Origin of the sequence: Brucella pituitosa (assembly GCF_003049685.1) — a bacterium.
Lineage (GTDB): Bacteria > Pseudomonadota > Alphaproteobacteria > Rhizobiales > Rhizobiaceae > Brucella > Brucella pituitosa.
Genome location: NZ_PYSY02000001.1, coordinates 2277501 through 2334467, shown reverse-complemented (window position 1 = coordinate 2334467; position 56967 = coordinate 2277501). Strand labels below are relative to the sequence as shown.

The window sequence follows — 56967 nt, the reverse complement described above, 5'->3', positions numbered from 1 at the left end:
GGTCGGTGCTGGAGGGGAGATAGGATCCGGCACATGGAGCAATCGCCAGTTGGTCGAGCAGTGTATGCAGCAGTCGCGTCTCCTGCGGTCGCTGCGGTTGCGATGGCTTCTTCATCCGCAGATGTTCAAGCAGGGTGCGGATCAATGGATTGAGATTGAGTGCGCAGGCCTTGGCTGGGAGATCGGTGCAAAGCTCTTCGGTCACATAGAGCGAGCAGTAGCATACTTCCTGACGATTGAGGCCCTGATGCTCAATATGCGGTGGAAGCCATATTCCATATTGAGGCGGGGCCAGCAGATGGCTGTCGCCAATGCGTACCTCCATCACACCAGTGAAGGAATAGACGAATTCCCCCCAATCGTGGCGATGCATGGGATAGCGTGCAGCCGGCGGCATGCAGGCTGTTCGAAAGAACAGCGGCTCCGGCAGGGCTTCTGTAAACGGAGGTTGATGCGTGGCTTCGAGGGCGATTACCGCCATTATGGCAATCCTGCGCTAAGGTTTGTCAGTTTTAAGCTATATGCTCTATACCTGACAAGCGTACACCCATTATTCGGATTAATCACGAGGATTCGGACAATGGAGCGCAAGCCCGTCGACATGCACGCCTTTGGAATGATGCTTCTTGTTTGCATCAGCCTCGGCTTGCAGCAGGTACTGCTCAAAATGACGGCTGCGGATATTTCACCCTTGTTCCAGATCGCACTGCGTTCGGGCGTGGGGGCTGCATTAATCGCCGCTATCATGATCGCGCAGCGTGAAACACTGACGATTGCCAATGGTATCTGGAAACCGGGCTTACTGGTCGGTTTGCTGTTTGCGCTTGAATATCTGTTTCTGGGGGAGGGATTGCGTTTAACCTCTGCCGCTCATGCCGTGGTTTTGCTTTATACAGCACCACTTTTTGCGGCACTCGGTTTGCATGTCCTGGTTCCATCAGAGCGACTGACGACGACCCAATGGGGCGGCATCGCCATTGCCTTTCTAGGCATTGCGATCGCTTTCCTTATTCGCGGTGAGGCTGTCCATGGTGACCTGCACGCGATGTTTGTTGGCGATGGGCTCTGCCTGCTTGCTGGGGTAGCGTGGGGTGCAACGACCGTTGTGGTCCGTGGCTCGCGTCTCGCAGCACTGCCGGCGAAGCAGACCCTGCTCTATCAGCTGCTCACAGCTTTCGTGACCTTGTCAGTTGCCGCATTCCTGATGGGACAAGCGGAGATCAGCTGGAACACTATGGTGATTGGGAGTTTCGCTTTTCAGGCCGTGATTGTCTCGTTCGCGGTGTTCCTGATCTGGTTTCAGCTTCTGCGAATTTATCGCGCGTCCCAATTGGGTTCGCTCTCTTTCATGACACCGATTTTCGGGGTGATTCTGGGCGCGATTATTTTGGGCGAACCTATCGAAGCCAGCTTCGTTGTGGGCACGGTATTTGTAATAACGGGCATTATGATCGTGAACGGCAAAGATGCGCTGGTCGATCACTTTCGCCGGTACAAGCAAGGCTGATCAGGCTGCGTCGTGCTTCTGCCGGTTCACTTTGTTGCAGATTAGATCGTTGACATGTTCCAATGCATGATCGCGTACGCGCATATTGCGCAGATGCTCAAGTGTGTTGGAGACATAATCGACATTGGCACCGGAATCGCCCTGCGCTGTAGCAACGATTGCAGCCGCATCCTCAGCTTTGAGAGATCCTGCATATTGTGTGTGGCGTCGGTCGGCAACATAGGTAACGGCCTGCACATCACGACCGTCTGCCAGACGCAGGCGCAGCCATTTTTCGTGATAGACCTGATTCGACATTTCGCGTTCGCGCAAATAGATCATGACCTCATCTGTCATGTCGCCGGGTACGCGGAAGGCAATGCCGAGGCAGGAACCGCCAGTATCCAGACCCAGCACAAGACCCGGATGGTCGGGCGTTCCGCGATGGACATGGGAATAGATGCAGAGGCTGCGACGATATCCATGCAGGCGTGCGCGCATGGTTTCGACATGGGCAAAGCCGGGCCGCCACATCAGGGAGCCATAACCGAATACCCAGAAGTCGTTCATTCGCTGATCGTCAGTGCGTCTTGTCATGATGGGAATCAATATATGTTCAATTATGGCGAGTTTTTATCGGTAATCTCAGGATATCCCGCATTTTTTGATCGACGGAACTTCACAAGACTCAATCCTGCCATAATATAGCCACCTGTTGGGGACAGCAGAACAGATGATGATGGTTCGGGCTCCTAATGCCCTTTGCTTTGTCACCGCAACCAACTATCTGATTGAAAGAGGCTTTTTCAATGGCGCATGCTGGAATTGAATCGACGAAATCCAGAAAGCGTCCAATCACGATCGCGGTTATCGCTCTGGTGCTTATCGCAGCCTATACGGCAGGCTGGTTCTATGTGGCGGACAAGATCGAAGCGCGTGCTAAGGCCGATATGGCCAAGCTCGCATCGCAAGGCATCGGTGTTCAATGTGAAAACCTGCACACCAGTGGCTATCCGCTGCGTGTGAATGTGGTTTGCGCCAGCATTTCATGGCGCAAGCCCTCCGAAGGCATGTCATTGCGCGCGGGTCGCTTTACGTCGGGTTCTCCGGTTTATGCACCACGTTCGCTGAGCAATGAATTATCGGGTCCCGCCTTTGTCGAGTTTCCCGGCATCCAGCCTCTTGAGGTCAATTGGAGCAAGTTCACCTCCAATACGCGTCTTGCACGTCCATTTCCGACCGAGATTGAGTTGAATGCGCGTGACGTCAGCGTCGGCGTGCGTACGGAAACCACGACCACAGAACTGATCAGCAAGCTTGAGCAGATGAATTTCCGTATGAGCAGCGAAGACGATCAGCTCAAGATCAATGGACGCTTTGCAGCACTGAAGCTTGAACCCTATGTGATCGGGCATGCCAAAAGCCCCGAGATTGATGGGCTGGTCGATATAGCGATTGCCAATGCCGCGACCTTCCTCGCGCCAAGTCCATCACCATTCAATGAACGGATGCGCGGTCATAGCGGCGTGATCAATCAGGCGTTTCTGTCCATGCCAAACGGGGCAATGCTTTCCATCGCGGGTCCGTTTTCGGTCGATATGGAAGGCGAGATTAATGCGGACCTCAAAGTCACGATGGTCAATCCGCAATCCTTTGCGCAGGCCGGACAGACAATTTTCCCTGAACAGGGCGGCAACATTGCCACCGTTCTTTTTGCTCTTTCCGCCATGCCGAAAGACGAAAACGGCAATCCCGTTCTCGAGATTGCCGTTCGTAAGGGAAGAGCCAGTGCTGGATTTATTCCGCTCGGTCGACTGCCGAACCTATAAAGCGTAGTTCTTACTTCTGTTCGCCGGGATGTGCGGCTGCCTGACGACCAAAGTCCGGCGCATCGACTTCCTGACCCGCATCGATGATGCCACGGCGCACAGCGCGTGTGCGGGTGAAGAGGTCAAACAAAGCTTCGCCGTCACCCCAACGGATCGAGCGTTGCAAGGATGCCAGATCTTCCGAGAACCGTGCCAGCATTTCAAGGATTGCATCCTTGTTATGCAGGCAGACGTCGCGCCACATGGTTGGATCGGAAGCTGCCAGACGGGTAAAGTCACGGAAACCTGAAGCCGAATATTTGATGACTTCTGATTTCGTCACCTGTTCCAGATCGCTGGCTGTGCCAACGATGTTATAGGCGATGATATGCGGCAGGTGCGAAACGATGGCCAGCACCAGATCGTGATGCTGTGGGTCCATCTGATCAAGACGCGAACCGCAAGCCGTCCAGAAGGCAGAAAGCTTGTCGATTGCCGCCTGATCGGTGTCGGGCAAAGGCGTGAGAATACACCAGCGATTGGTGAAGAGCTCAGCAAAGCCTGCATCCGGGCCGGAATATTCAGTCCCTGCCAGAGGATGGCCGGGAATGAAATGCACGTTCTCCGGCAGCTCTGGCTGCATCTGCGCGATAACCGATGCCTTGGTCGACCCGACATCGGTGACGATGGCACCCGGCTTCAGGCTGCCTGCTATCTGCTTTGCAACTATACCAGACGAGCCGACAGGCACGGATACAATGACGAGATCAGCGTCTTTGACTGCGCTCGCACTGTCGGTGGAATAGCTGTCGCCGAGGTTTAATTCCTCGGCGCGCTTCAATGTTTCGGCACTGCGTGTGGCGATGGCGATATGATTGGCCAAGCCTTCGCGGCGGATAACGCGCGCCAGCGATGAGCCTATAAGGCCGATACCGATGAGCGCGACTTTTTCAAAATGGACCGTGGACATCGTCTTACTTCAAAAACTCGGCAAGAGCGGCCACAACGCCACGATTGGCTTCTTCTGTGCCCACCGTCATGCGCAGCGCATTGGGGAAGCCGTAGCCGCCAACACGGCGCAGGATATAGCCGCGCTTTGAAAGCCACTCATCCGCCTTGTCTGCCGAATGTGCGGCATCGTCGGGGAAGTGCATGAGCAAAAAGTTTGTCACCGATGGCGTGACACGAAGCCCAAGCCTGGTGAATTCATCGGTCAGCCACGACAGCCACTTCTCGTTATATTCGACCGACTTCACGACATGGGCGCGGTCGCGGATGGCGGCAGCACCAGCAGCAATTGCCGCCGAGTTCATGTTGAATGGGCCGCGGATGCGGTTAACCGCATCGATAACGTGCAATGGTGCATACATCCAGCCGATGCGCAGACCCGGCAGGCCGTGAATCTTCGAGAAGGTACGGGTCATAACGACGTTTTCGTTCGATGACACCAGTTCAAGACCGGATTCATAATCGTTGCGGCGCACATATTCGGCATAAGCAGCATCGAGCACCAGCAGGACGTGCTTTGGCAGACCTGCATGGAGGCGACGCACTTCTTCAAACGGCAGATAAGTGCCGGTCGGGTTGGCAGGATTGGCGATGAAAACGATCTTGGTGCGCGGGGTGACGCCAGCAAGGATAGCATCAACATCGATACGCTCGTCTTTTTCCTTGACGGTTACAGGTGTTGCACCTGCGCCAAGCGTCTGGATCTTGTAAACCGCAAAGCCGTGTTCGGTGATGAGCGCTTCATCGCCCGGTGCCAGATATGTCTGGCAGATGAGGCCGAGCAATTCGTCGGAACCGTTGCCGCAGATAATGTTGCCGATGTTGAGACCCTGAGATTCAGCAATTGCTTCACGCAGCGCTATGGCCTGACCGTCGGGATATGTCGCGAGATGATCGGCCCAGTGTCGATAGGCCTCGACCGCATGTGGGCTGGGGCCGATCGGGGTCTCGTTGGAGGAGAGCTTATAGACCTTTGCGACGCCTTCAACATGTTCCTTGCCGGGTACATAGGCTGCGATATCGAGCAGGCCTGCCTTGGGCTGGGGACGGGAGAGGTTCTGCATATTGGTCATGATTTTGGCTCCGCCAAAAGGACTGTGTTTAAGGTTACGCAGCGGGCATAAACCGCCGCCGCGTTCAAGTCGAGAAAAACCTTACTGTTAGGCTCAGGACCCATTAATTTAATGGAAATGGCACATGAAATGACAAGAGCTGCAAGGAAAGACGCGAAGTACGGGGTGGTCCCCCGTCTGAGCGGCTTGACGCGGCAGATCGCCAAGTCATTTCAGTGTCCGGAGGATGTGGTCCATCCGTCCGGCTACTTTGTCGAAATGGCTTGAAAATAAAGCATATTTCCGTCGCCTTTTCTCCTCGTATCCAAACGGATGGTCTCACACCATTTCCGTCAAATTAATGGGTCCTGAGCCTAAAGGTTGCAGCGTCATGTTTTGGGTTCTTTTGGTGCGGCTTTTCTCAAACCACTGACCGGAGAACCATGAGGCGCAAGAACAGGCACAAAGACACGCCGGGATGAACGTTGAGCGACAGGCAGCCCCTGATAGAGCCGCTTTTGAGCCTCCACCACCAGAACGCCTGAAAAAAGCGGCCAGAGCTTCCGCCCCAACCCCTCAACCGCCATACAGGGTCGCATCATCCAGCGACGCTTCACAGGTGGGAAATGCAACGCATTGCTGATGGTGTTCACAGTGAAGTTGGCTTCGCGTAGCAAGGCCGTCAGCTGTGTGCTGCTATAGGGGCGGCCGCTGCCAAACGGTGTCCGGTCGAGACGCGCCCAGACGCCACGCCGGTTTGGCACGACAATCACCAGCCTGCCATTGGGGGCAAGCACCCGCCACATCTCTTTAAGCGTTTCGGCAGCGTTTTCCGCATATTCCAGAGCATGGACCATCAGAATCCGGTCGATGGACGAATCGGGCAAAGGCAGTTCTTCATCGAAAACCAAAGCAGTTGCCGATTTTTCCGGCGAGGGCCAGGCGATCGCACCTTGCCCGGCAGGCATGAAAGCGAAGCTGCGTTCCGTATCAGCGCTGAACCGATCCAGATAGGGCAGGCTATAACCAAGGCCGACAAGCCGCTCACCCGGCACACGTCCCCAAAGTGCGGCCAGCGCCATGCGGATGGAGCGCTCGGTCAGATGGCCAAGCGTTGTGTCGTAAAAGGAGCGCAGTTCGATAATGTCTGGATGCATGATGGCCACGCTATAACAAATCAATGAAATGGCAAATGCTTATGCTTCGTTTGATTGTTCTGGAAGGCTGCAATCCAAAATGGTGCATTTCTCTGAAAGCATGATATAGAGCGTGCCTTTCAAAGCTATGTTAGGCTTATTTAGCAGGAGAAGCGGCAGATGCCTGAAGTCGGCGGCAAAACAATCGATGTGCTGTTTAGTTCGGAAGAAATTGCTGCGCGCAATCTCGAGCTTGCGAAGGATATCGCCGGACATAAGTTTCATAATCTGCTGACGATTTCGATCCTTAAAGGCTCGTTCATTTTCGCAGCCGATCTCATTCGTGCGATGCACGATGCCGGAGTTGAACCGGATGTCGAATTCATCACCGTTTCAAGCTATGGCAAGGGCACGACCAGCACCGAAGTGCGCCTGTTGCGCGATATCGACAGTGATGTGCGTGATCGTGACGTGCTTCTGATCGACGATATTCTCGAATCCGGCAAGACGCTTAAATTCGTACGCGAACTGATGCTCGAACGCGGTGCGCGCAGCGTCAGCATTGCCGTATTGCTCGACAAGAGCGTGCGTCGCAAGGTTGATCTCAATGCGGATTTCGTTGCCTTTGAATGCCCCGACTACTTTGTCGTCGGCTACGGCATGGATGTAGCCCATTCGTTCCGGCAGTTGCCTTATGTAGGCCACGTTCAGGACTAACCACCAGATTTCGGCGCATTTTTACGCATTATCCAACGCAAAGCCGCTTCGCACCTTTGGCTCAAATGCTTTAGAGCGCGTTTCGATCTGATTGGATCAGATCGGCGCTCTAATATTTGTTTTAACGCGCATCTTTGTCCGAAAACCGTTTCACACTTTTCGGGATGCGCTTTAGTCGAACTGTAACAGTCGCTGGAGATATTCCTTCTCCATCTGTGGCGTTAAAGCGTTGCCAAGTTTGCGGCGGATTTCATCAAGAATTTCACGGGCGCGCTGAATATCAATCTCACCCGGAATCTTCACGTCATCTCCATCTGACGGGCCATTGCCCTGCTGGCGACCAAGCGGATCGCGGCCGCTCTGGCCATTCTGCCCGCTCTGGCCCTGACCTTGCTGACCCATGGCTTGCTGCATTTTTTGCATCATGTCACGGCCACCCCGGCGGAGAGCATCGAGCGCGCTGCCCTGCTGGTCGCTCGCTTCCGAGCCTTCGCTGCGGCCAAGCGCATCGGCGGCATTGCCCATCGATTTTCCTGCATCGGAAAAATCCTGATTGGGGTCTATGCCCAAGCCCTTGAGGTCTTCATTGAACTTCTGCAATTCCTGCTGGAGTTGTTGCTGCTGTTGTTGAAGCTTGCGCATAGCCTCCGCCAGATCTGAAGGCGTATTTCCGGGCTGCTGGCCTTGGCCTGGGCCTTGCCCTGGTTGCGATTCGCCCTGTCCCATAGGGCCGCTGTCGCCGGGAAGCTGGTCATCTCCAAATTCGCCTTCGCCGCTGCCATATTGCTGCTGCTGCATCTGCTGATCGAGTTGGAAGGTCTCATTCATCATCTGCTGCTGACGGCGCATCAGATCGCCGAGTTTGTTCATCTGCTGCTGCATCTGATTGGCCTGGCCCTGACCCTGGCCTTGCTGACCCGGTTGCCCCGGCTGGCCCTGTTGCAGATTATTCATCATATCCTGCAATTGCGACAGGAGCTGTTCCGCCTGATCGCGCGATCCCTGACGTGCCAGATTTTCGATCTGATCCATCATGCGCTGCAAATCCTTTTCGGTCAGTACGCGCGCATTCGGGTCCATCGGCTGATTTCGGGCATTCGGATTTTGCTGCTGACGCTGGGCAAATTCACGCAGGAAATCCTGCATCGCCTTGCGCAGTTCTGCGGAAAGTTTCGCAATTTCTTCTTGCGAAGCGCCATTCTGCAATGCATTGCGCAGCGCTTCCTGTGCCTGGCGCAGACGTTTTTCGGCTGCCGACAGATTACCGTCTTCAATGCCCAGTGCCACCTGCCACATATAATCTGCGGTATCACGCAGCGCATCGTCGCCGGTGGCCAGACGAAGCCGCGTGCGGATCGTCACGAGACCCAGATAATGGGCCGTGTTTTTGATGGTTTCGTCCGGGCGGATCATCAGTGCTGAAAGCATGTCGCGCACATGATCGCGTTGGGTTGCATCAAGTGCGAGTATGCGGCGCTGCTCCGCAACAGCTTTTGCAAGCGGATTGGAGAACGGGCGCTCCGGCAGCTTCATGATCTTGGTTTCACTACGACCGGTCTTGCCGTTTGCATCGGTTACGACGAGCGTAAGCGCCACTTCCTGACCAGCCCATGGATGTTCGGTCAGGTCTTTGGCGGTGGTCGCTTCCTTGGTTCCGCGACGCGGTAACGCAAGTGGCAGCTCCGGCGCATCGTACAGTGGAGCGACTTCCTCGTCCTCGTGATCCATATCGAGAGGAATGATTTCACCATAGGCTTTGGCCGGGCCATAATCGTCGGTGATTTCATAGGAAAGCTGCAATGTGCCATTCAGCGCATGGCCCGGTTCTTTGGTGAACCGAATGGTCGGCGCATTGTCCGGCGTAACGGCAAAGGTCCAGCGCGCATCGGTGCCGGATAGGCTCAGTGTCTGGTCCTGTTGCAGATCATAACGGAAGTTGCGGCTGCCATCGACAAGTGCCTGCTGCTCTGTCGCGACCGCCTCGCCCTCTTCAGGGTTACTCTGAGGCGTGACGGGTTGTATCTCGCTGCGATGGCCGGTCGAATCCGTTGTGGTCAGTCGTTCAGAACTGCCGCCAATAACCCGGATATTGACGATGCTGCCTTGCGGAACAGTGATCGGTTTTCCGACATTCGCTTCATCAAGCGTTGTGCTCAGAAACACCGGCGCACGACCTGTATAGCGCGGTGGCGTTACCCAGGCATCGACGCGTGCAACGGCCGTAGGGCTACCTGCGCGGATATGAAACGCATCGGCAATACGCCCGCTATTGGGGCTGAGGCTGTAAGTAGAAGCGGTCACAAACAGCAGAGCAACAATCGCGCGGAGCGCAAATGGATCACGTTCAGGAATGTGCGGACGCGGCAGGCCCGATTGCAGGTTTTTCAAGCGCTTAGCCATGCGGCGCTTGTGTTCCTGCCAGAGAGCGACGGCAAACGGATCGTTGGTGCCGGTTGCCATTTGTCCGCTCTGCACGGCCAGCGGCTCGTGGATCAGACCATTCACGTCCTCAATACGAGCTGTGACGTCGTCTTCATTGGGGAGGCGAAAACGGAAGGGCAGATAAAGTGCAACAAGACCAGCAAGAGCAAACAGCCCGAGCACGCCGATATGCATTAAGCGCGGCATCAGCGTAAAAAGCCCAAACCAGCTCACGCTTGCAAAAAGGGCAATCAGCAGAATCAGTGGAAGCACGAGAGGCCAGAGCCTCTCGAAGCTGATCGTCAGAAAACTTTGCAGATGAAGGCGCCGCAACGCAGCACCTTCGCCGGAAAACAGGCGGAAAAACGCATCGCGCTTGCGGATCGGCAAGTCTTTGCTGTCTTTTTTCTGCTGTGTCATCTGGACTTTCTGATGCGTGTTCCAGTTGCGATTTGCAGCATAGGATAACACGCATCATGGCAAAGACGAGGCTTTGACCGGAATTTATAACCAGTCAGGCACGGAATCGAGCGCAAGCAGCTCTTCATAGGTCCGGCGTGGACGAATGACATGATAGCGATCGCCATCGACCAGCACTTCCGGAATCAGAAGACGGCTGTTGTAGGTGCTCGACAGAACCGCGCCATAAGCGCCTGTCGTGCAGACAGCAATCAGATCACCCGGAGCAGGTTTTGCCACTTCACGGTCAAGGCCGAGATAGTCGCCGGTTTCGCAGACCGGACCGACAAAATCGGCGCGGATGCGAGGCGCACTATCTTTCGTTTCCTTGACCGGCTTGATGTCGTGGAAAGCTTCGTAAAGGGTTGGGCGAATGAGATCGTTCATCGCCGCATCGACGATGACGAAGTTCTTGGCATCGCCTTCCTTCACGAAAATCACTTCCGTCACCAGAAGACCGGCATTGCCAACGATCAGACGGCCCGGCTCAAATACGGTTTTGAGGCCAAGCGGCTTGATATGCTTTGCGACGATTTCCGCATAAGCAACCGGCAGCGGAGGCGGGTTGTTATCGGTGCGATAAGGGATGCCCAAACCGCCGCCGACATCGACATGGCGGATATTGTGACCATCGGCCTGCAATTCCTTCACGATCTGAGCCATCAGCGCAAAAGCATTGTCGAAAGGCTCCAGATCAATGATCTGGCTGCCGATATGCATATCGATGCCGACGACATCGATACCGGGCAGGCTCGCTGCACGCGCGTAGGCCTGGCGGGCTTTTACGCGTGGGATGCCAAACTTGTTTTCGGACTTGCCGGTCGAGATTTTTGCGTGTGTCTTGGCATCGACATCCGGATTGATGCGCAAGGATACGGAGGCAACCTTGCCAGCTTTGACCGCACGGGCGGAAAGGATTTCCAGCTCCGGTTCAGACTCGACATTGAAGCAATAGATGCCCGCTTCGAGCGCAAAATCCATTTCATGCGGGGTTTTGCCAACGCCGGAAAACACGATCTTGTTTGCGGGAATGCCTGCGGCCAGTGCACGACGAATCTCGCCTTCCGAAACCGTGTCGGCACCGGCGCCAAGCTTGGCAAGTGTCTTGAGTACGGCCAGATTGGAGTTTGCCTTCAACGCATAAGTGACCAGCGTTTCCATCTCCGCAAAAGCTTCGCTGAAGACGCGGAAATGGCGCTCGATGGTGGCGCGGGAATAGACGTAGAAAGGTGTGCCAACCTCGTTTGCGATATCGGGCAGGCTCACATTTTCGGCATGAAGAATGCCGTCGCGATATTCAAAATGATTCACGGGAAACAGTCCCTGCTTGATAGGCTATTACAGAATCTTGTCGAGGATGAAGGGCTTGTCTTCCTTCGGTTTCTCGACTGTGCGGCCCTGCTCATTGGTGATCATCTGCGCAGGCGGCGGTTCAAGCGGGCCTTTTCGTCCGCAAGCGGCAAGAGTGGCAGCAAGGGCTGCGATCAGAAGCACGGAAGAAATGGCGGAGCGGCCTGTCATCAGCTTTGGTTCCCGGAAATTGTCCTATGGGTCAGGTCTAACCCAAAATATCTGAAAGTGAAATCACTCCTTCAAGAGTGATTTCACTAAGATGCTCTGCTCAAGCTTTTGTAATGCGCTTTTTCCAGTAACGGATCTGGCGGCGCACTTCCTGTGGCGCGGTTCCGCCGAAGGACTGGCGGCTCTTGACCGACTTCTCAACCGTCAGATAGCCGAAGATTGCATCGGTGATGCCCGGATTGATCGTTTGCAGATCTTCAAGCGAGAGCCTGGAGAGATCGACCTTTTTGCTTTCGGCCAGAGCCACAGCGCGGCCCGTCACGTGGTGAGCGTCGCGGAATGGAAGACCGAGTTCCCGCACCAGCCAATCGGCCAGGTCGGTTGCAGTTGAATAGCCGGAACCTGCGGCTTTTTTCATGGATGCGACATTAATGGTCAGGTCGCGCACCATGCCGCTCATCGCAGCGATTGCGAGCTCCAGATTTTCGGCAGCGTCGAAAACCTGTTCCTTATCTTCCTGCATATCCTTGGAATAAGCGAGCGGCAGACCCTTCATGATGGTGAGAAGGGCAACGAGCGAACCGTTGATGCGGCCAGTCTTGGCGCGGACCAGTTCGGCAGCATCCGGGTTCTTCTTTTGCGGCATGATCGACGAGCCGGTCGAGAAAGCGTCGGACAGGCGTACGAAATTGAACTGCGGCGTTGACCAGATGACGATTTCTTCTGCAAGACGCGACAGGTGACCAGCGCAGATGGCTGCGAGCGACAGGAATTCGAGCGCATAGTCACGGTCGGAAACGCTGTCGAGCGAGTTGCGGGTTGGCTCACGGAAACCGAGCTCTTTCGCCGTCATGTGGCGATCAATCGGGAAGCCGGTGCCTGCAAGAGCCGCCGCACCCAGTGGTGATTCGTCCATGCGTTCAATCGCGTCGCGTACACGGGAAAGGTCGCGGCCGAACATTTCCACATAGGCCATGCAATGGTGGCCGAAGGTGACGGGTTGTGCAGTCTGAAGATGCGTGAAGCCCGGCATGACGGTTGCAGCATGTTCTTCTGCACGTTCAAGGAAGGCTTCAATCAGGCCTTTCAGCGCTACAGCAGTCTTCTGCATTTCCTGCTTGACCCAGAGGCGGAAATCAACCGCCACCTGATCATTGCGCGAGCGGGCCGTGTGCAGGCGCCCGGCAGAGGCACCAATAAGATCGGCAAGGCGTGCTTCGATATTCATATGAATGTCTTCGAGCTTGCGCGAGAAGGTGAATTTTCCGTCCTCAATTTCCTTGAGGATGGCTTTCAGGCCTTCTTCAATCTTTTTATGGTCTTCTGACGTAATGATGCCAGTCTTTGCAAGCATGGCAGCATGGGCGAGCGAGCCCTGAATATCCTGCGCATAGAGCTTGCGGTCGAAACCAATCGATGCATTGATCTCTTCCATGATCGCATCGGGCCCTGAGGCAAAACGGCCGCCCCACATCTGATTGCTTGATTTTTGTTCGCTCATGCTCGTATGCCTCGGATACATGACTTAAGGAAAAGTGACGCGAGATGGCAGAAGACAACGATAAGGCAAAGTCAGGCAATCGGAAGATCGTCCTTCTTGCAGCGCTTGCCGGTGTCATAGCCGGTATCGGGGCGGTATACGTGATGGAACTGCCTTCTGGCAATGCACCTGGTCGCAATGTTTCAGCAGCGAGCACTGTTTCTGCCCAAAGTGACGAAGCTTCCGCACAATGTGCGTTGAAAGCAGATTCCCTGAAGAGCCTTGATGCCGCTGCAACTGGCACCGTAGCCGCCATGCGCGCGGCGGAAAAGCCAATTTCGGTCGCGCATATTGCTTTCACCGGTCCTGACGGCAAGAAGACGACGCTTGGCGATTATAGGGGCAAGACGCTCCTCGTGAACCTTTGGGCGACGTGGTGTGCGCCTTGCCGTGAGGAAATGCCGGAACTTGACAATCTTCAGGCGAAAAAGGGTGGCAGTGATTTTGATGTCGTTGCCATCAATATCGATACGGGTTCTGACGAGAAGCCAAAAAAATTTCTTGAAGAAATCGGCGTCAAGAGCCTGAGCCTCAACCGTGATGCGACCATGTCGAGCTTCAATGAATTGAAGCGCAAGAATCTGGCATTTGGTCTTCCGGTGACATTGCTGGTTGATAAGGAAGGTTGTCAGATTGCCTCGATGAATGGTCCTGCCCCGTGGGATAGCCCCGACGCAATCAGGCTGATCGAGGCCGCGCAAAAACTTTAGCTAGAGCGCCGGGCGTCCTGTTGGACGCCCAAAGGTCGCTCTAACCCTTTAAAGTCAGAGCATAATTTCACCTTAAACTGATTCAAGTTTAAGGAATTATGCTCTAGACAAGTATCGTATTCAGTGGCTTCCTCTTTCTTGAGAGAGGAAGTTACCCATGAGCGTTGAAGTCTGGCTGGCATTTTCTGCTGCATCTATCGTGCTTCTTATCATACCGGGGCCGACGGTTTTGCTGGTGGTGTCCTACGCACTTGGGCAGGGCTGGAAAGCTGCACTTCCCATGGCTATCGGTGTGGCGCTTGGCGATTTCACAGCCATGACGCTGTCGATGCTGGGGGTAGGGGCATTGCTTGCGGCATCGGCCACGATTTTTACCGCCGTCAAATGGATCGGCGCTGCCTATCTTATCTGGCTCGGTATAAAGCTGTTTCGGGCCGGTGGCACGATGAATGCTAAGGCGCGACATGATCAGGTGAACCCAGTCAGAATGCTGCTTCATGCGTGGCTGGTGACAGCACTTAATCCAAAAAGCATCACGTTTTTCGTGGCCTTCCTGCCGCAGTTCTTAAGCCCGCATCGCGATTTTGTGACACAGATGCTGGTCTTTGAAAGCACGTTCCTTGTGCTGGCTTTTCTCAATGCCTTCGCTTATGCGCTGGTCGCCACGCGTGCGCGACGCTTCTTTGCCAATGAGCGCGCTTTGCGCATCTTCAACCGTGCTGGTGGGACAATGCTGATCGGGGCAGGGATAGCGACCGCTTCGATGCGATCATCCTGATTTAAAGCCGGAGCGTTTCAACTGGACGATTGCCAGTTCAAGCGCGGATAAGAAGGCTGAGCGGTCTTTGGGCGAGAACGGTGCTGGGCCGCGCGTGACTTCGCCTGCCGAACGCAGTGAATCCATCAGGTTGCGCGTGGCGAGCGTATTGCCGATGGTGCTTGCCGTGTGCACTTTTCCATTGGGGGCTATGACCGACGCACCCATTGCAATCGACCGGCTTACAAGTGGGATATCTGCAGTGATCACAACCATGCCCGGTCGGGAATTTTCTGCAATCCAGTCATCTGCTGCATCAAGCTTGTCGGAAACGACAATACGCTCGACGCGTTCTGCGTCGCGCGGGATGGCGATATAGCTGTTGGCGACGAGAACCACGGGCAAGCCATGGCGCTCGGCAACACGATAGATTTCAGCCTTCACCGGGCAGGCGTCGGCATCAACGAGAATGCGGATTGTGTCGTTTTGAACGTCCATGCCGTTTCATAGGTGGATGAGACGCATTTGGCAAATTGATCGCAGCAATCAGATTTATGTGATGGTCTAATAGTGCCAAGAAGACTATTGCAGGCGGCAAATAAGAAAGTCCCTGTCATGGCCACCCGCTTTTTTCCCATCATGTTTGTCCTGCTCTGGGCTACCGGCTTTATCGGTGCCGGGCTCTCCATGCCCTATGCGGAACCGTTCAGTTTCATGGCGGTGCGGTTTTCCATCGCAGCCGTGATCATGATCCTCTGGGCATTGGCAAGCCGTAGCGTTTGGCCTCGCGGCAAGATTTTGATGCACGCAGCCATTGCTGGCTGCCTTATTCATGGCATCTATCTTTCAGCGCTTTTCTGGGCTGTGCATCACGGATTGCCCGCAGGCATGTCCGGACTTGTTGCGGGTCTTCAACCAATGCTGACGACGCTGATTGCAGCTCTTCTTCTGGGGAAGCGCGCCAGCGGGCGACAATGGTTGGGTCTTCTGGTCGGTTTTCTGGGTGTTGCCATGGTGGTCTGGCCGAAGTTTTCTGCCGGTAATGGCGTTGATCCGCAAAGCTTGTGTGCGGCTTTTGTGGCTGTTCTGGCCATCAGCACTGGTACGGTTTGGCAAAAGCGTTTCGGAACAGCGGGCGATCTTAAGGCTGGCACTGCCGTGCAATACATTGCGGCGGCGGCATTGACCGCGATTGGGGCTTTCGCCTTTGAAACACGTGTGATGATCTGGTCACCGGAGCTCATCTTTGCGATGGTCTGGCTGACGCTTGCCATTTCTATCGGAGCCATTCTAGCGCTGTTGGTTATGATTCGCGAAGGTGCCATGTCGAAGGTGGCGTCGCTATTTTATCTGGTGCCGGGCACGGCTGCGATCATGGCCTATCTGATTTTCGGCGAAACGCTCGGACCCATCCAGATTGCAGGCATGGTGGTGACGACGCTCGGCGTCGCGCTGACGACGCTTCGCAAATAGTCACTCTATATTAAGTTCGGGCTGCTGGTGGCGTTTGCGGAAATTCATGATCGCAGCATTGATTTCTGCACCGATGATGAAGATTGCTGAGAGCATGTAGAGAAAGACAATCGCGACCATAATCGAGGCGAGGCCCGCATAGGTAGTGACGTAGCTTGCAAAGGTCTCGAGATATTTTGCGAAGGCGGTTGCGGCTGCAAGCCAGGCAATCAGTGTGATGCCGATGCCCGGCAGAATGTCGCTCAGACGCCGCCGCCCGGCAGGCAACCAGATGTGGACGATAAAGAGAGCAAGTACCAGAACGATCACCGCAATCGTATAGCGCCAGATAGCAATGGTGCCGGTGAAGGGCGCGATATCGGGAAACCATTGCTCGGCAAGGCGTACCGCAAGAGGTGCCAGAACCAGCAGAAAGCTGATTGCCATGAGGCTGATTGTGCCAATAAGTACAAAGCCTAAGCTTTGCAGACGGCAGAAAATGATTGAGCGCTGGTCGGTCACGCGATAGGCGCGGTTCAGCGACATGCGCAACGCTTCAACGCCATTGGATGCAAAATAGGCGGCGGCGATCACACTCAATGTCAGAAGCCCGCTGCGCTGAACGGTTAGAACGTTCATCACTTCATTGGCGATGGGGCCAGCAATATTGGAGGGCCACATGTCGAAAATGACATGCACTGCCGTATTGGCGAATTCTTTGGTGCCGAGGAAGCTGGCGAGTGACGTTGCAAAGATCAGAAACGGGAACATTGCCATCAGCCCGGACAGGGCAATGTGGGAGGCAAATGCCCAGCCGTCGTCGGTGCTGAAATGCCCATAAACGTCGAAAGTGATCTGACGGATAAAACGTCTGATTTTTCGCATCCGCAGATTTTTCCCTTCGGTAAACCGACAAACGACCCAAGCGCCCTTAAATCTAGTATTGGATTCAACATTGCAAGGGCATAGAGCGCTGTGCGCCGTCTTGGGCGCACAAAAAGGTCGCTCTATGCTATTGAATCTACGCATCGTGCTTTCCAAAAATCGATTCCGATTTTTGGGCCGATGCAGTAGCCGATTTTAAATCGGGCACGAATCAAGCACTGTTGCGAAAACGCGACCGCGAGGAACAGGTTGATGGCTCCAGAGAGCGAAAAGCGCAGCATTATCATCACCGGCTGCTCTTCCGGGATCGGTGCCTATTGTGCCGAGGCTTTGCACAAGGCCGGATGGCGCGTGTTCGCGACGGCACGCAAGGATGAGGATATTGCAGCACTCAGAGCCAAAGGGCTTGATGCTTTCTACCTCGATTACACAGAACCGCAATCAATCGAAGCGCTGGTCGATGAAGTGCTGCGTGCAACCGACGGCAAGCTGGATGCGCTGTTCAACAATGGTGCTTATGCACAGCCCGGCGCGATTGAGGATTTGCCGGTTGAAGCATTGCGTGCGCAATTCGAAGCCAATTTCTTTGGTTGGCATGATCTGACACGCCGCATCGTTCCGGTGATGCGAGCACAGGGGCATGGCCGCATCGTGCATTGCTCCTCGATATTGGGGCTTGTGCCAATGAAATGGCGCGGGGCCTATGTGGCATCGAAATTTGCACTTGAGGGTCTGATGCTCGCCCAGCGTATGGAGCTGGAGGGGTCGGGCATTGAGGTTTCGATAATAGAGCCGGGACCGATTGCCTCGCGCTTCACCTATAATGCTGCCATGCATGCACGGGCTAATATTGATCTTGAACATTCAGTGCATCGCGAACTTTACCAGCGCCAGATGGCGAAACTTGACGATGGTGGCACGAAGTCCAAAAACAAGCTTGGCCCGGAAGCGGTTTACGCGGTACTTGTGCATGCATTGGAGGCGCCTAAGCCGCGTCCGCATTATGCGGTTACGCGACCGGCGAAACTGGGTATTCTGGCACGACGCCTGCTGCCGTCGCGCTGGCTCTATCGAATGCTGTCCGACCAGTCTTGAAAACAGAGATGGCGGATTATGGGAGAAAATAAATGGACTTTCTGTTCAAGGCTGCGGCCATGGTGGCCATGTTCGCCGTGGCAATTGTGCTGATTATCGGCCTGCGCAACATGATGCGCGGCGGTGACGGAAACTTCTCCAACAAAATGATGCAGTTACGTGTCTTCCTGCAGTTTGTCGCGATTGTGCTAATCGTTGCAGCCGTATATTTCGCACGCCAGACCAGCGGCCAGTAACCATGGTCAAGCTCAACAAGATTTATACACGCACAGGCGACGATGGTACGACAGGCCTGACCTCCGGGCCACGCAGGCTGAAATCTGATCTGCGTGTGGAAGCCTATGGTACTGTCGATGAAACCAACGCCTGCATCGGTCTTGCTCGGCTTCATACGAGCGACGCTGATCATGGGCATATCGATGTGATGCTTATGCGCATCCAGAATGATCTGTTTGATCTTGGTGCCGATCTTTCAACGCCTGATGACGGTGAGCCACTCGCCTACGAGCCGCTGCGTATCGTTGCCTCGCAGGTTACGCGGCTTGAATCCGACATTGATTATTTGAATGCGGCTATTCCGCCTTTGCGTTCGTTCATTTTACCGGGTGGCTCTGCCGCCTCTGCCGCATTGCATTTGGCGCGTACCGTTTCGCGCCGTGCCGAACGGCTGATGGTACAGCTTGCAAAGACCGAAGGCGAAGTGGTTTCAAAGGAAGCGCTGCAATATATCAATCGCCTCTCCGATTTCCTGTTTGTCGCCGCCCGCGCCGTCAATGATAACGGCGCGAAGGATGTGCTTTGGGTGCCGGGCCAAAACCGCTAGTTCAAACTCCGCGCTTATTGCCCCAGATCAGCACATGAAGCTGGGGCAATACATGGGCCTCGAACCAGCGATCTGCCATTACCTTGTCTATCAGCCATTCCATGCGGCGCATGATGCCGTTCATGTCGATGCGGGCATCGTCATCTTCGGGCGGCGGCGGTGTATGATTGCCGGGCTGAAGGTAAACGGCCAAATGCGGGTGACGTGCTGATGCTGCCTTTGCAAAGGCATAATCCGCATCATCAAAGACCACGAATTTCAGCACCGTCCGGGGTTTCGATCCTGCTGCATCAATGGAAGCTGCGAGCGCACCCCAATCCGTCTCCATGCCACTTGAAGGTGGTTTCGGACTGAGCACCAGCGTATCGAGTTTGGCAAACCAGTCTTTTGTCAGCGATCCCTGAGTTTCAAGCGCAAAGCGATAACCTTGCGCGTGACCATGATCGATCAGTGGTCCCAATGGCTGAATGGCTGGATTGCCGCCAGAAAGTGACACCGTTATGGGCTTTTTACCCGAAAGTGCCGTCACTTCGTGCCATATGGCTTCAACGCTCATCGGTTTCCAGTCATGGCGAAAGCGGCTTTCAACAGCGTGCAGACTGTCACACCATGCGCAGCGGTAGTCACAGCCGCCCGTACGCACGAAAACAGTCGGCTCGCCGCTCAACACACCTTCGCCCTGAATGGTCGGACCGAAAATCTCGCTGATGCGGATTTCGGGGCTGGCCTTCATGATCGACTCTCGGGCCGATACTCTGCCCATGTCTTAGGCGTTTCGCTGACCCTTACCGCTGTGACTTCCTGCCAGCGTGTCTGGCACCAGTCATAAAGATGGCGCGCCAGAAACTCTGCCGTCACGCAATTATGCCCGAGCACATCATTGAGATGGCGGTGATCGAGCTCATCATCGATATAGCGCTTGAGTGGCGCCAGCTCGTGATAATCACGCACGAAACCATGCTCATTGAGATCGGCTGAGGAAAGTTCCACTTCAACGGTGTAATTGTGCCCGTGCAGTCGCGCGCATTGATGATCAGCGGGAAGTTCGGTCAGCTGATGCGAAGCGGAGAAATGGAATTCCTTGGTGATGCGAAACATCAGGCGCTCCCTTTCTCGATTGCGGCCCGCCAAAAGTCGGCATCCTCATAGCGGGTAGGATCTGTGACACCTGCCAGATGAAAGGCTTCGCGACGTTCGACACAGGTGCCGCAACGCCCGCAATGATGCTCGCCGCCCTTGTAGCAGGACCACGTCGCTTCAAACGGCGCCTTGTATTTTGCACCGTCTGAAACGATGTCGCTTTTTGACTTGTGCACATAGGGCGCAAGCACCCGAATATCGGCATATCCTTCCAGCGCATGGTTCTGCATGGTCTGGAAAGCGTCGATAAAGCCGGGACGGCAATCGGGATAAATGAAGTGGTCGCCACCGTGAACGGCGAGCGCCACGGCATCGGCTTTTTGGGCTGCTGCCACGCCAAAGGCGATGGCCAGCATGATGGCATTGCGGTTGGGAACGACCGTGATTTTCATCGTTTCCTCGGCATAGTGGCCGTCGGGTACATCAATATCATCCGTCAGGGCAGAGCCGGTAAGGCTCGCACCGATTGGACGGATGTCGATGGTTTGATGGGGCACATTGAGCCGCTTTGCGCAGGCTTCCGCAAAGCTCAGTTCCTTTTTGTGCCGCTGACCATAATCGAACGAGATAAGGCCAGTGAGCTGATGTTCCGCCGCGATTTTGTGCGCGAGCGAAACAGAGTCCAATCCGCCGGAGCAGATGACAAGCGTCTTCATAGTTTGAGTCCTTGTTTTGACCGGGTAGGCTGCGACCGGATGTTTACGCGGTTCTCCTAGCGCATGAGGTCGGGCTTGTAAACGCCACGAAAATGCGAGGAGATGCGCGTCAAAGAAAAGTATCAAAGGTATCAACCGAACAAGACAAGACCTGACAAACGTTAGTGCAAAAACGGAATGACTATCTGTCAGAATAAATTCATTTAAATCGATATTGCCGACCATCCGCGATTGACGTGCACGTCAACCGTCTTTAGGTTTCGTGCCGGTTCCTGATGTTGCGGGGAAGGGCTGGTTTCGTGGCGCTTCTGTCAGCAGCATTTTCATGTCGGTTTCTGACATGCGGGCAAAGATTCACGGCGGCATAGTCGTGCCGCAAAAGTCATTGAAGAGGTAATCGCGGATGAAAGTCCTTGTCGCAGTAAAGCGGGTTGTAGATTACAACGTAAAGATCCGTGTTAAGGGAGATGGTTTGGGCGTTGAGCTTGCGAACGTGAAGATGTCGATGAACCCTTTTGACGAGATTGCGGTTGAGGAAGCAATCCGTCTGAAGGAAGCTGGCAAGGTCACGGAAATCATCGCGGTTTCGGTCGGTCCGGCACAGGCGCAGGAAACGCTGCGCACAGCCCTTGCCATGGGGGCTGATCGCGCGATCCTCGTGAAGACCGATGACACCGTTGAGCCGCTCGGCGTTGCCAAGGTGTTGAAGGGCGTGGTCGAGGCTGAACAGCCGGATCTCGTTTTCCTCGGCAAGCAGGCGATCGACGACGATGCCAACCAGACCGGCCAGATGTTGTCGGCATTGCTCAACTGGAGCCAGGCAACGTTTGCCTCGAAGGTTGAACTGGGTGATGGTTCGGCCAAGGTAACGCGCGAAGTCGATGGCGGTCTTCAGACCATTGATGTGAAGCTTCCTGCCATTGTCACGGTTGATCTTCGTTTGAACCAGCCGCGCTATGCATCGCTGCCAAACATCATGAAGGCGAAGAAGAAGCCGCTTGATGAAAAGTCGCCTGCCGATTTCGGTGCTGATATTGCGCCGCGTCTCAAGGTCCTGAAGACCGAAGAGCCGGGTGGCCGCAAGGCTGGCGTGAAGGTCGGTTCGGTCTCCGAACTGGTCGAGAAGCTCAAGGCCGACGGCGTATTGTAAGAAATCGGAAGGGACAAACACATGGCTATTCTTCTTATTGCCGAACATGACAATGCAAGCCTTTCCGATCAGACCGCAAAGGCACTGACAGCCGCCGCTCAGATCGGTGGTGATGTTGATATTCTGGTTGCAGGCAAGGGTGCAAAGGCTGCGGCTGATGCGGCTGCAAAGCTTTCTGGCGTGCGCAAGGTTCTGCTGGCTGAAAGCGATGCGTTGGAAAATCGTTTGGCTGAGCCACTGGCTGCAGCCATCGTTGAACTCGCAGGAAACTACGACACGATCATTGCACCAGCCACCACGTCGGCCAAGAATGTGCTGCCGCGTGTGGCAGCACTTCTCGATGTGATGCAGTTGTCGGAAATCATGGAAGTGGTGTCCGCTGATACGTTCAAGCGTCCGATCTATGCGGGCAATGCGATCCAGACTGTGCAATCGACCGATGCCAAGAAGGTCATCACGGTTCGTACCGCTTCGTTCCAGGCCACCGGCGAAGGCGGCTCGGCTTCGGTTGAAAGCGTGAATGCGGCGAGCGATCCGGCGCTGTCGAGCTTCGTTGAAAACGCGCTTTCGGGCGGTGATCGTCCGGAACTGACTTCGGCCAAGATCATCATTTCGGGCGGCCGTGCGCTTGGTTCGTCAGAAAAGTTCCAGGAAGTGATCCTGCCTGTGGCTGACAAGCTTGGTGCAGCCGTTGGTGCCAGCCGTGCGGCGGTTGATGCGGGCTATGCGCCCAATGACTGGCAGGTTGGCCAGACCGGCAAGGTGGTTGCACCGGATCTTTACATCGCAGTCGGCATCTCGGGTGCGATCCAGCATCTGGCAGGCATGAAAGACAGCCGCGTGATTGTTGCGATCAACAAGGACGAGGAAGCTCCGATCTTCCAGGTTGCTGATTATGGGCTCGTCGGGGATCTCTTCACCGTGTTGCCGGAGCTCGAAAAAGCGCTCTGATTATAAGAAAGGCGGCAGGGAAATCTGCCGCCTTGTTCATTTGCTGCCCGTCCTTTGCGCCGAGTTTCTGCCGGTGTTCGGACGGGTTCTTTATAAGCATTGCTGAAAACTCGACCTGAAGTTTAGGATTGCATTTTAACAGGCAAGCTGTCTTGTTAACCGGGCTTTCAAGCAATGTCAGATACAAGGCTTGGTAAGGGGCTTGGTATGGGGCTGAATGCAGGCCAGATGCAGGTTCCCTGTATTTGAAGAATGGATGATATACTCAAGCAGATCTCCGCTATTGGGCGGGAGCGTGAAGGAGTTGAGACTGTGGCGATCAAGACGGTAGGCATTGTTGGCGCGGGACAGATGGGAAGCGGAATTGCCCATGTTTGTGCGCTGGCAGGATACGACGTGCTTTTGCATGATGCGGCGGCAGACCGGCTGGAAAAGGGTATTGCCACAGTCAATGGCAACATGGCGCGACAGGTGTCATCCGGTAAGCTGGAAGAGAAACAGCGCGCCGATGCTATGAAGCTGATCCGTGCAGCGAATTCCATGGAAGATCTGGCGGGCGTCGATCTGGCCATCGAGGCAGCGACAGAAGACGAGACCGTCAAGCGCAAGATTTTCGCGCAGCTTTGTCCGATCCTGAACCCGGAAGCGATTGTCGCAACCAATACATCGTCGATTTCCATCACGCGACTTGCGTCAACCACAGATCGTCCGGAGCGTTTCATCGGTATTCACTTCATGAATCCGGTACCGCTCATGAAGCTGGTTGAGCTGGTGCGCGGTATTGCGACTGAAGAAGATACGTTCCGCAAATCGAAGGATTTCGTAACGGCACTCGGCAAGACCGTAACGGTTGCCGAAGATTTCCCGGCCTTCATCGTCAATCGTATCCTGCTGCCAATGATCAATGAGGCGATCTACACGCTTTATGAAGGTGTGGGCAGCGTAGAAGCCATCGATACGGCGATGAAGCTTGGTGCCAACCATCCTATGGGGCCACTGCAGCTTGCTGATTTTATCGGCCTTGATACCTGCCTTTCGATCATGCAGGTGCTGCATGACGGACTGGCCGATTCCAAATATCGCCCATGCCCGCTTTTGGTCAAATATGTTGAGGCGGGATGGCTTGGCCGCAAGACGGGCCGCGGTTTCTATGACTACCGTGGCGAACATCCGGTTCCGACGCGATAAAACCTTTATGCTTTTCTGACAAAGCCGGTGTATTCACACCGGCTTTTCTAATTGTGTCTAATTTCTCACGTCTGTGGAAAACCTGAATATCGTTACCATTAACTTACTGTTAACTCTGCAGATTTAGGAGTTATTCATCTTTAATCGTTAAAGTTTTCATTAAGATGTTCGGAAGCTAAAAAGCATTTAACTCGGCCCCTATGGGCGCTTGGCGAACATCACTTTCGAGCAGCAAATTCTTGATGAGGTGAAGGCGATGAACATTATCGTTCAGCTACGTGACAGCGTTAATGTCATCCGTGAGTTCGTCGCACCAAGCTACAGGCCCGAGCGCCATTATATGCGCGGCCCGGGTCCGGCTTGCGCGGCACGCACGGCAAACTAAACACTGAGCTTCGGTTCTCATTTTCAGACTCAAAGCCTGTCAGGCTTTTGTCGGAGATGAACTGAGTTTCAGGCAACAGAAAAGCCAGAGCGGATGACCGCTCTGGCTTTTTGTTTGTTGGGTTCAGGCTGCGATCTTATTCCAGACCTTCAAACAGCGCGGTCGAAAGATAGCGCTCGGCAAAGGAAGGAATGATGATGACAATATTCTTGCCTTTGTTCTCCGGGCGCTTGCCGACTTCGATGGCGGCTGTGAGCGCCGCACCCGACGAGATGCCGACAGGAATACCTTCAAGACGCGCAATCAGGCGTGCATTGGCAAAAGAATCCTCGTTGGAGACAGTCACCACTTCATCATAGATTTCTGTGTCGAGCGTCTTTGGTGCAAAGCCTGCGCCGATGCCCTGAATCTTGTGCGGACCGGGTGTACCGCCCGAAAGAACCGGGGAATCCTTAGGCTCGACAGCGATCACTTTGAACGATGGCTTGCGTGACTTGATGACCTGACCGACGCCGGTAATGGTGCCGCCGGTGCCAATGCCGGAAATCAGGATGTCGGCTTCGCCCTTGGTGTCATTCCAGATTTCCTCAGCCGTTGTGCGGCGATGAATTTCAGGATTGGCTGGGTTTTCGAACTGCTGTGGGATGATCGCATTCGGATTGCCTTCTGCGATTTCCTCTGCCTTGGCGATAGCGCCCTTCATGCCTTTCGGGCCTTCGGTCAGCACGAGTTCGGCACCGAGCAGCTTGAGAAGCTTGCGACGTTCAACCGACATGGTTTCAGGCATAGTCAGCACCAGACGGTAGCCCTTGGCGGCGGCCGCAAATGCCAGTGCAATACCGGTGTTGCCCGAGGTTGGTTCCACAAACACGGTCTTGCCAGGAACAGCTTTGCCCTGCGCTTCAAGTGCTTCAATCAGTGCAAGACCGATACGGTCCTTGACGCTTGCCAATGGGTTGAAGAATTCCAGCTTTACCAGCAGGTTGGCTTCGACGCCGTTTTCCTTGGCAAATTTGTCGATGCGGACCAGAGGTGTGTTGCCGATGGTATCGAGAATGGAATCATAGATGCGACCGCGGCCTGCAGTTTCGCCGTCTTTCGCGCCAAGGGGCTTGCTCATGGAAAAATCTCCTTCTGTTTGACGCGAAGTTTATGAGGAAATGGCGCAAAAGCATAGCTGGGACCGTGCTTCTGAACGCATATAATTGGAATTATATTCTTTAAAGGAGTGGTACTTAGAAGATAATTCCATGTTATCGGGTATCAGCAGGGTGCACGATCATTTGTACAAAAATCGGTCATTCCTGGCACTAAAACCTTGTCCCCGGTCTTTCGACAAGCTTCTCATGTCTATAAGCTTTTGCTGTCTTGGAGCGGTCCCAGTTGAGATTGAATCGTTGGAACCGCTTCGCACTTTTAGCTCAAATACTTCATTGATCCGTATCAATGCTCTTTGCGTCAGGACAGGCATGATCGGTTAACAACTGCAATCTGGAGGCATGAACCGTGTATAAGTCTATTTTGATCGCAACCGATGGATCTGAACTCGCCGATAAGGGCGTGGACCAGGGGCTTGCTCTTGCAAAGCAACTTGGGTCAAAGGTGTTGTTTGTTTCGGTGACCGAACTTCTGCCATCCTATGGCATTGTTGTGGCTGCTGAGTGGGCATCAAGCCCAGCGGCCTTTCAGGAATATCGTGAGGCTATAACCAAAGCTGCCGCCGAGCTTCTCGCGAAGGCAAAGGCAAAAGCCGAGAGCGTAGATGTTTCTGCTGAGGTTCTTCACATTGAAAACCAGTCACCAGCACAGGGGATTATCGAGGCGGCCAAGCACAAGCATTGCGATCTGATCGTCATCGCATCGCATGGCCGTCGCGGCGTCAACAAGCTGCTGCTGGGCAGTCAGGCCGCGGAAGTGCTGTCGCTAAGCGCTGTTCCGGTGCTGGTGGTCAAGTAAGCTGCGCAGTCCGCGCGACGATGAACACGGATTATTGTTCGTGGCCGCTCGATTGAGCGGTCAACAACGCAAGAAGATTCCCAAACGTCTCTGATAAGCTGTTCCTGCTCACTTTGTTGAGCGGGAGTATCTTTTACAGGAGACAAACATGACCGCGCCTCGTCCAAACAAGACCAGCATCGGTAATCATGTACTTCATCCAGAAACCCAGATGCTGAATTACGGCTATGACCCCGAGCTTTCCGAGGGGGCAGTCAAGCCACCGGTGTTTCTAACTTCGACCTTCGTTTTCAAGACTGCCGAAGACGGGCGCGATTTCTTCGATTTCGTTTCCGGCCGTAAAGAGCCGCCCGCAGGGGTTAGTGCGGGTCTTGTCTATTCGCGCTTCAATCATCCCAACAGCGAGATCGTGGAGGATCGTCTTGCCGTTTATGAAGGGACCGAGAGTTGCGCGTTGTTCTCGTCCGGCATGTCGGCAATTGCGACAACCTTGTTTGCTTTTGCGCGCCCTGGAGACGTAATCCTGCATTCGCAGCCGCTTTACGGTGGCACAGAAACATTGCTCGCGAAGACTTTCCATAATTTCAATGTTGCGGCTGTGGCCTTTGCCGATGGTGTGCATGAAGCTTCGATTGAAGAGGCTGCCGATGAAGCCACAAACAAGGGGCGAGTCTCGGTCATCCTGATTGAAACGCCCGCCAATCCGACCAACAGTCTGGTCGATATCGCAGCCATCCGGCGCGTTGCCGATAAGATAGCAGCGAAGCAGGAAGGGGTCCGCCCGGTCATCGTTTGCGACAACACCTTGCTCGGTCCTGTTTTCCAGAAGCCGCTCGAACACGGCGCAGATATTTCGCTCTACTCGCTGACCAAATATGTTGGTGGCCATTCCGATCTGATCGCCGGTGCTGTTCTTGGTGCGAAGGCCGTGGTTAAGCAGATAAAGGCGCTGCGTGGGGCGATTGGAACGCAGCTCGATCCGCATTCCTGCTGGATGCTGGGGCGCTCGCTTGAAACGCTGGGTATTCGTATGGATCGTGCGGACAAGAATGCTCTGGCAATTGCCGAGTTCCTGCGCGAGCATCCAAAGGTTGAAAAGCTGCATTATTTGCCATTTGCAGACCAGGCTTCTGCTGTTGGTCAATTGTTCAAACGCCAGTGCTCAGGCGCGGGCTCGACCTTTTCATTCGATATCAAAGGCGGTCAGGCGGCGGCATTCCGTTTCCTGAATGCTTTGCAGATCATGAAGCTTGCGGTCAGTCTTGGCGGTACAGAATCGCTTGCAAGTCATCCCGCTGCAATGACGCATTCCGGTGTTCCGGTTGAGGTGCGTGAGCGGATAGGGGTGCTCGAATCAACAATTCGCCTGTCGATTGGCATTGAACATCCTGATGATTTGATTGCAGATCTCGCACAGGCTCTTGAAGCAGCTTGAATAACGGGTGGTGGGATAAATGGTGCGGGTGGTCGGAATCGAACCGACACTCCTTTCGGAACCGGATTTTGAGTCCGGCGCGTCTACCAGTTCCACCACACCCGCACATAACTGCCAATGCAGTCTGATATGGTCCAAAGACGGACAGCGGGGAGGGATATACCGGCTAAACGAAACAAGGTCAATCGCCCTCAAGCGGCTTGACCGATTATACTTTCAGGTTGAGCCGCGAAGTCAGTGAGACAGACGATATGGCTTGAACAAAACGCTTAAATTACCTGTCCAAAAGGCCTTTTTAAAGCCGCTCAGAGCATCGTGCGCCCTCCTGGGCGCGCAAAGCATGCTCTAATTTATTTAATCTACACATCGTGCTTTCCAAAAATCGATTCCGATTTTGGGCTGAGGTTGTAGAGTAAAATCCGAACTGAGTGACATCGGGATCAACAAGGTTATGATCTTATAAAATACACGTTCACCCCTCCCGAAAAGTGTAGAACGCTTAAGCGGGATCAGACAAACCGCATACCAACCAGATCTTAGAGCGCAGATCTCAGTCAGCTAGGTCGGATACTCTCTGGAGCGTGTCGCGCTTAATCGCAGCCATGGGCTCGCTCCAGATTCCTTTAATTGCGGCATATTCGCTAACGCTAAATGAAACCATTTGAGCGCGACATGCTTTAGCCTCAGCGGCGCAGATTGTACTCGACAATATTCCAGCAGACCAGAAAGGCGATAAAGCCAAGCACAATCAGGTCGAGGGTTTTCAGATAAGTGAGATATTCAAACATAGCGCATCTCCTTCCCAAGGGAGGCGCTTTGGTGTTTGTGAGCGGCGAAAGAAGGTCGTTATTATTCATTTACTTGATCTCAATTGAGTAAAACCCAATGCCAAGCAAATCAGACCCTCATTTTTCGCCTGCAATTTTCTAATTTCAGGCGCTCTCCCAGAAGCAATGATAGCACAGATTCATGTTATCTCAAGTAATCGCGTCTTTTTTCTTTTGTCTTGATTTCCTGTTATTTGCGCTCGGTAAAGTTGCGGATTCGATTTCGGATGATACGCGTCAGATTGCGGGTGCGCTGATAGAGGTGGATCTGCGATGCTGCCTGTCGAACATTCTTGTCGGCACCCGGATGAAGACCAATCACCAGAGTTTCAATGGTTTCACGCTCTTTAAACAAGCGGGACATCACGGGATGATCCGGCACGGCGCAACTATCTGTACGTGTGATGTTGGTATCCTCAAGGTGATTTTTGACCACCTCGATCATTAACAGCGTACCCGGCGAATAGGCCTGAAGCGTTTCATCATAGGCGGTTTTCCAGGTCCACGCTTCGCCTGAGACTGTGAATACAATCAGGATGGCAACCACACGGCCAGCGAGTTCCCCAGCAAGTTCCAATGTGTGGATGCGAACGCAGTCGCGTTCGGCAAGATTGTTGACGGCTTCGCGGGCAAAGGCTGCCCGAAACCGGTCAACTGCCATGGCGGTTCCGCGTCGGCCTTTCCAGCCACTGGCTTCCAATGTCAGGAAATGTTCGAATGCGTGGCGGACTTCATCCGGCGTCCTTGCAATGCGGTGCACGAATTCGCCTTTTTCGGCAAGGCGGCGCCACAGGCGGCTATAATCGCGACGATGATGCGCGCCAATAGCCTGTTTGATGTAGGTTTCGCCATCCTGATTGCTTTCGAGGAACGGACGCTGTTTCTGCTCAATTGAAACGATGGGTAATTGTCGACCGACCGCGACCGAACGGATCAGTTTTGCGACTGCACCATTGGCTCGCATTTCAGGAAGCACGAGGACTTCCGGCATTTTGATATGATCGCGTGCCAGAATATCGAACAGGTCTTCCAGGACACCGACCGGATCATCATGGTCGATAAGCGGCGTGCCCTGCGGACCAAAAGGCGTTGCCCAGGCACGGATAACGGGTGCGGAAAGCGGTAATCCAGGGCGCTCGATCGTATAGGGCATGACAAAACGCAGCCGGCTACGAACTTCGTTTTCATCACGCATGACCATGAAACGCACTTCGCGGTCTTCCAGACGTGGCATGGCAGGTGCCAGAAAACGCGCGTTGAAAAAGATGTTCGGCTCAATCGTACGGTTGCTCAGGTGGTCAAGCTCGTCACGCAGCTCAAAACCAGCTGATGCGCCGTAGATCGCAAACTTGCGTGGAATATCGCGGCTGTTCAGGCTTTCCTCCAGCCGCTTGGTCGCATCCAGGGCTGGCAGGCTTTCGGATAATTGCGAAATGATGCGGGCTGTGTGTCCGCCTGCGGATTCTTCAAGCAAAGGTTTCGCGGCCATTACAAGGTCTCCTCAGAGCTATTGCTGCGGGCGTCTCGGGTGCGCTTTTCAGGAATAAGAATAAACATCGTGATCTGCATGGTGCGGTGCACGGCGGTCGAAAGCAGAACGGCCTCAAGCAGCATCGAAATGGCTGTCGAGAAAGCCGCTCCCATCAGGCCAAAGCGTGGAATGAGAAGAAGATTAAGCGCGACGTTAACGGCCAGCGTGACTGCATAGAGCAGGGCGCAGATATTCTGCTTTCCAGACATGTTGAGCAGGCTTTCGGCAGGTCCGACGCTTGCGCGTGCAATCACACCGATAATCAGAATGAACAGAAGCGGATAGCCCTGTGTGAAGACGCTGCCAAAGAGCATCAACAGGGGATAGCCCATGGCGAGAATGACAACTCCGAGAAACAATGTTGGCCAGAAGGTCCAACGGGTCGATGCTTCTGCAAAATTTGCAAATTCGGCACGATCGCCGCTGTGCAACAGATCGGAATAGCGTTGTGCAACGCTTGCCTTGACGGCGAAATAGACGAAATGCGCCAGTGCCATGATTTTGGTTGTCACGAAATAGATTGCCACATGCTGTGGGTCCATGAGGTGGCCAACCATCAGCACATCGACATTGATCAGAAGGAAGAAAAACCCTTCGACAAAGAAAATCGGCAGAGCAACTTTCATCCAGGTCGCCAGATGGATTTCCTTTGGCCCGGACGGAATATCCTTTGCCAGCGACCGATCAAGGGTCAGCAATTGCCCGACCGTCGTTGCCCATGTGGCAGCAATGGAAACAGCAAGTGCAGTCGTAGCAGTAGAAGGCAATCCTGCGACGTGAGCTGCGACCATGAAAATGAGAACGAGGAGCGGGCGGATGATATAGCTCGGCGTCAGTGCCATCATGATCCATGTACGCGACCGGGCAATGCCGTCGAGCATATTGCCAAGCGTAATCATTGGCAGGCAGATGAAGCCGAGAATGAACGGAATGAGGTAATAGCTCGCTATGTGGTCTTTCAGAAGTACCAGCAGCACGGCTCCCAGCAGGGCGATTACGGTGGCTGATCCAAGCGCGAAAAGCCGACCAGTATAAAGAATACCACGCAGCGGATTAAGCAGGTTGTGCTGAATATATTCCGGCACATATCGGATGATGGTGGTGTGCAGCCCGAAACAGGCAAGATCACCGATAATGATCATGGAGAGCCAGACGAGCACGAAAATGCCGTACTGGAACTCACCCATCCAGCGGGCGAGGATAACTTGCGAGAGCAGAGCTATGGCAGCGCTCGCCGCACGTACAGAAAAGGCCAGCAGCGACGAACGCTGGGCACTTGCCTGTGGGCCTTCTCCCATCAGGACAGCATCCATCCGCTCCGTCACAGGACGAAGTTTGGCTGCGATCTTGCCAGGTAAAAACTGGCTCGCTGCTTTCGCTGCCGAAAAACCCACTCGTTGCCAACCCTGTTTGTTACGGCCCCTATGTTTAAGGTTCCGCACTTCTGCTGATCTTCTTGAGGATCATCTTTTATAAGCATCCGACACTGTGCCGGTTTTGCGATGGCTGATTATTAGATGGTAGTTCTTTACAAAGGTAAAAAGAAAAAACCTTCGCTGTCAAAGCGAAGCCAAATTGAAAGAGATGGTAATTACTTTCTGAATATATCAGTTTTTAAGAGATTACTGAAATTACGGTGCGCAGTGACCAGCTGTCTTCTTTGCGCATTTGTGATGTATCGCTTTGCCCTTTCAAGCTCTGTAAGCTGAAGCGCTATACTTATGAAGAAAAACCCCAGCGATTTCGCGCCAGGGTTCGGTATCTGATAACACTTTTCGGGATGCGCTCCAGTTATTCGTTTTCGCGCATCTTCTCCGAAAACCGCTTCGCACTTTTCGGGATGCGCTTAATCAAACGCTCCGTGGCAATGCTTATATTTCTTGCCTGATCCGCAAGGGCAGGATTCATTACGGCTAACCTTGCCCCATGTCGTCGGATCCGCAGGGTCACGTTCTCCAGCCGGGATGATGCGTTCATCCTGCTGATGTTCGGCCCATGCATTTTCGTCAAAGTCGTTTTCGCCGGTGGTGCCGTCGATATGAACACCGGTCATTGGCGGAAGTTCCGGTTCAGGAGGCGCTTCACGGACGATTTCGACGCGCATCAGCTGGGTGATAACTACTTCACGCAGGTTTGCGAGCAGGGCCTGAAACAGTTCGAAGCCTTCGGTCTTGTACTCGTTGAGCGGATCGCGCTGAGCATAACCACGGAAACCGACGACCGAGCGCAGATGGTCGAGATTGACGAGGTGTTCGCGCCACAGATTGTCGAGCGACTGCATGATCACCGACTTCTCGATGTAAGTCATGATCTGCGGACCGAAGCGTTCTGCCTTCTCAGCAGCAGCCTTGTCGGCGGCTTCCTTAATGCGAGCTTCAAACTCTTCCTCAGCGATGCCTTCTTCCTTGGCCCATTCATCGACAGGCAAGGCGAGGTTGAGCTTCGTGAGAATGTCGTCCTTGAGGGCGGCAATTTCCCACTTTTCAGCGTAGGCATCTTTCGGAATACGCAGCCTGACCATGTCTTCGATGACCTCGTGGCGCATCTCGTTCACTGTCTCGGTCAGGTCTTCTTCGTCCATTATTTCAAGGCGCTGCTCGAAGATCACCTTGCGCTGATCGTTCATAACGTCGTCGTATTTGAGCAGGTTCTTACGAATTTCGAAGTTGCGTGCTTCAACCTTGGTCTGCGCCTTTTCAAGCGCCTTGTTGATCCATGGGTGGACGATGGCTTCGTCTTCTTTCAGGCCGAGTTTCTGCAGCATGCCGTCCATACGGTCGGAGCCGAAGATGCGCATCAGGTCGTCCTGAAGCGACAGGAAGAATTTCGAACGGCCCGGATCGCCCTGACGACCAGAACGTCCGCGCAGCTGGTTGTCGATGCGGCGGCTCTCGTGACGTTCAGTGGCAAGAACGTAAAGACCACCGGCAGCGAGCGCCTTTTCTTTCAGCTTTGCGATGTCAGCCTTGATTTCGACGATTTTTGCGTCGCGCTCCGGGCCTTCAGGCACATCTGAAAGTTCCTCACGCACGCGCATTTCAAGGTTGCCGCCGAGCTGAATATCCGTACCGCGACCAGCCATGTTGGTGGCGATGGTCACAGCACCGGGCACACCGGCCTGCGCGATAATGAAAGCTTCCTGCTCGTGGTAACGGGCGTTAAGAACCTGGAAGCCCTTGATGCCTTCCTTGCGCAGACGCTCTGCAAGCTGTTCCGATTTTTCAATCGATGTCGTACCGACGAGGACCGGCTGGCCTTTTTCGTGCGAAGCCTGAATATCGCGCACGATAGCTTTGTATTTCTCTTCGACCGTACGATAGACTTCATCATCTTCGTCGAGACGCTTGACCGGCAAGTTGGTCGGGATTTCGAGAACTTCCAGACCGTAAATATTGCCGAATTCTTCCGCTTCTGTCGCAGCCGTACCGGTCATGCCGGAGAGCTTGGTGTACATGCGGAAATAATTCTGGAAGGTGATCGAAGCCAGCGTCTGGTTTTCAGGCTGGATCGTAACCTTTTCCTTGGCTTCCAGTGCCTGATGGAGGCCTTCCGAATAGCGGCGGCCCGGCATCATGCGGCCGGTGAATTCGTCGATGATGACGATTTCGTCGTTACGGACGATGTAATCCTTGTCGCGCTGGAACAGTTTATGTGCCCGCAGCGCGTTGTTCAGGTGATGGACGATTGCGACATTTTCGATGTCGTAAAGGCTTTCGCCTTTCAGATGTCCTGCAGCGTCGAGAAGCTGCTCAACCTTTTCGGTGCCGACTTCGGTGAAGATCGCCGTCTTCTGCTTCTCGTCGATTTCGAAATCTTCCGGCTCAAGTGCTGGAATGAAGGTGTCGATGAGGTTGTAGAAATCAGAGCGGTCTTCAAGCGGACCGGAAATGATCAGTGGCGTGCGCGCTTCGTCGATGAGGATCGAATCCACTTCGTCGACGATGGCGTAGTTGTGGCCGCGCTGAACCATCTGGCCACGCTCGTATTTCATATTATCACGCAGATAATCGAAGCCGAGTTCGTTGTTGGTGGCATAGGTAATGTCACAGGCATAAGCTGCCTGACGCTCATTATCATCGAGGCCGTGCTTGATGACGCCTACGGTCAGACCGAGGAAGTTATAAAGCTTGCCCATGGTTTCGGCGTCGCGGCTGGCGAGGTAATCATTGACCGTCACCACATGTACGCCCTTGCCTTCAAGCGCGTTGAGGTAGACAGGCAGGGTCGCCATCAGCGTCTTGCCTTCACCGGTACGCATTTCAGCAATACCGCGTTCATGCAGCACCATGCCGCCGATCAGCTGTACGTCGAAAGGACGCATGCCAAGCACGCGTTTGGCGGCTTCACGCGCCGTCGCAAAAGCGTCCGGCAGCAATGCGTCGAGCTTCTTGCCTTCCGCGAGAGCTGCACGGAATTCCGCAGTCTTCGCCTGAAGCTGTTCGTTGGTAAGCCCTTCGTAATTCTTCTCAAGCGCAGTAATCTGTTCCGCACGGGCCCGCAGTGATTTCACCTGGCGGTCGTTGGATGAACCGAATATCTTGCGGGCGAGGCCGCCAAAGCTGACCATTCCTGGTCCTTTCCTGTCCGTTCAGCCGGAAGCGCTTCCGGCGCCAAGCCCTTTTCGATTTCACCGAAATTCTCGAAAGGCTCTAACTCTTTGTTTTATCGCATTTTCGAACACAAAAGCGCTTTGCACTTTTACCGATAATGCTTTGTCGAATGCTTTATTCACGCGTATTGAAACAAATGCAAGAAAACTGCGCTTTAAAAGCTGCCGGATACGGCGCATTTTTCGCGTAATTCTCCCGGTCGCTTACTGGACGACAAGTCGAAGGACAGATAAGAGGGGCTTCAAGCGATGTCAACGTTGCTCGATAGGCCGGAAATCCTGTCTTTTATCGCGGACAACAGTCCTCCCGGGCCAAATTCCGCCGCATTCATGGGGCCGGTAGGCGGTCTCGAAGGAGAGAATCTCATATGAAAGCCATTCTCAAAGCCCCGTACCGCAAGGCTCTTGCCATTCTTGCCACGTCTGTTGCACTGGCAGGTTTTTCGGGCATCGTTGCCTTTGCGCAGGATGCTGCACCAAAGCCAGTTGAAGCTGCTGCATCTGCTGCCGCTTCCGAAGATCCTGCAAAGGTTCTGGCGACTGTAAACGGTAAGGATATCACCGTAGGTGAGGTCGACCAGGCCGCTGGTGATCTGGATCCGCAGTTTGCACGCCTTCCGGCTGAACAGCGCCGTCTGGCCGCTCTCGCAGCCCTCATCGACATCAAGGCGATGGCTGATGAAGCTGCGAAGGAAAAGCTCGACCAGAGCGATGAATTCAAGAGCCGTATGGAATTCCTGCGTGAACGCGCGCTCCATAACGAATATTTCAAGGACGCGGTTGTCGACAAGATTTCCGACGCCGATGTTCGTGCGCGTTACGACAAGGAAATTGCAGCCATTCCCCCACAGGTCGAAGTGCGTGCACGTCACATTCTCGTGAAGACCAAGGAAGAAGCTGAAGCAATCATCAAGAAGCTTGAAGGCGGCGCGAAGTTTGAAGATCTCGCCAAAGAAAGCTCGACCGATGGCACCGCTGCCAATGGTGGCGATCTCGGTTACTTCTCTGAAGGCCAGATGGTTCCGGAATTCGAAAAAGCCGCTTTTGCGCTGAAGCCGGGCGAATATACCAAGGAACCTGTGCAGTCGCAGTTTGGCTTCCACGTGATTCAGCTTGAAGATCGTCGTACCAAGCAGCCGCCAGCGTTCGATCAGGTTTCCGAGCAGATTCGTTCGATCATCATGCGTGAGCGTTATGTCGAAATGGTCAAGAAGCTGCGCGACGGCATGAAGATCGACTATAAGGATCCGGCCGTCGACAAAGCCATGAAGGAAGCGGCAGCGGCACAGGCACAGGGCGATGAGGGCGATGCCCCAGCCGCTCAGCCGCAGCAGTAATCCTTGAATGAATTAAAAACGCCCCGGATTTCCGGGGCGTTTTTCATTGCGACTTAAGAGCGGCTTCAATTTTCTCCGGATAGGAGGAAATGCTCTAAGCATTTGTTTTGGAGCGCATCTTGTCCGAAAACTGCTCCACACTTTTCGGATTTCGCTTTAGTTATCTCTTGATTTTGTGCCGCAAACATTTCCAATGCGGCAGAATCAAATCGCAGCTCTTCAGAGGCACTCATGTCCGCGTCCGTATCACCGCTTGCTCCAAAACATTATCCGTCCATGCCGCTCATTCACGGTGTGCGTATTGCAACTGCTGCTGCCGGTATCAAGTACAAGGGCCGCACGGATGTCATGCTAATGGTGTTTGACAAACCTGCAGAAGTGGCGGGTGTTTTCACCCGTTCGCTTTGCCCATCCGCTCCGGTTGATTTCTGCCGTCGCAATCTTGCACATGGCAAGGCACGCGCAGTGGTGGTTAATTCCGGCAATGCCAATGCCTTTACCGGTCTTAAGGGCCGTGCAGCCACGGAAGCAACGGCAGAAGCAGCAGCCAAGGCTGTTGGCTGCAACACGACCGATGTGTTTCTTGCCTCTACCGGTGTGATCGGCGAGCCGCTTGATGCGTCGAAGTTCTCGGGCCTTTTGAGCGATATGGCAGGCTCGGCCAGCGATGATTTCTGGACGGAAGCCGCCAAAGCCATCATGACCACCGATACCTATCCGAAAGTGGCCACTGAAACGGTGCTGCTCGGTCAGGTTCCGGTAACGATCAATGGCATTGCCAAGGGTGCAGGCATGATCGCGCCTGATATGGCAACCATGCTTTCATTTGTCGTCACGGATGCACCGATCAAATCCGATGTGCTGCAAAGCCTGCTTTCCAAGGGCGTTGGCCCGACCTTCAACGCGGTCACGGTTGATAGCGATACATCCACATCTGACACGCTGATGTTGTTTGCGACGGGTTCCGCTGCTGAACGCGGCGCGCCTGAAATTACAGATGCTTCCGACAAGCGCCTCGGCGAATTCAAGAAGGCGCTGGCACGCGTTCTGAAATCGCTGGCGCTTCAGGTCGTGCGTGACGGTGAAGGCGCACGCAAGATGGTCGAAGTTGAAGTAACGGGCGCGAAGTCGGCCGCTTCGGCCAAGAAAATTGCGCTTTCCATTGCCAATTCACCGCTGGTCAAGACAGCAGTTGCCGGCGAAGACGCCAATTGGGGCCGTGTCGTCATGGCTGTCGGCAAAGCGGGAGAACCGGCTGATCGCGATCTGCTGGCAATCTGGTTCGGCGATATTCGCGTCGCGCATCAGGGCGAACGCGATCCGGCCTATTCCGAAGAGGCAACTTCCGCCTATATGCAGGGAGAAGATATTCTGATCCGCGTTGATCTGGGGATCGGTAAGGGCAAGGCGACAGTCTGGACCTGCGATCTGACGAAAGAATATGTGGCTATTAATGGCGACTACAGAAGCTGAGTTTACGGAGTTGACAGTGACAAAGCCCGGTTCCGCGCCAAGTCTTGCTATCGTTCGCCAGCTTGAGGCCGTGGGCTTTCGTGCATGGCCCGCCACGTCTGTTCATTATGACGGCACGTGGGCGATACGTATGACGGCAGCGCATCCTTCAAAGCGCCTCAACTCGGTCAACCCGCTTGATCCGGGCGATACACGTGACATTCCGGCGCGTGTCGAGCTGGCTTCGCAACGCTTCCGCGCTTACGGACGTGTGCCATGTTTTCGTCTTTCGCCGCTCGCTCCGGTCGAACTTGAAGATTATCTTGAAGGTCTGGGGTGGAAACGTCAGGACGAAACCATCGTCATGACTTCCAATCTGGAAGAGCTGGATCTGTCGAAGGAACAGGATCAGATACCGCTCAAAGATATCGGGCGCTTTGTCGAGGCATCCGTGATCATCCACGGACGCCCCAAAGAACTTCGTCCGGGGTTCTCGGAACTGCTTGATGGCATTCGTCCCAACAAGGGCATGTTTGTTCTGGAGGAGGGCGGACGCGCGGTGTCCAATGTGCTTTGCGTGCAGGATGGTGTGATGGCCGGGCTTTTCGATGTCGGTACGTTGCCGGATGCCCGTCGCAATGGATATGGGCGCGCCATAATCGGATCAACGCTTAAATGGGCTGTGAGCCTTGGTGCCAAAAAGGCGTGGCTTCAAATCGAAGCGGACAATGTGGCGGGGCTGGCACTTTATGAGCGTTTCGGCTTTCAGGAAGCCTATCGTTACGCTTACCGGGAGAGTAATGAAAAATGAGTGAGACTAAATCCCGCCGTATCGTGCTGGTTGCGGCCTGCGCGCTTGTGGATGCTGATGGACGCGTGCTTCTGGCCCAACGTCCGGAAGGAAAGTCTCTGGCCGGTCTCTGGGAGTTTCCCGGCGGCAAGGTTGAACAGGGTGAAACCCCGGAAGAAACGTTGATCCGCGAGTTGCAGGAAGAGGTTGGCATTACGACAAAGGTGGCTTGTCTTGCGCCTCTGACCTTTGCCAGCCACACCTATGACGACTTTCATTTGCTGATGCCGCTCTATGTCTGCCGCCGGTTTGAAGGTGTCGCACAAGGGCTGGAAGGGCAGGCGCTGAAATGGGTCCGGCCAAAGGATATGCGCGACTACCCAATGCCGCCAGCTGACGAGCCGCTGATCCCGTTTTTGATCGATCTTTTATGAGCTGTGGAAAGTCAAAAAATAGTACCCAAATCCTTACTCGTTAACCCTTCGCGTTAATCGATGATTCACTCAGCTACGGCATTCTCTGGGACAAGTGCCCCGGAGTTTGCCTCATGAGTTTCGATAATAATTATTTCAGTGCAGATCATAATGAATATACGCCGGGTCCACTCTCGAAAGCTGGTCGCGGCATTTTGCGCGTCGTGCTTCTTTTTGGTTCCGCTGCCGTCGCCCTTGCGCTGATCATCGTGCCGGTTTTAAACGATCAGGCCAATAAGGTTGCAGCCCAATCCGTGCTGCCGGATGGCATTGATCGAACCATGACCGGTTCGATCAAACGCGATCCAGTTGTCGCGCGTAAAGCGCCCGTTCGTCCAATCTGCGTCATTGATCCGGACGGCAGCCATACGGGCGATTGCTAGAGCATTTCCTGTTTAAGATGAATCGTAGAAAATGCTCTATCTGTTTGTTTTTAAGCATGTCTTTACCCCAAAACCGGTTCCCACTTTTGGGAGACATGCTCTAAGAGCTTTATTCGATGTTTTTCAATGCATCAGCCAGCGAAGCCTTGGCAGAACCGGGCTTGAGTGGCTTTTGCTGCGATTCGTGCGGTGCCCAGCCCGATAACCAGATTGTCGAGAAAGTGGCACGGATACGTCCGTCCGGATCGCTGAAGCGTTCGGCATAAATTTCGGCGGCACGCAGGAAAAGTCGCCGCGATACAGGCTTGCGCGAGCGGTCGCGCAAAACATTCTGCATGCCCATCGCACGCAGATCGGTCATCAGATTGAAAATTGAATCATAACGTACGGTGACGTTTTCTACATCCGTTACCGGAAGTGCAAAGCCTGCGCGCTGCAAAAGGCCGCCGACATCACGCACATCCGCAAACGGGAAGACGCGCGGAGAAGCCCCGCCGGTCAGTTCAATTTCGGCCTGTAAAAGACTTTCACGTAATTCGCCCAAGGTCCCATTGCCGCTGAATGCTGCAAGGAAAAGACCGTCGGGTTTAAGTGCACGCGCAATCTGCACCATTGTACCCGGCGTATCATTGGTCGCGTGCAAAGACATGAGTGAAACGATGAGATCAACGCTGCCGGGTTTGAGCGGCAAAATTTCTTCATCTGCAACAATTGCTGCAAAAGGGCCTTTCAAGAAAGCTTCATCGCGTTCGACGCGCAGGATCAGATCGGCTTTACCTGATCGGGCAATGGCTGCGGCGGCAGACCCATTGTGGCCAGCAAGGTCGACAGCAACAGGAAAGTGACGCTTGACAGCATCCAGCCGGTCTTCCAGATCTTCGGCAGCGCGACGCAACAGAAAATCCGCACCTGGTTCAGCGCGTCTGAATGCGCGCCGACGGAAGGCCAGCAAAAGATCGCGATCAAATATCGCACTTTCGTGTGCGGGGGCGGATGAGGGAGCGGCCATTGCGATTCCGTCTTCTCTTTCGAGCATGCTGAGATAAAGTAGAAGCATTTCCAGCAAAAGTGTGAAGCGGTTTTGCGTGGGATAATGCGTGAAAGCAAATGATTAGATGCATTCGAACGGGGGCGAATGCAATGGCGGATGACGACAGATCGCATCAAAGCTTGTTGTACAGGATCAAAACGAACGCGTTCAGCGTCGTTCGTGGCGGCTTACGCTATTCTTCGGATATTTTGTTTCCGGCGAGTTGTATCGGTTGCCGTACGCAGGTTTCCGAACCGGGAACCCTATGCCCGCAATGCTGGTCGCAGTTGCGCTTTATCGAAAAGCCCTATTGTCCGGTGCTGGGCATTCCGTTCAATCATGATTTCGGCGAGAATTTCATGAGCGCTGAGGCCATTGCCGACCCGCCGCCATTTCGGCGATTGCGATCGGCAGTTCTGCATCGGGGGGCGGCACAGCGCATGGCGGTGGCACTCAAGTTTCATGACCGAACCGATCTTGCGCCGTGGATGGCGCGCTGGATGCAGCGGGCAGGGCGAGAATTGCTGGATGAATGTGATGTGATTCTGCCTGTACCTTTGCACAGGTGGCGCTTCTGGTCGCGACGTTTCAATCAATCGGCAGAATTGGCCCGAACATTGTCAGAGTTGAGCAACAAGCCTTTTGCCCCACAGGCGGTCAAGCGTATTCGCCGTACCGATCAGCAGATCGGGCTTGGTCTGAAAGAGCGCAAACGCAATGTTGATGGCGCGTTCCGGGTTCCGAAAGAACACGATATTCATGTGCGGGGGCGTCGCATTTTGCTGATCGACGATGTCTACACGACCGGATCGACCGTGAAAGCTACGACCCGCGCCTTGCTGCGCGGTGGGGCAAAGAGTGTTGACGTGTTGACATTTAGTCGCGTCCTGCCCGACACATAAATACAGTTTCGTGAATGCATGAGGGGCTTCCAGATCAGTGCGTTGCCACTTATATAGTTGGCAACGAATGGAGTTTTTCATGGTTGATGTTACCATTTATACCCGCCCAGGCTGCCCTTATTGCACGCGTGCAGTGGGGCTTCTCAATGAGAAGGGCGTTCAGTTCAACGAAATCAATGCGGGTGCCACGCCTGAACTGCGTGCAGAAATGCAGGAGCGTTCGGGCCGCAACACTTTCCCGCAGATTTTTGTGGGTTCGGTTCATGTCGGCGGTTGCGACGATCTTTTTGCGCTCGACAATGCTGGCAAGCTTGATGGTTTGCTTGCAACCGGCGCACTGAACTAAATTTAGGGGAGATACCAATGAGCACTTTTCGCGCCGCTGCTGTCCAGATGCGCTCAGGCACCGATATTGTTCGCAATGTCGAAGCTTTGGAAAAACTGGTTTCTGATGCTGTGGCAAAGGGTGCTCATTATGTGCAGACCCCTGAAATGACCGGCGCGCTGATGCGCGACCGTGTGGCCTTTTTTGCAAGCTTGCGCGATGAAAGCAATGACCTTGTGTTCAGGGCTGCATCGGCGCTTGCAAAGAAGCACGGCATTTTTCTGCATATCGGATCGACGGCCATTGATGTGGGCGACGGCAAGATCGCCAATCGCGGTGGCATCTTCGCGCCTTCAGGCAAAAAGATTGCCACTTATGATAAGGTTCATATGTTCGATGTTGATCTCGACAATGGCGAAAGCTGGCGCGAATCGGCAACCTATGAGCCGGGCAAAGAAACCGTTATTGCCGAACTGCCCTTTGCTAATGTCGGTATGGCTGTTTGCTACGATATTCGCTTCCCGCAGCTTTTCCGCGCGCAGGCGCTCGCCGGTGCCAATGTGATTACAGCACCGGCTGCTTTCACCAGGCAGACGGGTGAAGCCCACTGGCATATTTTGCAGCGTGCACGTGCGATTGAAAATGGTGCATTCCTGATTTCAGCAGCACAAGGTGGCCTCCATGAAGACGGTCGCGAGACCTACGGCCATTCGCTGATCGTCTCGCCTTGGGGCAAGGTTCTGGCGGAAGCAGCCCACGACGAACCGGCTGTCATTGTTGCAGATATTGACATTGCGGAAAGTGCAAGCGCACGCGCCAAAGTGCCTAATCTCAAGAATGCGCGTGAGTTCTCGGTTAAGGTTGCCTCCGCAAAAGAGAAAGAGGACGCATAATCCATGATCCGCTTTTCGCTTCATTGCGATCACGGCCATGAGTTTGAGGGCTGGTTCCGCGATAATGCTGATTTTGATCGGCAGGCGGAGCGCAAGCTTGTATCCTGTCCGTCCTGTGGATCGCTGCAAGTGCAGAAGTCGCTGATGGCGCCTGCTGTATCCACCAGCCGCTCGAAAGAGCAGGTGGCGATTGCCATGGGGGAAGCACAGAAGCAGGTGCTGGATGAGATGCGCGAGCTGAGCCGCAAGGTTCGCGAGAATGCGGATTATGTCGGCGATCAGTTTGCCGAAGAGGCCCGCAAGATCCACTTTGGTGAGACTGAAGCGCGCGGCATTTACGGCGAAGCTTCCCGGGAAGACGTTCATTCTCTCATCGAAGACGGTGTGGATGTGATGCCGCTGCCTGTCTTCCCGGAAGACAAGAACTGATTTTATAAAGATTATCGAATTGCGTGAGGGGGCACACGGCGCATGAAACTTCTGGATTCCGCGCCTTTCCTGTTGCTTGCCACTGGCACGTTGCTAGGCCTCATTTTACCGCTGGGAAAAATTGCTGCGGAAGCCGGTGTTCCGCCTGCAATGTGGACATTCCTGTTTTCAGCCAGTGCGGGGATTATTCTGCTTCTGGTTTTGCTTTTGAGCAAAAAGCGGGTTGGGATGTCTTACGGCAAGCTGCGTTATTACATCTGCACGGCGGCGATTTCTTACGCGCTGCCGAATCTGCTGATCCTGTCGGCTATTCCGCGCCTTGGTGCTGGTTTCACGGGAATCATGTACACGCTTTCGCCGGTCATGACGCTGGTGATCTCAATGGCATTTGGTCTGCGCCGTCCCAACGGGCTTGGTATTGCAGGGATTGTCGCCGGGTTCATCGGCGCAATCATGGTGGCAATGACACGTGGAGAAGTGGGCAAGCCTGCTGATCCATTGTGGATTGGACTCGCACTTCTCATTCCGGTGCTTCTGGCAATGGGGAATGTCTATCGCACACTCGACTGGCCTAAAAATGCTGACCCGACGGAACTTGCAGCGGGAAGTCATCTTGCGGCGGCTGTGATGCTTTTTGTGGGTATTTTCCTGTTTAGCGGCAACTTCCCAATTGAGACACTGGCTCTGGCACCGATGGCGGCAGTTGCACAAGCTATTGCCTCGGCAGGTATGTTTGCTCTGTTTTTTCGGCTGCAGGCGGTCGGTGGGCCAGTTTATCTCAGCCAGATCGGCTATGTTGCAGCAGCTCTCGGGTTGATTTCCGGCACGCTATTTTTGGGCGAAAACTATCCGCCGCTCACATGGATAGGTGCCGTCGTCATCGCCTTTGGTGTGGCGCTGACGACAAAAGCTCAGAAGCGGTAATTATTGACGACGTTCGGCGAGAACCATGTAGTTCACATCGGTATCGCGTGAGCGGCTCCAGCTGTCGGCCAGCGGATTATAAGTGACACCAAGCTTGTCGATAAGGGTGAGGCCAGCCTTGGAAAATGCAGCTTCCAGTTCTTCAGGGCGCACCAGCTTCTCATATTGATGCGTGCCGCGAGGCAGCCAGCGCAATACATATTCAGCGCCGATGATTGCAAGGCCATAGGCTTTGAGTGTGCGATTGATGGTGGCCACGAACATCAGGCCGCCCGGCTTCACCATTTCGCTGGTCGCAGACATGAACAGATCAACGTCAGAGACGTGTTCGACCACTTCCATGTTGAGAACGACATCGAACTTCTCGCCAGCCTCAGCCAGTGCTTCTGCGGTGGTTGCACGATAATCGACTTCGACACCGCTTTGGGCGGCGTGGATTTTTGCAACTTCGATATTGGTTTCGGATGCATCCGCACCAATCACCGTTGCGCCGAGACGCGACATCGGCTCGCACAGAAGTCCTCCGCCGCAGCCGATATCGAGAAAGCGCAAGCCTTCAAACGGGCGAGGGCTGTTGGGATCGCGATTGAACTTCTCGCAGACCTTTTCCTTGATATAGGTGAGCCGCGTCGGATTGAACTTGTGAAGCGGACGGAACTTGCCCTGCGGGTCCCACCATTGTGCGGCAATGCGCGAAAAATGCTCGATTTCGGAAGCATCGATGGTGGTACGGGCAGTCTCAGTCATATCATTCTCCAGCGGACGCAGCATACAGTCCTGCTCTCAAGGTAGCGTGTTAAAGTCAAGGATCAAATCAATTTCGCGGTTTGACTTGAAGCATTATTGTTTCACGGGAATCACACCCTTGCGGAAGCGCGACATTTTAGCTATGTGACCCCGGGTTTGTCTGTCGCAAGAAAATAAGGTTTCGGCAGGCGTTAGTGTAATTTTTCAAAAGACGGGACGTATCCTTAAATGGCGCGCATCGTGATGAAATTCGGCGGCACTTCTGTGGCCGATCTGGAACGCATCTCTAATGTGGCGCGCCACGTCAAACGTGAAGTCGATGCCGGCAATCAGGTTGCCGTCGTTGTCTCCGCCATGTCGGGCAAGACCAACGAACTGGTCAGCTGGGTGCAGAACATGCCCAAGGTTGCCGGTGGCACTTCACCCTTCTACGATGCGCGCGAATATGATGCGATCGTTGCTTCTGGCGAACAGGTAACGAGTGGCCTTCTGGCGATTGCGCTGCAGTCGATTGGTGTGGACGCCCGTTCGTGGCAGGGCTGGCAGATTCCGATCAAGACCGACAATGCGCATGGCGCCGCCCGTATTCAGGAAATCGACGGTTCGGAAATCATCCGTCGCATGGAAATGGGGCAGGTTGCCGTTGTTGCCGGTTTCCAGGGTATCGGCCCGGATAACCGCATTGCAACGCTGGGCCGTGGCGGCTCTGACACTTCAGCTGTGGCGATTGCCGCGGGTGTGAAGGCTGACCGTTGCGATATCTATACCGATGTCGATGGCGTCTATACGACCGACCCGCGCATCGAACCCAAGGCAAAGCGCCTTTCACGCATTACGTTTGAAGAAATGCTGGAAATGGCTTCGCTCGGTGCCAAGGTGCTTCAGGTACGCTCGGTCGAGCTTGCCATGGTACATAAAGTTCGCACCTTCGTGCGCTCAAGTTTTACGGACCCCAATGCACCGGGCATGGATGATCCGATCAACCCGCCCGGAACGCTCATTTGCGACGAGGATGAAATCGTGGAACAGCAGGTCGTCACTGGTATCGCTTATGCGAAGGATGAAGCTCAGATTTCGCTCCGACGCGTGGCCGACCGGCCAGGCATTTCGGCTGCGATTTTCGGACCTCTGGCCGAAGAGCACATCAATGTCGATATGATCGTACAGAACGTGTCGGAAGACGGTTCGAAAACCGACATGACGTTCACGATCCCGACCGGTGATATCGACAAGGCACTGCGCGTTCTCGATAAAGTGAAGGCGGAAATCGGCTCCGATCACATTCAGTCGGAAACCGGCCTTGCCAAGATTTCGGTGATCGGTATTGGCATGCGCAGCCATGCAGGTGTTGCAGCAACTGCCTTCAAGGCATTGGCTGAAAAAGGCATCAATATCCGTGCTATCACCACGTCGGAAATCAAGATTTCCATCCTGATTGATGGGCCTTACGCAGAACTCGCTGTGCGTACACTGCATGGCGTCTATGGGCTTGATAAATAATCAGCGCTTAGTCGGATCATTAGCCGGCTGAGAGGCTCGCAACCAAAGACCCGTTTTGAAACAATGCCGCTCACCACTTTTGGGGGCGGCATTGTCTTATTATACAAGTTGTCAGATTTTCTGACGAAGAGACTAGACGCGCGTGTCAAAAATGCTCACAAAGGATTTGGCGTAACGCTTCGCAGGCGGGTAATGGGAACTGGCTTTGCGTGAAGCTAAGCCTGTACCAGAATGAGGAGCCCCCGACGATCATGCGTGATCTGACAACCGGTCCCCGCGTGCTGTTGAAGCGGCTGCGCGAATTGATGGCGGAGCCGCTGGAGCCGCAGGAGCGTCTTGACCGGATTGTCCGTGAAATCGCGCAAAACATGGTTGCGGAAGTCTGCTCCTTTTACATTCTTCGCGCCGATGGTGTGCTTGAGCTCTACGCCACTGAAGGTCTTAATCCACAATCCGTTCACCTGGCGCAGTTGCGTTTGGGGCAGGGCCTTGTCGGCACCATTGCTGCGAGTGCACGCCCTTTGAACCTGACCGACGCGCAGAGCCACCCGGCTTTTGCCTATCTGCCGGAAACAGGCGAAGAAGCCTATAATTCATTCCTCGGTGTTCCGGTGCTTCGCGCTGGCCGCACTTTGGGCGTTCTTGTTGTCCAGAACCAGACCAAGCGCGCTTATCGTGAGGACGAGGTAGAAGCACTTGAAACGACAGCCATGGTTCTGGCCGAAATCATTGCGACGGGAGATGGTCTGCGTCTCGCGCGTCCAGGCATTGAACTGGATCTTGGCCGTCCGATGAGTGTGACTGGCAATGGGCTTAATGACGGCATCGGCCTTGGCCATGTCGTACTGCACGAGCCGCGTATCGTTGTAACCAATCTCTTCAATGAAGACAGTCAGGCTGAGCTGGTCCGACTGGAAGAAGCGTTGGGGTCTTTGCGCATTTCGATTGATGATATGCTTTCGCGCCGCGATGTGGCGATTGAAGGTGAGCATCGTGAAGTGCTGGAAGCCTACCGCATGTTTGCCCATGATCGCGGCTGGGTACGCCGTCTCGAAGAAGCAGTTCACAATGGTTTGACCGCCGAAGCAGCTGTCGAAAAGGTTCAGAGCGACACGCGTGCGCGCATGGTGCATCTGACCGATCCTTATATGCGTGAGCGCCTGTCCGACTTCGATGATCTGGCCAATCGTTTGCTGCGACAGCTCATGGGGCGCGATGTAAAGACCATGGCCGAATCTCTGGCCAAGGACGCGATCATTGTTGCGCGAACCATGGGTGCTGCCGAACTCCTTGATTATCCGCGTGAACGTTTGCGCGGCGTGGTTCTGGAAGATGGTGCAGCAACAAGTCATGTGGTGATTGTTGCACGCGCGATGGGGATTCCGGTCGTGGGACAGGCCAAAGGCGCTGTTTCCATGGCTGAAAACAACGATGCGGCGATTGTCGATGGCGATGAGGGCATCGTGCATCTGCGTCCGCAGTCGGATGTTGAAGCCGCCTATGCGGAAAAGGTTCGTTTCCGTGCCCGTCGTCAGGCGCTTTATCGTGAATCGCGCGACAAGCCTGCTCTGACAAAGGACGGCGTCGATATCTCGCTGCTGATGAATGCCGGTTTGCTGGTGGATCTGCCGCAACTTTCGGCATCGGGCGCTGCCGGTATTGGTTTGTTCCGTACCGAACTTCAGTTCATGGTGGCGTCGACTTTCCCGCGTGCTGAACAGCAGGAACGGCTTTATCGCTCGGTAATCGAGGCGGCAGGCAACAAGCCTGTCACCTTCCGGACGCTCGATATTGGCGGCGATAAGGTGCTCCCCTATTTCCGTGCCACAGCGCAGGAAGAAAATCCGGCTCTCGGCTGGCGCGCGATCCGTCTGACATTGGATCGTCCGGGCTTGCTGCGCACACAGTTGCGCGCGCTGCTGAAAGCTGCGGGTGGGCGTGAACTTAAAATCATGCTGCCGATGGTCACGGAAGTTAGTGAAGTGAAGGCCGCGCGCGAGATCATTGATCGCGAAGTCCGTCATCTTTCCCGCTTTGCTCATACACTGCCGCTCAATCTCAAACTCGGTGCGATGATCGAAGTGCCTGCACTTCTGTGGCAGCTTGATGAGTTGATGGCGATTGTCGACTTTGTCTCGGTTGGCTCCAACGATCTGTTCCAGTTTCTGATGGCGGTCGATCGCGGCAATTCGCTGATTTCCGGTCGTTTCGATCAGCTTTCGCCAGCCTTCCTGCGTACGCTTCGTCATATTGTCGATGCTGGAAATCGCCATGGAAAGCCGGTTACGTTATGCGGTGAAATGGCGGGCCGTCCGTTGACTGCGATGGCGCTGCTTGGCCTCGGCTTCCGCTCGATTTCCATGTCGGCGGCCAATATCGGACCAGTGAAGGCGATGCTTGGCGCGCTTGATGTAAGCAAACTCAATGCATTGTTGAACGAGAAGCTGGACAAGCCCAATGGCGCACATTCGATGCGTGAATTGCTGCTTCAGTTTGCCGAAGACAACGATATTCCGTTATAGCGTAGCAAATTGCATGGAATGTTTGGGTGCCGCGCATTGCGCGCGGCGCTCAATACTGCTTATTCGCGTAACAGCTATAGATACCAGGACATACCAATGATCGCATTGCCACAGGACCGGATGGACCAGCTTCTCAAGCGGTTCTCGATGATTGAAAGCCAGATGGCGAACAATCCGGATTCGGAAACCTATGTAAAGCTTGCGTCGGAATATTCCGAGCTTCAGGACGTCGTGGGCAAAATCCGTGAACTGACCGATGCGCGTAATGAAGCGCGGGACCTCGCTTCCATGCGCGATGACGCATCGACCGATGCTGAGATGCGGGCGCTGGCGGTGGAAGAACTGCCGGGCGTGCTTGAGCGGATTGAGGGGCTGGAGCAGGAAGTGCAGATTCTTCTTCTGCCGAAAGATGCCGCCGACGAGAAGAATGCAATCCTTGAAATCCGTGCCGGTACAGGTGGACTGGAAGCCGCGCTTTTCGCAGGCGATCTTTTCCGCATGTATGAGCGTTTTGCAGCCGAAAAAGGCTGGCGGGTCGAACTGGTGTCGGCCAGCGAGGGGGACGCAGGCGGCTATAAGGAAATCATTGCCACGGTTTCGGGCAAAGGTGTCTTCTCAAAGCTCAAATTCGAATCAGGTGTGCATCGCGTGCAGCGCGTGCCTGAAACCGAAGCGGGCGGGCGCATTCATACATCCGCTGCAACCGTTGCGGTGTTGCCGGAAGCCGAAGATATCGACATTGAAATCCGCAACGAGGATATCCGCATCGATACGATGCGCGCCTCCGGTGCCGGCGGACAGCACGTCAACACGACTGACTCGGCTGTGCGTATTACCCATATTCCAACGGGCATCATGGTGGTGCAGGCCGAAAAATCTCAGCACCAGAACCGTGCCCGTGCCATGCAGATCCTGCGCGCACGTCTTTACGATATGGAGCGGCAGAAGGCTGAGAGTGAACGGTCGGAATCACGTCGCAGCCAGGTCGGTTCGGGTGATCGTTCCGAGCGCATCCGTACCTATAATTTTCCACAGGGCCGCGTTACTGATCACCGTATCAATCTGACCCTCTATAAGCTTGATCGTGTGATGATGGGTGAGCTCGACGAACTGGTCGATGCATTGATCTCCGATCACCAGACATCACTTCTGATGGAACTGGGTGAAAACGCGTGAGCGGCGAGCGTCTTGATAGCTTGATGGCATCAAGCCGTGCACGGCTGCGTGCGGCAGAACTCGATACACCCGATCTCGACGCAGAGCTTCTGGTCGAGTGGATCACCGGCGCAACGCGACTTGATCTGATTTCCTCGCCGGAGAAGCTCATTGATGAAGTGCAGGTCGTGCAATTGAATGACGCACTGGAGCGTCGGATAGCTGGCGAGCCTGTACATCGCATTATCGGCATGCGCGAGTTTTATGGTTTGCCTTTCCGCCTTTCACCGGAAACGCTTGAACCTCGCCCTGATACTGAAGCGCTGGTTGAGCTGGTTTCACCCTATCTCGAAAAACTGATCGTACAGCATGGCCGGGCAACGACGCTCGACATGGGCACCGGGACCGGCGCCATCGTGATTTCACTGCTGCATCAGTTTGAAAAACTTCACGGCGTCGGACTGGACGTTGCTGAAGGCGCACTGGCCATGGCGCGGATCAATGCGGCGATGAATGGCGTGAGCGACAGATTTGCGGCGCTCAAAAGCGACTGGTTTGCCAATGTGCGTGGGCGGTTTCATCTTATTGTTTCAAATCCCCCCTATATTCCGCATGAAGAAATCGCGGATCTGTCGCGAGAAGTGCGTGAGCACGATCCGATGGCGGCCCTTGATGGAGGCGCGGATGGACTGGATTTTTATCGTGCCCTTGCAAAACATGCGGCCGGGTACTTATATAAGGATGGAATAGTTGCCGTCGAAATTGGCGCAGGCCAGTTTGACGATGTGAGCGTGATTTTTGAAAGCGCCGACTTCCATTTGATCAATAATGCAAGCGATCTCGGTGGCCATAGAAGGGCCATGGTTTTCACGCAGAAAGATGCAATGGGCTTTTAAACGAACGAGTGTCGGAGTTGTGTGTGGTCTGATTGAAACAGATCGACGCATCCAACGATGTTTTCAGCGCGTATCATGTCCAAAAACCATTTCACAGTTTTCGGGATGCGCTGTAAAAAACGCTCGATGATGCTAAAAAAGCGCTTGGAATTTGACGCGAAGCCGTTTAGTTTCCAGCCACCGTATACAGCCAGAATGGTTTTGCCCGCTTGAGGGCGGTGGCGGAAATGCTCCATGACGACTTTGGGTCATGCTCCCATGTGGGTTTTCTCATGGGATGGTTTGTACGGAAGTGCACGACTTTCAAAAATAGTTCCGAGAAGTTCGTCTTTTCGGATCGGGTCTAGCAAAATGCCAACCCGAAAGGTTCGTGTTGTCTTTGATGGACAGTGCGGAACTCAGAACCATTCGATGTGTGGGAAGTTTTAGGGTGTGCTTCCTCCATGGCTCGATAATGCGAAGCCGGTGGCTTTACGCTACGGGAATTTTACGCCCTTTAATCTGAAAAGAGATGACTATGAGGCCAGCACAGCAGAACAGGCGCATGCGCGGACGGGGGAATAACAATAATAATAACAACAATAACCGCAAGGGCCCCAATCCTCTGTCGCGTAATTATGAAAGCAATGGTCCGGACGTAAAAATCCGCGGCAATGCTCAACATATTGCAGAAAAATATACGACACTGGCTCGTGACGCGCAGGCGTCCGGCGATCGTGTCATCGCTGAAAATTATCTTCAGCACGCAGAACATTACAATCGCATCATCATGGCTGCCATGGCGCAGCAGAACATTCCATATCAGCGCGAAGAAAACTTCGACAATGATGGTGGTGATGAAGATGAAAATGAAAACGGCTTTGTTCAAGCCGCTTCCGCACCGCAGCCAGTAAACGGTTCGGGCCCGCAGCCTGTTATCGAAGGCACACCTGCTGAAGTCGTCTATGGCGACCAAGGCAGTGAGAACCGTTCGGAAAACCGCTCGCAACCCCGTGACGGACGCGATCAGCGTCGTCTTGGTCGCGGTCGTCGCCCGCAACGCGAACGTTTCAATTCAGAAGATACTTCGGAACAGCCTTCCGTAGAGACGCCGGTTGCTGCAGCTGACGAACAGCCAGCTCCAGTATCAGCACCGGTCGTTGAAAAGCCCGCACGCGCTGAAAAGCCTGCCAAGGTTGTCGTAGAGGAAGCCGCTCCTGTCGTTGAAAAGGCTGCTCCTGCGGCTGAAGCACCAGTTGCAGCTTCGGCTGAAGAAGAAGCTCCTGTCCGCCGCACTACGCGACGTCCGGGTCGTCCGCGTCGTGTTGCCAAGGATGAAGGCGCTGGCGATACACCGGTTGCTGAAACGGCGGATTCCGACGCTTAGTTTTTAAACCGACAACTGATTGATATTCAAAGATGGCGTGGTTTTCCGCGCCATTTTTATTTGCGCCTTTATAGCGATTACGGTCTTGCCGAAACCTGTCCATCTTCCCATATGATTTGACGGATAAGGAGCTTGCCGAATTCGGGAGCTCCGTCACCAAATATCTTTCGATGCCAGAATGGGTCGGAAGGAAAAGGAGACATCATGAATATTGAAAAATACACGGAACGGGTTCGGGGTTTTATTCAGTCGGCTCAGACCTTTGCTCTTTCATCGGGCAATCAGCAGTTCACGCCTGAACATCTTTTGAAAGTGCTCGTCGATGACGAAGAAGGCCTGGCTGCATCTCTGATTGAACGCGCGGGCGGTCGCATTGCTGATGTGCGTCTTGGATTGCAGAATGCGCTCGAGAAGCTGCCGAAAGTAAGCGGTGGCAATGACCAGCTTTATCTTGCGCAGCCATTGGCGAAGGTTTTCACCTTGGCTGAAGAGCTTGCGAACAAGGCAGGTGACAGCTTTGTCACAGTTGAACGACTTCTCACTGCACTTGCTATAGAGAAATCCGCCAAAACATCTGAAATTCTGGCCGCTGCTGGTGTAACGCCAACGGCGCTCAACAAGGTCATCAACGATATGCGTAAGGGTCGTACTGCCGATTCGGCTTCCGCTGAAAGCAACTACGATGCGCTCAAGAAATATGCGCGCGATCTCACGGAAGATGCACGTGCGGGTAAGCTCGATCCGGTTATCGGTCGCGATGAAGAAATTCGACGCACGATTCAGGTTCTGTCACGTCGCACCAAGAACAATCCGGTTCTGATTGGTGAGCCAGGCGTTGGTAAAACTGCGATCGCAGAAGGTCTGGCGCTTCGTATCGTCAATGGTGACGTGCCCGAATCGCTTAAAGACAAGCAGTTGATGGCGCTCGACATGGGGTCGCTTATCGCTGGTGCAAAATATCGTGGCGAGTTTGAAGAACGTCTGAAGGCTGTGCTTTCAGAAGTGCAGACGGCTGCTGGCCAGATCATTTTGTTCATTGATGAAATGCACACGCTTGTCGGTGCTGGTAAATCAGATGGTGCGATGGATGCATCGAACCTTCTCAAGCCTGCACTTGCTCGTGGCGAACTGCACTGCGTTGGCGCAACCACGCTTGAGGAATATCGCAAATATGTTGAGAAGGACGCAGCGCTTGCCCGTCGCTTCCAGCCGGTATTTGTCGATGAACCGACGGTAGAAGATACCATTTCGATTCTGCGCGGACTGAAGGAAAAATACGAGCAGCATCACAAGGTTCGCGTTTCTGACTCGGCGCTTGTGGCCGCCGCTACGCTTTCCAACCGCTATATCACAGATCGCTTCCTGCCGGATAAGGCTATCGATCTGGTCGATGAAGCCGCGTCGCGTTTGCGCATGCAGGTGGATTCCAAGCCTGAAGAGCTCGATGAGATTGATCGCCGCGCAATGCAGCTCAAAATCGAGCGTGAAGCGCTGAAGGTTGAAACCGATGCAGCCTCCATAGATCGCTTGCAGCGTCTTGAAAAAGAGCTGTCCGATCTGGAAGAAGAGTCGGCTGAACTGACAGCGAAATGGCAGGCTGAAAAGCAGAAGCTCGGCCTTGCGGCAGATTTGAAGCGTCAGCTCGAAGAAGCCCGCAATGCTTTGGCCATCGCACAGCGCAGCGGTGAGTTCCAGAAGGCAGGTGAACTTGCCTATGGTACGATCCCGCAGCTCGAAAAGCAGCTTGTCGACGCTGAAAGCAACGAGAATAAAGGCTCGCTGCTTGAGGAAACCGTGACGCCTGAACATGTCGGGCAGATCGTTGCCCGCTGGACTGGCATTCCGGTTGAACGGATGCTGGAAGGTGAGCGCGAAAAGCTTCTGCGTATGGAAGACGAAATCGGCAAGCGGGTTATCGGTCAGGGCGAGGCCGTTCAGGCGGTTTCGCGAGCTGTCCGCCGTGCACGTGCTGGTCTTCAGGATCCGAACCGGCCAATCGGCTCGTTCATTTTCCTCGGACCAACCGGTGTGGGTAAGACCGAACTGACCAAGGCATTGGCCTCGTTCCTTTTCCAGGACGACACGGCAATGGTGCGTATCGATATGTCGGAATTCATGGAGAAGCATTCCGTGAGCCGTCTGATTGGTGCACCTCCCGGTTATGTCGGCTATGAAGAGGGTGGCGTTCTGACGGAAGCTGTGCGTCGCAGACCATATCAGGTGATCCTGTTCGATGAGATCGAAAAGGCGCATCCGGATGTGTTCAACGTGCTGCTGCAGGTTCTTGATGACGGTCGTCTGACCGACGGTCAGGGCCGTACGGTCGATTTCCGCAACACGGTCATCATCATGACCTCGAACCTCGGCGCTGAATATCTTGTCAATCTTGGCGAGAAGGATGATGTCGAAAGCGTTCGCGATGAGGTGATGGGTGTCGTGCGGGCTGCGTTCCGTCCGGAATTCCTGAACCGCGTTGATGAGATCATCCTGTTCCACAGGCTGCGTCGTGATGACATGGGTTCGATCGTCGACATCCAGATGAAGCGTCTGCAGGCTCTCCTGCATGATCGCAAGATCACGCTGGAACTTGAAGACGATGCCCGTGAATGGCTGGCAAACAAGGGCTATGATCCGGCTTATGGTGCGCGTCCGTTGAAGCGCGTCATCCAGAAGGAGGTTCAGGACCCGCTGGCCGAGCGTATTCTGCTTGGTGACATTCTTGATGGTTCCATCGTCAAGATATTGCCCGGCTCAGATCGCCTCAACTTCCGCCCGATTCGCGTGGCGGTTGAAGATGAGCCTGTGAAGGAAAACGCAGACGCGTAAAGCCTGATGTGTGATGTTCAAAAGCGCCGCAGTCATCCGATTGCGGCGCTTTTCCTTTTTTCTGCAAGCGTGAACGGTATTTATGGCCATCTTCATGTCCAGTTCATCTGGCATTTGCTGTTATTGAATAAACAATTGTTAACCATATAACTGCATCCATACGGCATAAGATCATTCAGGGTTTCCTCCATGTCGCATCTCTTACGCATGCTTCGCTTCGGATTGTTCGGTTCTGCAATCATTCTTGCAGCAGGGGCGGCAGCTCATGCGGAAGAGCGCGATGCGACGACCAATGTTTCGCAGCCCGTGCAGATGGCCCAGCTTTTCGACTGGGGTAATGAGCGTAGCCGCGATCAAGGCCGCGATAGGGGCGTGCGGGTTTACACTGATGAATATGGTCGTCAGGTAACGCTCGACCGACGCGGACGTGTCATCAATATTGAAGATCCGCGCGAATCCGATCGTTATGCGCGCGGTGGTCAGCAGGGCGGAAACTGGTCCGACGGCCCGGTCGGTGGTGGTGCGCCCTATGACGGCTTTGGCAATGTGCCGGAAGATCCGAACTATTATCCGGATGCCCCTTCAGCACCTGCTTACGATTATAATCGCGACGGACAGGTTCAGCGTTCCGAGTTGCCGCCCGCTGGCACTGAATATCCTGACACTGAATCGCCGACCGCCAGCATCAATCGTGACCCGGGATATGAGCAGCCGCCCGTGCAACCGCATGCTGTACCGAATCCCGATGACATGACTCCAGCTATAGAAATGCCGAAAGGGCAGGGAGCGAAGGAAAAGATCGCTGCCTATCAGATTCTGTTGGATCGGGCAGGCGCATCGCCGGGTGTCATTGATGGTCGTTCGGGCAGCAATGTCGATAAGGCCGCTGCAGCTTTTGGCGAGATGACTGGCAAGATTCTCGATCCAAAGGATGACGCTGCGATCAATGCTGAGCTGGAAGCGACCGGCGGCGCAGCCTTCACCGAATATACGATCACCAATGAAGATGTCGGCCGTCAATATGTAGCGTCCATTCCGGATGATTATGCGCATAAGGCTCAGCTTCCAGCCATGGCCTATACGTCTGTCACGGAAATGCTCGGTGAAAAGTTTCATATAGACGAGGCTTATCTCAAAGAGATCAATCCAGGCGTCAACTTCAACCAGCCGGGTTCTATCGTCAAAGTCCCTAATCTGGGAAAGCCAGTGCGTACAAAGGTTGCGCGAATCATCGCCGACAAAGGGCGTAAGCAAGTGCGCGGCTATGACGAAACCGGCAAACTCGTCGTGGCCTATCCTTCGACGATCGGTTCGTCGGACACACCATCCCCGTCGGGCATCGTGCAGGTGCAGCGTATCGCCATCAATCCAAACTACACCTACAATCCGAAGATCAACTTCAAACAGGGCAGCAATGACAAGGTTCTGACCATTCCTCCGGGACCGAACGGGCCTGTCGGCACTGTCTGGATCGCGCTTTCCAAGCCGACTTACGGTATTCACGGAACGCCTGAGCCTTCACGGATTGGCAAAACATCCAGCCATGGCTGCGTACGGTTGACCAATTGGGATGCTGAAGAGCTGGCCAAGCTTGTAAAAGCGGGCGTGACGGTCGAGTTCACGGAGTGAACTTGGCGACAGCATGAATAAAAAGCGCGGTGCATTTTAGAGCGCATCCCGAAAAGTGTGAAACGGTTTTCGGAAAAGATGCGCGTTAAAACAAACAGTTAGAGCGTGTTTCGATTTGATTCAATCAGATCGAAACACGCTCTAAAAGATGCGCCGCGCTTTCGCGTTTTGTGTGTTCTTAGATAAGCCAATAGGCCGGGGCGACGAATTATTAGCTCTTTGTCGACCCGCTGGAGGCAAGCTTAGTGCCATTGCCTGCATCATCCGTATCCAGGAGCGTATCGATACGGTCACGTTCCTGCTTGAAAGCTTCCAGCTCTTTGCCTTTGAGCGCTTTATTATCTGGCAGGCGGATACGAAGCGGATCAACTTTGGTCCCGTTGACGATCAGTTCGTAGTGAAGATGTGGTCCGGTCGACAGTCCGGTTGATCCGACATAACCGATCACCTGGCCTTGACGTACACGCGACCCCGCAGTTACGCCGCGCGCAATTGCATTCTGGTGAGAGTAGCTGCTGACATAGCCATTGGCGTGACGAATCAAAGTCTGATTGCCGTAACCATTGGTCCATCCGGCCTTTTCCACCACACCAGTACCCGATGAGATGATTGGTGTGCCGCGGGGGGCTGCCCAATCGACGCCTGTATGCATTCGGCTGTAGCCAAGAATTGGATGTCGGCGCATACCGA

54 protein-coding genes and 1 tRNA gene (2 of these 55 running past the window's edge) are annotated in these 56967 nt (G+C 54.3%); 32 read left to right on the top strand and 23 right to left on the bottom strand.

Annotated elements, in window-relative coordinates:
- On the bottom strand, positions 1–481 hold the 5' portion of the coding sequence (locus tag C9380_RS11485) for an AraC family transcriptional regulator (protein WP_100558487.1). It extends 314 nt beyond the left edge of the window; 481 of the gene's 795 nt are visible here — the first part of the coding sequence; the start codon lies at positions 479–481; the stop codon falls past the left edge of the window.
- A 99-nt stretch (positions 482–580) separates the two neighbouring features.
- Between C9380_RS11485 and C9380_RS11480 the strand changes: the two genes are divergently transcribed.
- Positions 581–1507: a DMT family transporter gene (locus C9380_RS11480; protein ID WP_128093565.1), complete on the top strand. Its 927-nt coding sequence runs from the start codon at positions 581–583 to the stop codon at positions 1505–1507.
- Here the strand turns inward: C9380_RS11480 and C9380_RS11475 are convergent, their stop codons facing one another.
- Positions 1508–2083, bottom strand: a complete 576-nt coding sequence (locus C9380_RS11475) for a gamma-glutamylcyclotransferase (protein ID WP_128093564.1) — start codon at positions 2081–2083, stop codon at positions 1508–1510.
- 212 nt (positions 2084–2295) lie between these two features.
- On the opposite strand from C9380_RS11475, the gene C9380_RS11470 reads away from it, so the two are divergent.
- Positions 2296–3315, top strand: a complete 1020-nt coding sequence (locus C9380_RS11470) for a DUF2125 domain-containing protein (protein ID WP_128093563.1) — start codon at positions 2296–2298, stop codon at positions 3313–3315.
- Between the two features lie 10 nt (positions 3316–3325).
- Here C9380_RS11470 and C9380_RS11465 read toward each other — a convergent pair whose 3' ends face one another.
- From C9380_RS11465 to C9380_RS11455, 3 genes are all read right to left on the bottom strand, one after another.
- The gene (locus C9380_RS11465) at positions 3326–4264 is read right to left on the bottom strand and encodes a prephenate/arogenate dehydrogenase family protein (protein WP_024898580.1); all 939 of its coding nucleotides are present in this window, start codon (positions 4262–4264) and stop codon (positions 3326–3328) included.
- A 4-nt stretch (positions 4265–4268) separates the two neighbouring features.
- Entirely contained in the window at positions 4269–5375 is a 1107-nt protein-coding gene (hisC, locus tag C9380_RS11460) for a histidinol-phosphate transaminase (protein WP_024898581.1), read from the bottom strand.
- A gap of 368 nt (positions 5376–5743) precedes the next feature.
- Positions 5744–6511 carry a class I SAM-dependent methyltransferase gene (locus C9380_RS11455; RefSeq protein WP_036567565.1) on the bottom strand — a complete coding sequence of 256 codons (768 nt, stop codon included), beginning with the start codon at positions 6509–6511 and terminating at the stop codon, positions 5744–5746.
- A gap of 159 nt (positions 6512–6670) precedes the next feature.
- Here C9380_RS11455 and hpt point away from each other — a divergent pair, with 159 nt between their 5' ends.
- The gene (gene hpt, locus C9380_RS11450) at positions 6671–7207 is read left to right on the top strand and encodes a hypoxanthine phosphoribosyltransferase (RefSeq protein WP_100558490.1); all 537 of its coding nucleotides are present in this window, start codon (positions 6671–6673) and stop codon (positions 7205–7207) included.
- Positions 7208–7378: 171 nt separating this feature from the next.
- Here hpt and C9380_RS11445 read toward each other — a convergent pair whose 3' ends face one another.
- The 4 genes from C9380_RS11445 to argH all read right to left on the bottom strand — a co-directional run bounded on the left by C9380_RS11445 (position 7379) and on the right by argH (position 13109).
- Entirely contained in the window at positions 7379–10048 is a 2670-nt protein-coding gene (locus tag C9380_RS11445) for a TIGR02302 family protein (protein ID WP_128093562.1), read from the bottom strand.
- A gap of 84 nt (positions 10049–10132) precedes the next feature.
- The gene (gene lysA / locus C9380_RS11440) at positions 10133–11398 is read right to left on the bottom strand and encodes a diaminopimelate decarboxylase (RefSeq protein ID WP_128093561.1); all 1266 of its coding nucleotides are present in this window, start codon (positions 11396–11398) and stop codon (positions 10133–10135) included.
- 27 nt (positions 11399–11425) lie between these two features.
- Positions 11426–11608 (bottom strand): LPS translocon maturation chaperone LptM, encoded by a 183-nt coding sequence (gene lptM, locus C9380_RS11435; protein ID WP_024898585.1) that lies wholly within the window; start codon positions 11606–11608, stop codon positions 11426–11428.
- 100 nt (positions 11609–11708) lie between these two features.
- Complete coding sequence (gene argH / locus C9380_RS11430; protein WP_100558492.1) at positions 11709–13109, bottom strand: argininosuccinate lyase; 1401 nt, start codon at positions 13107–13109, stop codon at positions 11709–11711.
- A gap of 44 nt (positions 13110–13153) precedes the next feature.
- Here argH and tlpA point away from each other — a divergent pair, with 44 nt between their 5' ends.
- Positions 13154–13858 (top strand): thiol:disulfide interchange protein TlpA, encoded by a 705-nt coding sequence (gene tlpA / locus C9380_RS11425; protein ID WP_100558493.1) that lies wholly within the window; start codon positions 13154–13156, stop codon positions 13856–13858.
- Between the two features lie 157 nt (positions 13859–14015).
- A complete protein-coding gene (locus tag C9380_RS11420) occupies positions 14016–14636 on the top strand; it encodes a LysE family translocator (RefSeq protein ID WP_128093560.1) in 621 nt (206 codons plus the stop codon).
- Here the strand turns inward: C9380_RS11420 and C9380_RS11415 are convergent.
- Positions 14628–15113, bottom strand: a complete 486-nt coding sequence (locus C9380_RS11415; RefSeq protein ID WP_105705646.1) for a YaiI/YqxD family protein — start codon at positions 15111–15113, stop codon at positions 14628–14630. The genes C9380_RS11420 and C9380_RS11415 overlap by 9 nt on opposite strands.
- Before the next feature lie 117 nt (positions 15114–15230).
- On the opposite strand from C9380_RS11415, the gene C9380_RS11410 reads away from it, so the two are divergent.
- Positions 15231–16088 carry a DMT family transporter gene (locus C9380_RS11410; RefSeq protein WP_128093559.1) on the top strand — a complete coding sequence of 286 codons (858 nt, stop codon included), beginning with the start codon at positions 15231–15233 and terminating at the stop codon, positions 16086–16088.
- Here the strand turns inward: C9380_RS11410 and C9380_RS11405 are convergent, their stop codons facing one another.
- Positions 16089–16952: a YihY/virulence factor BrkB family protein gene (locus C9380_RS11405; RefSeq protein ID WP_024898591.1), complete on the bottom strand. Its 864-nt coding sequence runs from the start codon at positions 16950–16952 to the stop codon at positions 16089–16091.
- A gap of 252 nt (positions 16953–17204) precedes the next feature.
- On the opposite strand from C9380_RS11405, the gene C9380_RS11400 reads away from it, so the two are divergent.
- The 3 genes from C9380_RS11400 to C9380_RS11390 are packed head-to-tail and all read left to right on the top strand — an operon-like array spanning position 17205 to position 18870.
- The gene (locus tag C9380_RS11400; protein WP_100558496.1) at positions 17205–18047 is read left to right on the top strand and encodes an SDR family oxidoreductase; all 843 of its coding nucleotides are present in this window, start codon (positions 17205–17207) and stop codon (positions 18045–18047) included.
- A 32-nt stretch (positions 18048–18079) separates the two neighbouring features.
- Positions 18080–18283, top strand: coding sequence for a twin transmembrane helix small protein (locus tag C9380_RS11395; protein ID WP_024898593.1), 204 nt, complete (start codon positions 18080–18082; stop codon positions 18281–18283).
- Positions 18284–18285: 2 nt separating this feature from the next.
- A complete protein-coding gene (locus C9380_RS11390; protein ID WP_100558497.1) occupies positions 18286–18870 on the top strand; it encodes a cob(I)yrinic acid a,c-diamide adenosyltransferase in 585 nt (194 codons plus the stop codon).
- 1 nt (position 18871) lies between these two features.
- Here C9380_RS11390 and queE read toward each other — a convergent pair whose 3' ends face one another.
- The 3 genes from queE to queC are packed head-to-tail and all read right to left on the bottom strand — an operon-like array spanning position 18872 to position 20666.
- A complete protein-coding gene (queE, locus tag C9380_RS11385; protein ID WP_374844428.1) occupies positions 18872–19603 on the bottom strand; it encodes a 7-carboxy-7-deazaguanine synthase QueE in 732 nt (243 codons plus the stop codon).
- Positions 19600–19968, bottom strand: a complete 369-nt coding sequence (queD, locus tag C9380_RS11380; protein WP_128093558.1) for a 6-carboxytetrahydropterin synthase QueD — start codon at positions 19966–19968, stop codon at positions 19600–19602. Before queD ends, queE begins: the two co-directional genes overlap by 4 nt.
- Positions 19968–20666, bottom strand: coding sequence for a 7-cyano-7-deazaguanine synthase QueC (queC, locus tag C9380_RS11375; RefSeq protein WP_128093557.1), 699 nt, complete (start codon positions 20664–20666; stop codon positions 19968–19970). Before queC ends, queD begins: the two co-directional genes overlap by 1 nt.
- A gap of 403 nt (positions 20667–21069) precedes the next feature.
- Between queC and C9380_RS11370 the strand changes: the two genes are divergently transcribed.
- The 4 genes from C9380_RS11370 to C9380_RS28325 all read left to right on the top strand — a co-directional run bounded on the left by C9380_RS11370 (position 21070) and on the right by C9380_RS28325 (position 24340).
- On the top strand, positions 21070–21816 hold the full coding sequence (locus C9380_RS11370; RefSeq protein WP_128093556.1) for an electron transfer flavoprotein subunit beta/FixA family protein: 747 nt from the start codon (positions 21070–21072) through the stop codon (positions 21814–21816).
- 21 nt (positions 21817–21837) lie between these two features.
- The gene (locus C9380_RS11365; protein ID WP_128093555.1) at positions 21838–22767 is read left to right on the top strand and encodes an electron transfer flavoprotein subunit alpha/FixB family protein; all 930 of its coding nucleotides are present in this window, start codon (positions 21838–21840) and stop codon (positions 22765–22767) included.
- Between the two features lie 312 nt (positions 22768–23079).
- Positions 23080–23955, top strand: coding sequence for a 3-hydroxybutyryl-CoA dehydrogenase (locus tag C9380_RS11360; protein WP_024896859.1), 876 nt, complete (start codon positions 23080–23082; stop codon positions 23953–23955).
- A gap of 256 nt (positions 23956–24211) precedes the next feature.
- The gene (locus C9380_RS28325) at positions 24212–24340 is read left to right on the top strand and encodes a hypothetical protein (protein ID WP_268875812.1); all 129 of its coding nucleotides are present in this window, start codon (positions 24212–24214) and stop codon (positions 24338–24340) included.
- A gap of 136 nt (positions 24341–24476) precedes the next feature.
- On the opposite strand, the gene cysK is transcribed toward C9380_RS28325, so the two are convergent.
- On the bottom strand, positions 24477–25460 hold the full coding sequence (cysK, locus tag C9380_RS11355; protein ID WP_024896860.1) for a cysteine synthase A: 984 nt from the start codon (positions 25458–25460) through the stop codon (positions 24477–24479).
- A 386-nt stretch (positions 25461–25846) separates the two neighbouring features.
- On the opposite strand from cysK, the gene C9380_RS11350 reads away from it, so the two are divergent.
- Together C9380_RS11350 and C9380_RS11345 are read left to right on the top strand one after the other, a co-directional pair.
- Positions 25847–26296 (top strand): universal stress protein, encoded by a 450-nt coding sequence (locus C9380_RS11350; RefSeq protein ID WP_100558521.1) that lies wholly within the window; start codon positions 25847–25849, stop codon positions 26294–26296.
- Positions 26297–26444: 148 nt separating this feature from the next.
- Complete coding sequence (locus C9380_RS11345) at positions 26445–27731, top strand: cystathionine gamma-synthase family protein (protein ID WP_111788081.1); 1287 nt, start codon at positions 26445–26447, stop codon at positions 27729–27731.
- A 20-nt stretch (positions 27732–27751) separates the two neighbouring features.
- Here the strand turns inward: C9380_RS11345 and C9380_RS11340 are convergent.
- The 4 genes from C9380_RS11340 to secA form a co-directional block, all read right to left on the bottom strand.
- Positions 27752–27836 (bottom strand) — tRNA-Leu (locus tag C9380_RS11340).
- A 912-nt stretch (positions 27837–28748) separates the two neighbouring features.
- On the bottom strand, positions 28749–30047 hold the full coding sequence (bspF, locus tag C9380_RS11335; RefSeq protein ID WP_111788082.1) for a type IV secretion system effector crotonyl transferase BspF: 1299 nt from the start codon (positions 30045–30047) through the stop codon (positions 28749–28751).
- Entirely contained in the window at positions 30047–31483 is a 1437-nt protein-coding gene (locus C9380_RS11330) for a lipopolysaccharide biosynthesis protein (protein WP_111788083.1), read from the bottom strand. The genes bspF and C9380_RS11330 overlap by 1 nt, the downstream gene beginning before the upstream one ends.
- A gap of 452 nt (positions 31484–31935) precedes the next feature.
- Positions 31936–34656 carry a preprotein translocase subunit SecA gene (gene secA / locus C9380_RS11325; protein WP_128093554.1) on the bottom strand — a complete coding sequence of 907 codons (2721 nt, stop codon included), beginning with the start codon at positions 34654–34656 and terminating at the stop codon, positions 31936–31938.
- A 410-nt stretch (positions 34657–35066) separates the two neighbouring features.
- Between secA and C9380_RS11320 the strand changes: the two genes are divergently transcribed.
- Positions 35067–36035, top strand: coding sequence for a peptidylprolyl isomerase (locus tag C9380_RS11320; RefSeq protein ID WP_128093553.1), 969 nt, complete (start codon positions 35067–35069; stop codon positions 36033–36035).
- Positions 36036–36100: 65 nt separating this feature from the next.
- Here C9380_RS11320 and C9380_RS26810 read toward each other — a convergent pair whose 3' ends face one another.
- Positions 36101–36268: a hypothetical protein gene (locus C9380_RS26810; RefSeq protein ID WP_157803346.1), complete on the bottom strand. Its 168-nt coding sequence runs from the start codon at positions 36266–36268 to the stop codon at positions 36101–36103.
- Here C9380_RS26810 and argJ point away from each other — a divergent pair.
- The 4 genes from argJ (at position 36267) to C9380_RS11300 (ending at position 39133) form a co-directional block, all read left to right on the top strand.
- On the top strand, positions 36267–37508 hold the full coding sequence (gene argJ / locus C9380_RS11315) for a bifunctional glutamate N-acetyltransferase/amino-acid acetyltransferase ArgJ (RefSeq protein ID WP_024899664.1): 1242 nt from the start codon (positions 36267–36269) through the stop codon (positions 37506–37508). The two genes, C9380_RS26810 and argJ, sit on opposite strands and share 2 nt — an antisense overlap.
- A complete protein-coding gene (locus C9380_RS11310; protein WP_105708354.1) occupies positions 37489–38298 on the top strand; it encodes a GNAT family N-acetyltransferase in 810 nt (269 codons plus the stop codon). The genes argJ and C9380_RS11310 overlap by 20 nt, the downstream gene beginning before the upstream one ends.
- Complete coding sequence (gene mutT / locus C9380_RS11305; protein ID WP_105708352.1) at positions 38295–38711, top strand: 8-oxo-dGTP diphosphatase MutT; 417 nt, start codon at positions 38295–38297, stop codon at positions 38709–38711. Before C9380_RS11310 ends, mutT begins: the two co-directional genes overlap by 4 nt.
- 113 nt (positions 38712–38824) lie before the next feature.
- Entirely contained in the window at positions 38825–39133 is a 309-nt protein-coding gene (locus tag C9380_RS11300; RefSeq protein ID WP_095447546.1) for a hypothetical protein, read from the top strand.
- Between the two features lie 109 nt (positions 39134–39242).
- Here C9380_RS11300 and C9380_RS11295 read toward each other — a convergent pair whose 3' ends face one another.
- Complete coding sequence (locus C9380_RS11295) at positions 39243–40142, bottom strand: methyltransferase domain-containing protein (RefSeq protein ID WP_036568138.1); 900 nt, start codon at positions 40140–40142, stop codon at positions 39243–39245.
- A 131-nt stretch (positions 40143–40273) separates the two neighbouring features.
- Here C9380_RS11295 and C9380_RS11290 point away from each other — a divergent pair, with 131 nt between their 5' ends.
- The 5 genes from C9380_RS11290 to C9380_RS11270 all read left to right on the top strand — a co-directional run bounded on the left by C9380_RS11290 (position 40274) and on the right by C9380_RS11270 (position 43636).
- Positions 40274–41065 carry a ComF family protein gene (locus C9380_RS11290; protein ID WP_128093552.1) on the top strand — a complete coding sequence of 264 codons (792 nt, stop codon included), beginning with the start codon at positions 40274–40276 and terminating at the stop codon, positions 41063–41065.
- 79 nt (positions 41066–41144) lie between these two features.
- On the top strand, positions 41145–41411 hold the full coding sequence (grxC, locus tag C9380_RS11285; protein ID WP_024899670.1) for a glutaredoxin 3: 267 nt from the start codon (positions 41145–41147) through the stop codon (positions 41409–41411).
- A 17-nt stretch (positions 41412–41428) separates the two neighbouring features.
- The gene (locus C9380_RS11280; protein WP_024899671.1) at positions 41429–42283 is read left to right on the top strand and encodes a carbon-nitrogen hydrolase family protein; all 855 of its coding nucleotides are present in this window, start codon (positions 41429–41431) and stop codon (positions 42281–42283) included.
- A gap of 3 nt (positions 42284–42286) precedes the next feature.
- Positions 42287–42712, top strand: a complete 426-nt coding sequence (locus C9380_RS11275) for a DUF1178 family protein (RefSeq protein WP_024899672.1) — start codon at positions 42287–42289, stop codon at positions 42710–42712.
- A 42-nt stretch (positions 42713–42754) separates the two neighbouring features.
- Positions 42755–43636 carry a DMT family transporter gene (locus tag C9380_RS11270; protein ID WP_128093551.1) on the top strand — a complete coding sequence of 294 codons (882 nt, stop codon included), beginning with the start codon at positions 42755–42757 and terminating at the stop codon, positions 43634–43636.
- On the opposite strand, the gene ubiG is transcribed toward C9380_RS11270, so the two are convergent.
- Positions 43637–44383 carry a bifunctional 2-polyprenyl-6-hydroxyphenol methylase/3-demethylubiquinol 3-O-methyltransferase UbiG gene (gene ubiG, locus C9380_RS11265; RefSeq protein WP_105535462.1) on the bottom strand — a complete coding sequence of 249 codons (747 nt, stop codon included), beginning with the start codon at positions 44381–44383 and terminating at the stop codon, positions 43637–43639.
- Between the two features lie 228 nt (positions 44384–44611).
- Between ubiG and C9380_RS11260 the strand changes: the two genes are divergently transcribed.
- The 7 genes from C9380_RS11260 (at position 44612) to C9380_RS11225 (ending at position 56277) form a co-directional block, all read left to right on the top strand.
- Positions 44612–45883 carry an aspartate kinase gene (locus C9380_RS11260; protein ID WP_024899675.1) on the top strand — a complete coding sequence of 424 codons (1272 nt, stop codon included), beginning with the start codon at positions 44612–44614 and terminating at the stop codon, positions 45881–45883.
- A 251-nt stretch (positions 45884–46134) separates the two neighbouring features.
- Positions 46135–48405: a phosphoenolpyruvate--protein phosphotransferase gene (gene ptsP, locus C9380_RS11255; RefSeq protein WP_100558529.1), complete on the top strand. Its 2271-nt coding sequence runs from the start codon at positions 46135–46137 to the stop codon at positions 48403–48405.
- A gap of 96 nt (positions 48406–48501) precedes the next feature.
- Complete coding sequence (gene prfA, locus C9380_RS11250) at positions 48502–49581, top strand: peptide chain release factor 1 (protein WP_128093550.1); 1080 nt, start codon at positions 48502–48504, stop codon at positions 49579–49581.
- 23 nt (positions 49582–49604) lie between these two features.
- Positions 49605–50456, top strand: coding sequence for a peptide chain release factor N(5)-glutamine methyltransferase (gene prmC / locus C9380_RS11245; RefSeq protein WP_100560063.1), 852 nt, complete (start codon positions 49605–49607; stop codon positions 50454–50456).
- A 517-nt stretch (positions 50457–50973) separates the two neighbouring features.
- Positions 50974–51822 carry a DUF4167 domain-containing protein gene (locus C9380_RS11235; protein ID WP_100558530.1) on the top strand — a complete coding sequence of 283 codons (849 nt, stop codon included), beginning with the start codon at positions 50974–50976 and terminating at the stop codon, positions 51820–51822.
- A 204-nt stretch (positions 51823–52026) separates the two neighbouring features.
- Complete coding sequence (gene clpB / locus C9380_RS11230; RefSeq protein WP_024899681.1) at positions 52027–54648, top strand: ATP-dependent chaperone ClpB; 2622 nt, start codon at positions 52027–52029, stop codon at positions 54646–54648.
- Positions 54649–54837: 189 nt separating this feature from the next.
- Positions 54838–56277 (top strand): L,D-transpeptidase, encoded by a 1440-nt coding sequence (locus C9380_RS11225; protein ID WP_105708346.1) that lies wholly within the window; start codon positions 54838–54840, stop codon positions 56275–56277.
- 211 nt (positions 56278–56488) lie between these two features.
- Here the strand turns inward: C9380_RS11225 and C9380_RS11220 are convergent, their stop codons facing one another.
- Positions 56489–56967, bottom strand: the final stretch of a protein-coding gene (locus C9380_RS11220; RefSeq protein ID WP_128093549.1) for a M23 family metallopeptidase. Its footprint extends 1483 nt past the window's final position; only the last 479 of its 1962 coding nucleotides appear in the window; its start codon lies off the right edge, out of view — the gene reads right to left on this strand; it ends in the stop codon at positions 56489–56491.

Coding starts and splice junctions, on each gene's coding strand:
- C9380_RS11480 (WP_128093565.1), top strand. CDS start 581: ATGGAGCGCAAGCCCGTCGACATGCACGCCTTTGGAATGATGCTTCTT.
- C9380_RS11475 (WP_128093564.1), bottom strand. CDS start 2,083: ATGACAAGACGCACTGACGATCAGCGAATGAACGACTTCTGGGTATTC.
- C9380_RS11470 (WP_128093563.1), top strand. CDS start 2,296: ATGGCGCATGCTGGAATTGAATCGACGAAATCCAGAAAGCGTCCAATC.
- C9380_RS11465 (WP_024898580.1), bottom strand. CDS start 4,264: ATGTCCACGGTCCATTTTGAAAAAGTCGCGCTCATCGGTATCGGCCTT.
- hisC (WP_024898581.1), bottom strand. CDS start 5,375: ATGACCAATATGCAGAACCTCTCCCGTCCCCAGCCCAAGGCAGGCCTG.
- C9380_RS11455 (WP_036567565.1), bottom strand. CDS start 6,511: ATGCATCCAGACATTATCGAACTGCGCTCCTTTTACGACACAACGCTT.
- hpt (WP_100558490.1), top strand. CDS start 6,671: ATGCCTGAAGTCGGCGGCAAAACAATCGATGTGCTGTTTAGTTCGGAA.
- C9380_RS11445 (WP_128093562.1), bottom strand. CDS start 10,048: ATGACACAGCAGAAAAAAGACAGCAAAGACTTGCCGATCCGCAAGCGC.
- lptM (WP_024898585.1), bottom strand. CDS start 11,608: ATGACAGGCCGCTCCGCCATTTCTTCCGTGCTTCTGATCGCAGCCCTT.
- argH (WP_100558492.1), bottom strand. CDS start 13,109: ATGAGCGAACAAAAATCAAGCAATCAGATGTGGGGCGGCCGTTTTGCC.
- tlpA (WP_100558493.1), top strand. CDS start 13,154: ATGGCAGAAGACAACGATAAGGCAAAGTCAGGCAATCGGAAGATCGTC.
- C9380_RS11420 (WP_128093560.1), top strand. CDS start 14,016: ATGAGCGTTGAAGTCTGGCTGGCATTTTCTGCTGCATCTATCGTGCTT.
- C9380_RS11415 (WP_105705646.1), bottom strand. CDS start 15,113: ATGGACGTTCAAAACGACACAATCCGCATTCTCGTTGATGCCGACGCC.
- C9380_RS11410 (WP_128093559.1), top strand. CDS start 15,231: ATGGCCACCCGCTTTTTTCCCATCATGTTTGTCCTGCTCTGGGCTACC.
- C9380_RS11405 (WP_024898591.1), bottom strand. CDS start 16,952: ATGCGAAAAATCAGACGTTTTATCCGTCAGATCACTTTCGACGTTTAT.
- C9380_RS11400 (WP_100558496.1), top strand. CDS start 17,205: ATGGCTCCAGAGAGCGAAAAGCGCAGCATTATCATCACCGGCTGCTCT.
- C9380_RS11395 (WP_024898593.1), top strand. CDS start 18,080: ATGGACTTTCTGTTCAAGGCTGCGGCCATGGTGGCCATGTTCGCCGTG.
- C9380_RS11390 (WP_100558497.1), top strand. CDS start 18,286: ATGGTCAAGCTCAACAAGATTTATACACGCACAGGCGACGATGGTACG.
- queE (WP_374844428.1), bottom strand. CDS start 19,603: ATGAAGGCCAGCCCCGAAATCCGCATCAGCGAGATTTTCGGTCCGACC.
- queD (WP_128093558.1), bottom strand. CDS start 19,968: ATGTTTCGCATCACCAAGGAATTCCATTTCTCCGCTTCGCATCAGCTG.
- queC (WP_128093557.1), bottom strand. CDS start 20,666: ATGAAGACGCTTGTCATCTGCTCCGGCGGATTGGACTCTGTTTCGCTC.
- C9380_RS11370 (WP_128093556.1), top strand. CDS start 21,070: ATGAAAGTCCTTGTCGCAGTAAAGCGGGTTGTAGATTACAACGTAAAG.
- C9380_RS11365 (WP_128093555.1), top strand. CDS start 21,838: ATGGCTATTCTTCTTATTGCCGAACATGACAATGCAAGCCTTTCCGAT.
- C9380_RS28325 (WP_268875812.1), top strand. CDS start 24,212: ATGAACATTATCGTTCAGCTACGTGACAGCGTTAATGTCATCCGTGAG.
- cysK (WP_024896860.1), bottom strand. CDS start 25,460: ATGAGCAAGCCCCTTGGCGCGAAAGACGGCGAAACTGCAGGCCGCGGT.
- C9380_RS11345 (WP_111788081.1), top strand. CDS start 26,445: ATGACCGCGCCTCGTCCAAACAAGACCAGCATCGGTAATCATGTACTT.
- bspF (WP_111788082.1), bottom strand. CDS start 30,047: ATGGCCGCGAAACCTTTGCTTGAAGAATCCGCAGGCGGACACACAGCC.
- secA (WP_128093554.1), bottom strand. CDS start 34,656: ATGGTCAGCTTTGGCGGCCTCGCCCGCAAGATATTCGGTTCATCCAAC.
- C9380_RS11320 (WP_128093553.1), top strand. CDS start 35,067: ATGAAAGCCATTCTCAAAGCCCCGTACCGCAAGGCTCTTGCCATTCTT.
- argJ (WP_024899664.1), top strand. CDS start 36,267: ATGTCCGCGTCCGTATCACCGCTTGCTCCAAAACATTATCCGTCCATG.
- C9380_RS26810 (WP_157803346.1), bottom strand. CDS start 36,268: ATGAGTGCCTCTGAAGAGCTGCGATTTGATTCTGCCGCATTGGAAATG.
- C9380_RS11310 (WP_105708354.1), top strand. CDS start 37,489: ATGGCGACTACAGAAGCTGAGTTTACGGAGTTGACAGTGACAAAGCCC.
- mutT (WP_105708352.1), top strand. CDS start 38,295: ATGAGTGAGACTAAATCCCGCCGTATCGTGCTGGTTGCGGCCTGCGCG.
- C9380_RS11300 (WP_095447546.1), top strand. CDS start 38,825: ATGAGTTTCGATAATAATTATTTCAGTGCAGATCATAATGAATATACG.
- C9380_RS11295 (WP_036568138.1), bottom strand. CDS start 40,142: ATGGCCGCTCCCTCATCCGCCCCCGCACACGAAAGTGCGATATTTGAT.
- C9380_RS11290 (WP_128093552.1), top strand. CDS start 40,274: ATGGCGGATGACGACAGATCGCATCAAAGCTTGTTGTACAGGATCAAA.
- grxC (WP_024899670.1), top strand. CDS start 41,145: ATGGTTGATGTTACCATTTATACCCGCCCAGGCTGCCCTTATTGCACG.
- C9380_RS11280 (WP_024899671.1), top strand. CDS start 41,429: ATGAGCACTTTTCGCGCCGCTGCTGTCCAGATGCGCTCAGGCACCGAT.
- C9380_RS11275 (WP_024899672.1), top strand. CDS start 42,287: ATGATCCGCTTTTCGCTTCATTGCGATCACGGCCATGAGTTTGAGGGC.
- C9380_RS11270 (WP_128093551.1), top strand. CDS start 42,755: ATGAAACTTCTGGATTCCGCGCCTTTCCTGTTGCTTGCCACTGGCACG.
- ubiG (WP_105535462.1), bottom strand. CDS start 44,383: ATGACTGAGACTGCCCGTACCACCATCGATGCTTCCGAAATCGAGCAT.
- C9380_RS11260 (WP_024899675.1), top strand. CDS start 44,612: ATGGCGCGCATCGTGATGAAATTCGGCGGCACTTCTGTGGCCGATCTG.
- ptsP (WP_100558529.1), top strand. CDS start 46,135: ATGCGTGATCTGACAACCGGTCCCCGCGTGCTGTTGAAGCGGCTGCGC.
- prfA (WP_128093550.1), top strand. CDS start 48,502: ATGATCGCATTGCCACAGGACCGGATGGACCAGCTTCTCAAGCGGTTC.
- prmC (WP_100560063.1), top strand. CDS start 49,605: ATGGCATCAAGCCGTGCACGGCTGCGTGCGGCAGAACTCGATACACCC.
- C9380_RS11235 (WP_100558530.1), top strand. CDS start 50,974: ATGAGGCCAGCACAGCAGAACAGGCGCATGCGCGGACGGGGGAATAAC.
- clpB (WP_024899681.1), top strand. CDS start 52,027: ATGAATATTGAAAAATACACGGAACGGGTTCGGGGTTTTATTCAGTCG.
- C9380_RS11225 (WP_105708346.1), top strand. CDS start 54,838: ATGTCGCATCTCTTACGCATGCTTCGCTTCGGATTGTTCGGTTCTGCA.